The 56,582-nt window shown below is 64.2% G+C and carries 58 protein-coding genes and 1 pseudogene (1 of these 59 running past the window's edge); 48 read left to right on the top strand and 11 right to left on the bottom strand.

Annotated features, from left to right (window positions below):
• The coding region (locus ABIB56_RS09620) for a zinc-binding dehydrogenase (protein WP_354568988.1) at positions 1-822 on the top strand (822 nt) is incomplete at its 5' end.
• A 227-nt stretch (positions 823-1,049) separates the two neighbouring features.
• Here ABIB56_RS09620 and ABIB56_RS09625 read toward each other — a convergent pair.
• Positions 1,050-1,967 carry an SCO6745 family protein gene (locus ABIB56_RS09625; protein WP_354568989.1) on the bottom strand — a complete coding sequence of 306 codons (918 nt, stop codon included), beginning with the start codon at positions 1,965-1,967 and terminating at the stop codon, positions 1,050-1,052.
• A 276-nt stretch (positions 1,968-2,243) separates the two neighbouring features.
• Here ABIB56_RS09625 and ABIB56_RS09630 point away from each other — a divergent pair, with 276 nt between their 5' ends.
• The 7 genes from ABIB56_RS09630 to ABIB56_RS09660 all read left to right on the top strand — a co-directional run bounded on the left by ABIB56_RS09630 (position 2,244) and on the right by ABIB56_RS09660 (position 9,249).
• Positions 2,244-3,557 (top strand): alpha/beta hydrolase, encoded by a 1,314-nt coding sequence (locus ABIB56_RS09630; RefSeq protein ID WP_354568990.1) that lies wholly within the window; start codon positions 2,244-2,246, stop codon positions 3,555-3,557.
• A gap of 428 nt (positions 3,558-3,985) precedes the next feature.
• Entirely contained in the window at positions 3,986-4,579 is a 594-nt protein-coding gene (locus tag ABIB56_RS09635) for a hypothetical protein (protein WP_354568991.1), read from the top strand.
• 189 nt (positions 4,580-4,768) lie between these two features.
• On the top strand, positions 4,769-4,999 hold the full coding sequence (locus ABIB56_RS09640; RefSeq protein WP_354568992.1) for a ribbon-helix-helix domain-containing protein: 231 nt from the start codon (positions 4,769-4,771) through the stop codon (positions 4,997-4,999).
• Positions 4,986-5,333 carry a type II toxin-antitoxin system PemK/MazF family toxin gene (locus tag ABIB56_RS09645; RefSeq protein ID WP_354568993.1) on the top strand — a complete coding sequence of 116 codons (348 nt, stop codon included), beginning with the start codon at positions 4,986-4,988 and terminating at the stop codon, positions 5,331-5,333. Before ABIB56_RS09640 ends, ABIB56_RS09645 begins: the two co-directional genes overlap by 14 nt.
• A gap of 157 nt (positions 5,334-5,490) precedes the next feature.
• A complete protein-coding gene (locus tag ABIB56_RS09650) occupies positions 5,491-6,150 on the top strand; it encodes a hypothetical protein (RefSeq protein ID WP_354568994.1) in 660 nt (219 codons plus the stop codon).
• 77 nt (positions 6,151-6,227) lie between these two features.
• Positions 6,228-7,067: a nuclease-related domain-containing protein gene (locus ABIB56_RS09655; protein ID WP_354568995.1), complete on the top strand. Its 840-nt coding sequence runs from the start codon at positions 6,228-6,230 to the stop codon at positions 7,065-7,067.
• 166 nt (positions 7,068-7,233) lie between these two features.
• The gene (locus ABIB56_RS09660) at positions 7,234-9,249 is read left to right on the top strand and encodes a DUF6807 family protein (protein WP_354568996.1); all 2,016 of its coding nucleotides are present in this window, start codon (positions 7,234-7,236) and stop codon (positions 9,247-9,249) included.
• On the opposite strand, the gene lspA is transcribed toward ABIB56_RS09660, so the two are convergent.
• On the bottom strand, positions 9,246-9,779 hold the full coding sequence (lspA, locus tag ABIB56_RS09665; protein WP_354568997.1) for a signal peptidase II: 534 nt from the start codon (positions 9,777-9,779) through the stop codon (positions 9,246-9,248). The two genes, ABIB56_RS09660 and lspA, sit on opposite strands and share 4 nt — an antisense overlap.
• Positions 9,780-9,912: 133 nt before the next feature.
• Here lspA and ABIB56_RS09670 point away from each other — a divergent pair, with 133 nt between their 5' ends.
• The 10 genes and pseudogenes from ABIB56_RS09670 to ABIB56_RS09715 all read left to right on the top strand — a co-directional run bounded on the left by ABIB56_RS09670 (position 9,913) and on the right by ABIB56_RS09715 (position 16,154).
• Entirely contained in the window at positions 9,913-10,593 is a 681-nt protein-coding gene (locus ABIB56_RS09670) for a lysoplasmalogenase (protein ID WP_354568998.1), read from the top strand.
• Between the two features lie 232 nt (positions 10,594-10,825).
• The gene (gene rpsO / locus ABIB56_RS09675; RefSeq protein WP_354568999.1) at positions 10,826-11,095 is read left to right on the top strand and encodes a 30S ribosomal protein S15; all 270 of its coding nucleotides are present in this window, start codon (positions 10,826-10,828) and stop codon (positions 11,093-11,095) included.
• Between the two features lie 154 nt (positions 11,096-11,249).
• Positions 11,250-11,693, top strand: coding sequence for a hypothetical protein (locus ABIB56_RS09680; RefSeq protein ID WP_354569000.1), 444 nt, complete (start codon positions 11,250-11,252; stop codon positions 11,691-11,693).
• 20 nt (positions 11,694-11,713) lie between these two features.
• Positions 11,714-11,938, top strand: a complete 225-nt coding sequence (locus ABIB56_RS09685; RefSeq protein WP_354569001.1) for a hypothetical protein — start codon at positions 11,714-11,716, stop codon at positions 11,936-11,938.
• Positions 11,939-12,042: 104 nt separating this feature from the next.
• A complete protein-coding gene (locus ABIB56_RS09690) occupies positions 12,043-12,468 on the top strand; it encodes a hypothetical protein (protein WP_354569002.1) in 426 nt (141 codons plus the stop codon).
• 241 nt (positions 12,469-12,709) lie between these two features.
• Positions 12,710-12,934: a hypothetical protein gene (locus ABIB56_RS09695; RefSeq protein ID WP_354569003.1), complete on the top strand. Its 225-nt coding sequence runs from the start codon at positions 12,710-12,712 to the stop codon at positions 12,932-12,934.
• Positions 12,935-13,083: 149 nt separating this feature from the next.
• Positions 13,084-13,716, top strand: coding sequence for a hypothetical protein (locus ABIB56_RS09700; protein WP_354569004.1), 633 nt, complete (start codon positions 13,084-13,086; stop codon positions 13,714-13,716).
• Positions 13,717-13,808: 92 nt separating this feature from the next.
• Positions 13,809-14,941: pseudogene (locus tag ABIB56_RS09705) on the top strand (LLM class flavin-dependent oxidoreductase).
• On the top strand, positions 14,938-15,585 hold the full coding sequence (locus ABIB56_RS09710) for an FMN reductase (protein WP_354569005.1): 648 nt from the start codon (positions 14,938-14,940) through the stop codon (positions 15,583-15,585). The pseudogene ABIB56_RS09705 and the gene ABIB56_RS09710 overlap by 4 nt, the downstream one beginning before the upstream one ends.
• 98 nt (positions 15,586-15,683) lie before the next feature.
• Positions 15,684-16,154 carry a VanZ family protein gene (locus tag ABIB56_RS09715; RefSeq protein WP_354569006.1) on the top strand — a complete coding sequence of 157 codons (471 nt, stop codon included), beginning with the start codon at positions 15,684-15,686 and terminating at the stop codon, positions 16,152-16,154.
• Between the two features lie 2 nt (positions 16,155-16,156).
• On the opposite strand, the gene ABIB56_RS09720 is transcribed toward ABIB56_RS09715, so the two are convergent.
• On the bottom strand, positions 16,157-17,131 hold the full coding sequence (locus ABIB56_RS09720; RefSeq protein ID WP_354569007.1) for a glycoside hydrolase family 6 protein: 975 nt from the start codon (positions 17,129-17,131) through the stop codon (positions 16,157-16,159).
• A gap of 513 nt (positions 17,132-17,644) precedes the next feature.
• On the opposite strand from ABIB56_RS09720, the gene ABIB56_RS09725 reads away from it, so the two are divergent.
• Positions 17,645-19,936 (top strand): polyribonucleotide nucleotidyltransferase, encoded by a 2,292-nt coding sequence (locus ABIB56_RS09725; RefSeq protein ID WP_354569008.1) that lies wholly within the window; start codon positions 17,645-17,647, stop codon positions 19,934-19,936.
• 64 nt (positions 19,937-20,000) lie between these two features.
• On the opposite strand, the gene ABIB56_RS09730 is transcribed toward ABIB56_RS09725, so the two are convergent.
• A complete protein-coding gene (locus ABIB56_RS09730) occupies positions 20,001-20,510 on the bottom strand; it encodes a YbhB/YbcL family Raf kinase inhibitor-like protein (protein ID WP_354569009.1) in 510 nt (169 codons plus the stop codon).
• A gap of 373 nt (positions 20,511-20,883) precedes the next feature.
• Here ABIB56_RS09730 and ABIB56_RS09735 point away from each other — a divergent pair, with 373 nt between their 5' ends.
• Entirely contained in the window at positions 20,884-21,873 is a 990-nt protein-coding gene (locus ABIB56_RS09735) for an aldo/keto reductase (RefSeq protein WP_354569010.1), read from the top strand.
• A 56-nt stretch (positions 21,874-21,929) separates the two neighbouring features.
• Here the strand turns inward: ABIB56_RS09735 and ABIB56_RS09740 are convergent, their stop codons facing one another.
• Both ABIB56_RS09740 and ABIB56_RS09745 read right to left on the bottom strand, forming a co-directional pair.
• Positions 21,930-22,274: a hypothetical protein gene (locus tag ABIB56_RS09740; RefSeq protein ID WP_354569011.1), complete on the bottom strand. Its 345-nt coding sequence runs from the start codon at positions 22,272-22,274 to the stop codon at positions 21,930-21,932.
• Positions 22,275-22,347: 73 nt separating this feature from the next.
• On the bottom strand, positions 22,348-22,974 hold the full coding sequence (locus ABIB56_RS09745) for a TetR family transcriptional regulator (RefSeq protein WP_354569012.1): 627 nt from the start codon (positions 22,972-22,974) through the stop codon (positions 22,348-22,350).
• A 310-nt stretch (positions 22,975-23,284) separates the two neighbouring features.
• Between ABIB56_RS09745 and ABIB56_RS09750 the strand changes: the two genes are divergently transcribed.
• Entirely contained in the window at positions 23,285-24,640 is a 1,356-nt protein-coding gene (locus ABIB56_RS09750) for a M16 family metallopeptidase (RefSeq protein WP_354569013.1), read from the top strand.
• Positions 24,641-24,676: 36 nt separating this feature from the next.
• On the top strand, positions 24,677-25,279 hold the full coding sequence (locus tag ABIB56_RS09755) for a histidine phosphatase family protein (RefSeq protein ID WP_354569014.1): 603 nt from the start codon (positions 24,677-24,679) through the stop codon (positions 25,277-25,279).
• Positions 25,280-25,311: 32 nt separating this feature from the next.
• On the opposite strand, the gene ABIB56_RS09760 is transcribed toward ABIB56_RS09755, so the two are convergent.
• Entirely contained in the window at positions 25,312-25,824 is a 513-nt protein-coding gene (locus tag ABIB56_RS09760; RefSeq protein ID WP_354569015.1) for a GNAT family N-acetyltransferase, read from the bottom strand.
• A 52-nt stretch (positions 25,825-25,876) separates the two neighbouring features.
• Here ABIB56_RS09760 and dapB point away from each other — a divergent pair, with 52 nt between their 5' ends.
• Together dapB and ABIB56_RS09770 are read left to right on the top strand one after the other, a co-directional pair.
• Entirely contained in the window at positions 25,877-26,668 is a 792-nt protein-coding gene (dapB, locus tag ABIB56_RS09765; RefSeq protein ID WP_354569016.1) for a 4-hydroxy-tetrahydrodipicolinate reductase, read from the top strand.
• On the top strand, positions 26,665-27,105 hold the full coding sequence (locus tag ABIB56_RS09770) for a hypothetical protein (protein ID WP_354569017.1): 441 nt from the start codon (positions 26,665-26,667) through the stop codon (positions 27,103-27,105). Before dapB ends, ABIB56_RS09770 begins: the two co-directional genes overlap by 4 nt.
• Here ABIB56_RS09770 and ABIB56_RS09775 read toward each other — a convergent pair.
• Positions 27,102-28,109, bottom strand: coding sequence for a TIGR01777 family oxidoreductase (locus ABIB56_RS09775; protein WP_354569018.1), 1,008 nt, complete (start codon positions 28,107-28,109; stop codon positions 27,102-27,104). The genes ABIB56_RS09770 and ABIB56_RS09775 overlap by 4 nt on opposite strands.
• On the bottom strand, positions 28,109-28,534 hold the full coding sequence (locus ABIB56_RS09780) for an OsmC family peroxiredoxin (protein ID WP_354569019.1): 426 nt from the start codon (positions 28,532-28,534) through the stop codon (positions 28,109-28,111). The genes ABIB56_RS09775 and ABIB56_RS09780 overlap by 1 nt, the downstream gene beginning before the upstream one ends.
• Positions 28,535-29,332: 798 nt before the next feature.
• On the opposite strand from ABIB56_RS09780, the gene dapA reads away from it, so the two are divergent.
• The 15 genes from dapA to dapF all read left to right on the top strand — a co-directional run bounded on the left by dapA (position 29,333) and on the right by dapF (position 45,664).
• A complete protein-coding gene (dapA, locus tag ABIB56_RS09785) occupies positions 29,333-30,310 on the top strand; it encodes a 4-hydroxy-tetrahydrodipicolinate synthase (protein WP_354569020.1) in 978 nt (325 codons plus the stop codon).
• 67 nt (positions 30,311-30,377) lie between these two features.
• The gene (locus ABIB56_RS09790; RefSeq protein ID WP_354569021.1) at positions 30,378-32,054 is read left to right on the top strand and encodes a ribonuclease J; all 1,677 of its coding nucleotides are present in this window, start codon (positions 30,378-30,380) and stop codon (positions 32,052-32,054) included.
• Positions 32,055-32,175: 121 nt separating this feature from the next.
• On the top strand, positions 32,176-33,192 hold the full coding sequence (locus ABIB56_RS09795) for an efflux RND transporter periplasmic adaptor subunit (protein WP_354569022.1): 1,017 nt from the start codon (positions 32,176-32,178) through the stop codon (positions 33,190-33,192).
• Complete coding sequence (locus tag ABIB56_RS09800) at positions 33,189-33,914, top strand: ABC transporter ATP-binding protein (RefSeq protein ID WP_354569023.1); 726 nt, start codon at positions 33,189-33,191, stop codon at positions 33,912-33,914. The genes ABIB56_RS09795 and ABIB56_RS09800 overlap by 4 nt, the downstream gene beginning before the upstream one ends.
• A complete protein-coding gene (locus ABIB56_RS09805) occupies positions 33,911-35,146 on the top strand; it encodes an ABC transporter permease (RefSeq protein WP_354569024.1) in 1,236 nt (411 codons plus the stop codon). The genes ABIB56_RS09800 and ABIB56_RS09805 overlap by 4 nt, the downstream gene beginning before the upstream one ends.
• Positions 35,147-35,198: 52 nt before the next feature.
• Entirely contained in the window at positions 35,199-37,934 is a 2,736-nt protein-coding gene (locus ABIB56_RS09810; protein WP_354569025.1) for an FtsK/SpoIIIE family DNA translocase, read from the top strand.
• A 3-nt stretch (positions 37,935-37,937) separates the two neighbouring features.
• Positions 37,938-38,582 (top strand): CDP-diacylglycerol--glycerol-3-phosphate 3-phosphatidyltransferase, encoded by a 645-nt coding sequence (gene pgsA / locus ABIB56_RS09815; protein WP_502917587.1) that lies wholly within the window; start codon positions 37,938-37,940, stop codon positions 38,580-38,582.
• A gap of 3 nt (positions 38,583-38,585) precedes the next feature.
• Complete coding sequence (locus ABIB56_RS09820) at positions 38,586-39,107, top strand: CinA family protein (RefSeq protein WP_502917588.1); 522 nt, start codon at positions 38,586-38,588, stop codon at positions 39,105-39,107.
• Between the two features lie 172 nt (positions 39,108-39,279).
• Positions 39,280-39,588 carry a helix-turn-helix domain-containing protein gene (locus ABIB56_RS09825; protein WP_354569026.1) on the top strand — a complete coding sequence of 103 codons (309 nt, stop codon included), beginning with the start codon at positions 39,280-39,282 and terminating at the stop codon, positions 39,586-39,588.
• A gap of 141 nt (positions 39,589-39,729) precedes the next feature.
• Positions 39,730-39,954: a DUF3046 domain-containing protein gene (locus ABIB56_RS09830; RefSeq protein ID WP_354569027.1), complete on the top strand. Its 225-nt coding sequence runs from the start codon at positions 39,730-39,732 to the stop codon at positions 39,952-39,954.
• 281 nt (positions 39,955-40,235) lie between these two features.
• The gene (recA, locus tag ABIB56_RS09835; RefSeq protein ID WP_354569028.1) at positions 40,236-41,393 is read left to right on the top strand and encodes a recombinase RecA; all 1,158 of its coding nucleotides are present in this window, start codon (positions 40,236-40,238) and stop codon (positions 41,391-41,393) included.
• Between the two features lie 2 nt (positions 41,394-41,395).
• The gene (locus ABIB56_RS09840; protein WP_354569029.1) at positions 41,396-42,199 is read left to right on the top strand and encodes a regulatory protein RecX; all 804 of its coding nucleotides are present in this window, start codon (positions 41,396-41,398) and stop codon (positions 42,197-42,199) included.
• Between the two features lie 136 nt (positions 42,200-42,335).
• Positions 42,336-43,880, top strand: a complete 1,545-nt coding sequence (gene miaB, locus ABIB56_RS09845; RefSeq protein WP_354569030.1) for a tRNA (N6-isopentenyl adenosine(37)-C2)-methylthiotransferase MiaB — start codon at positions 42,336-42,338, stop codon at positions 43,878-43,880.
• A complete protein-coding gene (gene miaA, locus ABIB56_RS09850; RefSeq protein WP_354569031.1) occupies positions 43,867-44,796 on the top strand; it encodes a tRNA (adenosine(37)-N6)-dimethylallyltransferase MiaA in 930 nt (309 codons plus the stop codon). The genes miaB and miaA overlap by 14 nt, the downstream gene beginning before the upstream one ends.
• Complete coding sequence (gene dapF, locus ABIB56_RS09855) at positions 44,789-45,664, top strand: diaminopimelate epimerase (protein WP_354569032.1); 876 nt, start codon at positions 44,789-44,791, stop codon at positions 45,662-45,664. The genes miaA and dapF overlap by 8 nt, the downstream gene beginning before the upstream one ends.
• A gap of 19 nt (positions 45,665-45,683) precedes the next feature.
• On the opposite strand, the gene ABIB56_RS09860 is transcribed toward dapF, so the two are convergent.
• A complete protein-coding gene (locus ABIB56_RS09860) occupies positions 45,684-46,292 on the bottom strand; it encodes a class I SAM-dependent methyltransferase (protein ID WP_354569033.1) in 609 nt (202 codons plus the stop codon).
• 42 nt (positions 46,293-46,334) lie between these two features.
• Here ABIB56_RS09860 and hflX point away from each other — a divergent pair, with 42 nt between their 5' ends.
• The 3 genes from hflX (at position 46,335) to metE (ending at position 51,399) form a co-directional block, all read left to right on the top strand.
• On the top strand, positions 46,335-47,885 hold the full coding sequence (gene hflX / locus ABIB56_RS09865; protein WP_354569034.1) for a GTPase HflX: 1,551 nt from the start codon (positions 46,335-46,337) through the stop codon (positions 47,883-47,885).
• A gap of 224 nt (positions 47,886-48,109) precedes the next feature.
• Positions 48,110-49,087, top strand: coding sequence for a methylenetetrahydrofolate reductase (locus ABIB56_RS09870; protein WP_354569035.1), 978 nt, complete (start codon positions 48,110-48,112; stop codon positions 49,085-49,087).
• On the top strand, positions 49,084-51,399 hold the full coding sequence (gene metE / locus ABIB56_RS09875; RefSeq protein WP_354569036.1) for a 5-methyltetrahydropteroyltriglutamate--homocysteine S-methyltransferase: 2,316 nt from the start codon (positions 49,084-49,086) through the stop codon (positions 51,397-51,399). The genes ABIB56_RS09870 and metE overlap by 4 nt, the downstream gene beginning before the upstream one ends.
• A gap of 102 nt (positions 51,400-51,501) precedes the next feature.
• On the opposite strand, the gene lexA is transcribed toward metE, so the two are convergent.
• Positions 51,502-52,206 (bottom strand): transcriptional repressor LexA, encoded by a 705-nt coding sequence (gene lexA, locus ABIB56_RS09880; RefSeq protein WP_354569037.1) that lies wholly within the window; start codon positions 52,204-52,206, stop codon positions 51,502-51,504.
• A gap of 276 nt (positions 52,207-52,482) precedes the next feature.
• Here lexA and ABIB56_RS09885 point away from each other — a divergent pair, with 276 nt between their 5' ends.
• From ABIB56_RS09885 to ABIB56_RS09910, 6 genes are all read left to right on the top strand, one after another.
• A complete protein-coding gene (locus ABIB56_RS09885) occupies positions 52,483-52,872 on the top strand; it encodes a LysM peptidoglycan-binding domain-containing protein (protein ID WP_354569038.1) in 390 nt (129 codons plus the stop codon).
• A gap of 78 nt (positions 52,873-52,950) precedes the next feature.
• A complete protein-coding gene (locus tag ABIB56_RS09890) occupies positions 52,951-54,045 on the top strand; it encodes a histidinol-phosphate transaminase (protein WP_354569039.1) in 1,095 nt (364 codons plus the stop codon).
• Positions 54,042-54,647, top strand: coding sequence for an imidazoleglycerol-phosphate dehydratase HisB (hisB, locus tag ABIB56_RS09895; RefSeq protein ID WP_354569040.1), 606 nt, complete (start codon positions 54,042-54,044; stop codon positions 54,645-54,647). The genes ABIB56_RS09890 and hisB overlap by 4 nt, the downstream gene beginning before the upstream one ends.
• A 2-nt stretch (positions 54,648-54,649) precedes the next feature.
• Complete coding sequence (hisH, locus tag ABIB56_RS09900) at positions 54,650-55,285, top strand: imidazole glycerol phosphate synthase subunit HisH (RefSeq protein WP_354569041.1); 636 nt, start codon at positions 54,650-54,652, stop codon at positions 55,283-55,285.
• A gap of 75 nt (positions 55,286-55,360) precedes the next feature.
• On the top strand, positions 55,361-56,110 hold the full coding sequence (gene priA, locus ABIB56_RS09905) for a bifunctional 1-(5-phosphoribosyl)-5-((5-phosphoribosylamino)methylideneamino)imidazole-4-carboxamide isomerase/phosphoribosylanthranilate isomerase PriA (RefSeq protein WP_354569042.1): 750 nt from the start codon (positions 55,361-55,363) through the stop codon (positions 56,108-56,110).
• Positions 56,110-56,582: the 5' portion of an SseB family protein gene (locus ABIB56_RS09910; RefSeq protein ID WP_354569043.1), read on the top strand. The gene runs 289 nt beyond the window's last position; only the first 473 of its 762 coding nucleotides appear in the window; its start codon is at positions 56,110-56,112; the stop codon falls past the right edge of the window. Before priA ends, ABIB56_RS09910 begins: the two co-directional genes overlap by 1 nt.

The raw sequence follows: 56,582 nt of genomic DNA on the forward strand, positions 1-56,582 counted from the left end.
GAACGACAAACGAACACTCAATGGCGACCACGGTCTGCCCATCGACAACACCCCACAGAACTCAGGGTGTTGCACTCACCACCTGAATTCGCCGGTGACGGAGTCGACGACGTGGCGGTCGGTGATCTCGTATTCGGGTCGTCGGACTTCGCGACGCAGCCCAGCGCCGGGGCGGCCGACTTCGCGATCATGAACCTGTGGTTTCCCATCCCGGCCGGGCTCGATGCCGTCCACGCTTCCGTCCTGCCGATGGTGCTGCAGACCGCGGGCTGGACCCTCGACCTGATGGATGTGAAGTCGGGCGAGACCGTACTGATCCATGGAGCGGGCGGTATGGTCGGCTACACGGCCGTGCAAATCGCCCTGCGCAAGGGCGCCCGAGTGATCGCCACGGCTGGCTTGACATTCGCCGACGAGCTTGAGGGGTTCGGCGCGGTCGTCACCCCATACGGTGCCGGCATGGTCGAGCGCGTCCGCGTCCGCGCACTCGCAAACGGACCGATCGATCATGTGGTCGACGCTTCCCTGCCCAACACCGGCGCAATCGCGGCGCTCATCGAGATCGCGGGCGACCCGAAGCGCGTGATGACCATCAGCAATCACGACGAGGCGCGCAGTCAGGGTGCCCGGGTCAACATCGACGAACTCATGGCTGCGGGCGGTTTCTCCAGTTCACACTTCCTGGCCGACTACGCTGCCCTCGCCGCCGCAGGCGACTTCACGGTCCCCGTGGCGAAGACTTTCCCGCTCGACGAGTGGCGCGACGCCGCGGAGCTCAGCCTGTCGGGAGCACCACACGGAAAAGTCGTGCTGGTTCCATAGTCCGATCGGTCCAGCCGCCCGGGCGCACCAGCAGCGAAAGCGGCGCAGCTTGGCGAAAACCGCGGCCAAGTTCCCGCACCCCACCGAAACCCCTGCCGCCGCCGCTAGGGCATTCGGCGGAGCCGACCTCTCGTGACCCCATCACGAGACTCGCACCGGTGGAATCAACCTCGACCGCACGTGCAGGGCATCCGCGCACGTGCGAGTGGCCTGGAACGACGGGCCTGCTAGAGCGCCACTTTGGTCGGTGGTTCGACCGGCACCTCTGGAATTGCCTCCGCAACTGGGTCCGATTCTGGATTCCAGGGCTGCGGCATTCCGATCGGATTCGGGTAGGGAAAGATCTTGCCGCACGCGTGCGCGATCGGTGCGATCAGGCGGCCGATACGGGTGAGATCGTCGCCGAGTGCACGCCAGGGGGGCTCCGCGAGCCGGTTGGTGACGTGTTCGGCGTTGTCCAGAGCAGCCGAACCGGCTGCGGTAACGTCGAGGCTCGCGGTCAGCAACCCGCGGGCCACGAGATCCTCGACCTGCGCATCCCACTCGGCGTCGCTCCAACCGCGAACGCGCCTCATCGTCGTGGCTTCGAGGTCGACGGCGCTGCGCAGGACGATCGATGCTAGGCCGGCGATGCCTTCACCGAGCAGCGCGGCGACGTGCCCATCGCCGCGATGCTCGCGCAGGATCGTCGCCGCACGCCAGAGCTGGCGGTAGGGATCCGACTCCTCAGGGAGGGCCCGGTTCGCGGCGGCGAGCGGTCGACCCGCGACATCGATCGTGTGAGCGACTTGCGTGAGAGCGGCTGCGGCTTCAGCGACGAGCGTTTCGTCGGCCACGACTGCGCGGAGGGCTGCTGCGGCGCCGCGGGAGCGGGCATCCAACACCTGATCGACGGCTGCGACGGACCAGACCGCAGGCAGCGCACGACCGACGAGAGAGGGGGAGAAGCCATTGAAGATGGCCACGACCGGCGCGGCTGACACGGGCCCGAGCGGTGCGGCGCGGCCAGCGAAGTAGCCGTCCCAGTAGCGGGTGAGCCCGATGGCGGCGAACTGCTCGCGAGCCTCCTGCGCGAAGTAACTCACCGCGTGGATCGGCTCGAACAGCGTCCATAGTGCGCGAACGGCGTGCTCTCGTGCAGTCATCGTGCCTTCCCCCTCTGGCCAAACACGACATTACGCTGTCGCGGTGCGGCGAGACTGCGCACGGGCGGGCTGCGAATCGTCTGCGCCGATGGCGTCCCTACGCGAGGCCTCGGGCGCGCGGAAAATTGGTCCCCGCAAGCGGTTCGGCACAGACGGAATCGGACCCTGGCCGAGTGTGTGCCGACGAGTGTGAGGTGGCTCACCAAGGCTTCGCGGTCGGCACACACTCGGCTTCCTCTAGAATCGCGTGCGACCAGACCCCGATTGAGGACGCCCATGGATGCATTCCTGAGGATGAATATCATCGACGGTCCGTTTGTCGGTGTGGTCTACACCCTGGCGGTCGGTGCCGTTCTTTTCCTTGCCCTGCGTCGCCCGTCGCGGCGATGGATCGTCACCGCCACCGGTGCGTTGTTTGGGGGATCGATTGTCGCCTTTGTCCTGCTGTGGTGGGTTAGAGCGACTAATGCTTTTGGCGTGGATCTCAGTGCCACCACGACAATCTGGGTATATGTGGCGTTCTCGGCTATGTGCCTTGCGATCGTCAATCTCTGGAAATCACGGTGGCCGCGAAAGATGGTCGCCTCAGTCGCCCTCGTTCTGTTTGCCGTCGCTGGAACCGTTGGAATCAACGCGGACTTCGGACTGGATCGCACAGTTGCGGATCTGGCGGGGATCTCCACCCAAAAACCGATCGCGCTCCCGCGGACCACTCCGACTCCAGTACCGAGTCGAACTCCCCTCGCCGGAGGAGCGCTGTGGGCAAATTGGTTAGCCCCGAAAAGTCAGCCTGTCGAAGGAACCATCGGTTCGGTGGTTATCCCCAACACTCTTTCCGGATTCCGGTCCCGGCCGGCCGGTCTGTACCTGCCCCCGGCTGCGCTGGTGAAGGACCCACCACTATTGCCGCTTGTTGTCATGATGATGGGGCAGCCCGGAAACCCGGACCCGTCCTTTCAAAAACCAATACTTGACGCATTTGCCGCGAGACACAACGGCCTAGCGCCAATAGTTCTCGTGGTGGATCAACTCGGTGATCCCGCCATCGATCCTCTCTGTCTCGACACGGCAAAACACGGCAAATCAGAAACGTTCCTCGTCGGAGATGCGGTCGCGTGGGCTCGTGCCAACCTCCACGTGCTCCCCGATGCCGCTCACTGGACGATCGCCGGATACTCCAACGGTGGCGAATGCGCGCTGTCGCTCGGGGCCAAACATCCCGAAATTTGGGGCAACGTGCTCGACATTTCCGGTGAGGAATACCCGGGATCGGACCGACCCAACGAGACTCTTGCGCAGGACTTCGCCGGCAACAGAGCCGCGTATCAGGCAGCTCGTCCGCTAACAGTCCTCGCTGCTCACCACTATTCCGACACTTTCGGTATTTTCACCGTTGGTTCCAACGACGGCAGCTATGTGACCCAGGCAAGGAGGGTCGAAGCTGCGGCCAAAGCATCGGGATGGAAGACCACCTACTTCGAGGTGCCCAACGGAGGACACGTTCTGGGCGCCCTCAACGGCGGGCTCCAGGAAGGGTATCGACTGCTCTATCCCCGACTCGGACTGTCTGATCCGTCCACCAGTCCGTGACACCCAGGCCCGGGTCCAAGTGATCAAGACCGCGTTACGCCACCCGTCCGCCTTGCAGGTGCGGGGCGATATCACTGCCGCACGCTCCTTGCTGTCCGGCGTCTTCGGTAGATTCCGGTTCAATGTCGTGGGGTCGCCACTTCGCGACTGAACCGTTCTTGCCGCGAACGTCTCTGAAGTTTCACGATCGCGCATCCGTTCAGGTCAAACGGCGATCCTTATCACACGCTATCTCGGCCGCTGCCTGTTCGGCTTGCGGGAAATTCTGGTGTCGGTGGATTGGGCGCGCGTTGCGATGGTTGGAAGGTAAGCGGCGGTGTGAGTTGCCTGTAGGGCTCAGTTCAGGTGAGAATCATCGAGGGCCGATGCTGGAGGAGGATTCGATGTTTTCGTCCGTTCCGATTCCTGGGAATCCGTGGCCACACGACATGGCCATAACCATCGAAGATGACCTTCAACCGCTTATCGATCTGCTGTGGGTTCGCGAAACATGGAATGTGAAGCCAGCCGGAGTCGACCTTCCCCCACTCCTGTCGGTCAAACCATCGAGCGCTGATGCCGAAACGGCCTCGGCGGACACGGCTGCGGAGTGGCAGGAAGCGTGGCCTGCGATGTGGCAGGCGTGCCTTCACCATGCGGGGCAGATTCGCGACGCGACCCTGTTCGAGCAACTTCGTGGAACTGCGATCGGATCAGCCAAACGCGTCACTCTACTGCATGAGCTCCTCGGCCCGAGCTGGCGCGGTACCTTCGGCGACGAAGCTTTCACGGACCAATACCAAGCCTGGAATCAAGCTCTGTCCGACAGTTCCCGCCGTCACTTCCAGCCCCTGGAAGAGGAGCCAGAGCGGGTTTCGCTCGCCGCGCTCATCTCGGCGTGGCACGCGGGACTGAGCAAGATCGTCGTCATCCCGTGCAAGGGCAGCTACACCAGAGTGATTGGGCAGCACGCACTGCTCGTAACCGCGGAAACCCGAGACGACCCAGAACGGTACGGCGAAGCCCTCCAACAGTTTCGGTGAGCGCCATCGTCGGCGAGTCACCCCGTCGGCCTGTGCGGGTGGTGCTCCGAATTCAACGTAAGTTTGCCCAGCGTCCGGAATGGATGACGAGGTGTTTCGGTGAGGTTCCGCTCAGAGGACGGCGCTCGCGCAGCGGCAGCAGTCGATAACGCCTACCGCCTTGCGGTAGTACTGCGGTAGCATTTCAGTATGAAGCTGAGCGTTAGCCTGCCGGACGAGGATGTGGTCCTCCTCGATGAATTTGCTCGCACTGCCGGTCTCTCCTCGAGGTCGGCAGCTGTGCACCATGCCGTTCGCCTGCTTCGCCTTCCCGAACTGGAGCAGGATTACGAGGCCGCCTGGAGCGAGTGGGAGGCATCCGGTGACCACGCGGCGTGGAGTGTGACCGCGGCTGACGGGATAGCCGATGCTGCGCGGTGAGATCCGGCTCGTGGATCTGGGTCCTGTGCGCAGAGGCGAGGCCAACAAACGACGTCCGGCGGTGATCGTGAGCAACGATCGCGCGAACTCGATCGCGACGCGGTTGGGCCGCGGAGTGGTCACTGTCGTGCCGGTCACCAGCAACACCGACCGGATCTTCCCTTTTCAGGCTCTGCTGCCCGCCGGTGCGACCGGGCTACCTCAGGACTCCAAGGCCCAGGCCGAGCAGGTCCGCTCGGTCGCCGTCGAGCGGCTCGGCGCGATCCTCGGGCGCGCCCCTGCAAACGTCATGGCCCAGCTCGATGACGCACTGCGCCTTCACCTGCAGCTGTAGTAACACACGCGTCGAGAACTCAACGTCCGCACCATCTTTCGGCTGTCAATCGGACAGATTGAATGGCGAGTGATGCCCCCTAAGGGGGGTTTCGACAGTGTGGTCGGCTGCCATAAAGTCGGGAAGAACAGAGCTTGGGGGAGCATTGACGAATCTGGTGTCGCGACGGGAAGCGAAGCAGTTGCTGCGCGACCACGGCCTGTCGAATGACTCTGCGTTGAACAACACTGTGCCGCTCACTGCAACTCCGCCCACCTTCTTTCGCCCCAGCACCGAGCGTTCGACCCGTCGAGGCTGGCGCAAACAGCCACCCGTCGAGTTCGCGCTCACCGACGTGTTCACCGAGCTCGCTCCCGGTTGGAATGTGCTGCGCACCTTCGACGTCTTCGGTGAGCTCGACGCCGATTTTCTCGTGATCGGCCCCCCAGGAATCTTCGCCATCAGCGCCAGGATCGGCGCGAACAAGAAGATCTGGGTGGATGAAGACGTGATCTGGGTGAACGGTCGACCGACAGATCACGTCGGCGTCACCCGTCAGGCGGCAGAGCGTGCGTCTGTGCGCCTGAGCTCGGCGACGGACCAGAACCTGCGCGTGATCCCGGTCATCGCGCTCATCGACCCTGCCTCGTTGTCCTTCGGCGGCGACCCGGCTCAACGCGTGGTCGTGCTGTCTGCAGAAATCGTGTCGCAATGGCTGTCCGAGTGCTCCCGAGCGTACTCGGACGAGGCCGTCGCGTACTTCACGATGATCGCGGAAGAACGCACGACCTGGGGCTCGCAGCCGAGCGAACTCGGTCCAGTCGCTCGGCTTCGATAGCTCCCTCCGCCCGTTCTGGGGCTGCCGCCGCGCGGGTCACCGCCGCTAGCGTCGAGTGATCGGAGCTTGGGGGAGTGATGACGGAGACGGTTTCAGCCACAGTGGCGGAGCCGAACCTGCGCGCTCGCGGTCCGGCCTACGCCGTGATGCAGGAGTGCCTTCGCGTGCAACAGGACGCGAAGCCGGGCGGCAGGGTTGCACGCTTCTTCGGCGGGAGCCCGCTGCATCCGGATGCCCGCAGCTGGTACCGAGGTGCGCTGGGCGAGATCGAGGTGGCCGGCGTGCTGTCCAGGCTCGGGTCAGAGTGGACGGTGCTGCATGCAGTGCCTGTGGGCGCTGGCAGCTCGGACATCGACCACGTGATCGTCGGCCCGGCCGGACTCTTCACGATCAACACCAAGAACCACGCGGGCAAGAAGATCTTCGTAGCCGGGAGCACCTTCATTGTCAACGGTTTCAAGCAGGAGTACATGCGTAACTCCCGGCACGAGGCGGAGCGTGCCTCGAAACTGCTCAGCACCGTAACCGGGCGTCCGGTGACGGTGACTCCGTTAATCGTTGTCGTGCATCCGCTGTCCATCCTCACGGGACGCAAACGGCCGACGGTGAAGGTGTTGGCCTCGCAGCACCTGCGCCGTTGGCTGCTTCGCAGGCCTCGGGTGCTCTCCGAACGTGCCGTGAAACACTTCTCGATGTTCGCCGAGGAGCGCAGCACCTGGCGCGCGACACCGTTGGCGAATGACGACACTGAGCCGTACGTGCAGCGTTTTGAAGGGCTGCGCAACCAGGTCGAGGCCGCTCGCAAACGAGCGCGTCTGTGGTCGCTGTTCATGCTCGTCGGATGCTCCTGCGCACTCGTGGCCCTCATGCTCGCGCTGTTCGAAGTCCTGGTGAACGCTGCTCATCTCGCAGGCTGACTCAGTTCGCGCCGGGCATCGTCGCGGCGGCGGCGTGTGACGGCCGATTGTCTCGTCGAACGCATGCACAGTATTCTTCACTGATGCGGATGCGGCCAATCGGCAGCCGACGAACCGCGAGTGGGAGTGATTCATCTTCAGCGACGACGACACGCACGGCTCGGAGTTGAGTGATCCCGGCGTGCCGCCGCGCGCCAGAATCGCTCTCATCGGGGTTCACGGCTACGGCCAGCGGCATCTCGCTTTCCTCTCCGAGCTGCACGCTCGTGGGACCATCGAGTTCGTCGCCACCGCGGATCCGACGGGCGCGACTCCGGGAACCCTCCCGGAGGGGGTGCGGGAGTTCTCGGATTCGACCTCGCTGTTCGCGTCGGAACTCGCGGTAGACATCGCGGTCATCGCGACCCCGATACATACGCACGAGCCGCTCGCCATCGAGGCGATGCGCGCCGGGGCGGACGTGCTCGTCGAGAAGCCGCCAACGTCATCCATGGCCGCTTTTCACAGCATGGTGGATGTCGCGGCGACCCTCGGTCGCCGGGTGCAGGTCGGCTTCCAGAGCCTCGGGTCGCACGCATTGGACAGGATCGCGGAACTGCTGCAGAACGGAGAGCTCGGCGATCTGGTAGCTGTCGAGGCTGTCGGTCACTGGCGACGCGACGCCCACTACTGGACGCGATCCGCCTGGGCGGGCAAGAAGACGCTCAACGGTCACGACGTGGTCGACGGCGCTGTCACCAATCCTTTTGCCCACGCCGTCTCGACGGCACTGCGGATCGCCGACGTCGGCAATGCGGAGGAGCTCGCGTCGCTCGAACTGGAGCTCTTCCACGCCAACGACATCGAGGTGGACGACACGTCGCTTGTAGCGCTCACGACGACGAGCGGTCTCACCGTGACCGCGGGGTTCACGCTGTGTTCGGCCGAGAACGATCAGACCGAACCCCGGGTCATCGTGCGCGGGTCGACGGGCACCGCGACCTTCTTCTACACCCTGGACGACCTCGAGATCGCGGTCGGCGACCTGCCGACCAGAAGCGAGCACTACGGGCGTGACGACCTGCTGCTCAATCTCCTGGACAAGCGCGGAGACGACAGCGTGGAGTTGGTTTCGGAACTCAAAGACCTCGGCGCTTTCATGGCCGTCGTCGAGGCCATCCGCGTAGCGCCCCAGCCGCGACAGATCGCTCCAGAGTTCGTACATTGGCACGGCGAGGGAGACAGTCGGTACCCGGTCGTCGTCGATGTCGACGAGTGGACAGAGCGGGCCGTCGCTGCACACTCCACGTTCTCGCAGGTAGGGGCGCCATGGGCGGCTCCCGTCTCGGCCCCGGCTTCCGCGCCCGAGACGCTGCAACTCGGCACGACAACTGTGGCGATCGCGCGCGACGGTGTTGACGTGCGACCGGAGTCGAGCCCGCGCCCCTACCTGCATCCGGTCAGTACGCTCGCCGGCATCGTGGTCAGCGATCATCATCCGGCCGATCATGATTGGCATCTCGGCGTCGGTGTGGCAGTACAGGTGGTCGACGGCACCAACTTCTGGGGAGGCGGAACCTACGTCGATGGCGTCGGCTATGTGACCGGGGACGACCACGGCCGCATCGTCATCACCGACTCGGCGCTCGAACCGGGCGTACTCACCCAGAGTCTCGGCTGGACGGACCGGAGTGGCCACACGGTGCTCGACGAGACCAGACGGATGCGCTGGTCCGCCGTCAACGAGAAGACCTGGTCGCTCGATTTCGGGTTCCAGCTCAATCCCGCGGCCGGTCGCACGTCGGTGACCCTCGAGAGTCCCGGTTCCCGCGGCTTCGCCGGTTCCGGCTACGGCGGATTCTTCTGGAGGCTGCCGGCGTGCAGCGATCGAACCCTTCTTTCACCACTCGGATCAGGCGAGGCCGCGGTGCACGGCGAGGTGGCTCCGTGGCTGGCCTGGTCGGCGGCTTTCGACGGCGGGGATGCGACGCTGCTGTTCGTGCCGCTCGACGACGCCACTCGGTCGGACCCGTGGTTCGTGCGATCCAGAGACTATCCCGGCATCGGTATGTCACTCGCTGCGACGGCGCCGCTGACCCTGGGCGCGGGTGAGACGCTCGCGCGCAGCATCCGCATCTTCGTCGCCGACGGGCGCCTCGATGCCGGAGCCATCGAACGCCTGGTCGCTGCTCCGGGCTTCTAGCGCACGGTACCGCGGCCACCACGCAGCCGGATACCCAGGAGCATCAGGATTAAGAGCATGACCACACCGCCGAAGATGGCGATATCCGCGACGTTGCCGATGAAGAATCCCGCGTAGTCGATGAAGTCCACGACGTGTCCGCGACCGAAGCCCGGCGCGCGGAAGAGTCGATCCCCGAGGTGGGTGGTAGCTCCGCCGAGCAGTAGGCCGAAGGCGACCATCCATCCCTTCGACCCCACCCGCCAGGCCAGCAGGCCGATCACGACCACGGCGATTGCGGCGAGAATCGCGAAGATCCAGGTCGCCCCTGTACCGATCGAGAATGCGGCGCCGGGGTTATAAACGAGAAGGAACTGGATGAGCTCGCCGATCACCGGCACGCGTTTGCCGTCAGCGAGCGAGGTTTCGGCCCACCACTTGGTCAGCTGGTCGAGAGCGATCACCACAATGGCGATGACGATGGTGTACCAGAACAGGCGGCGGTGAGGGGTGGGTCGTGCCTCAGGTGAGGGGCTGTCGGCTGAGGTCATTCGAACATTATCCCGTCATGGCGCGCGTGAGGAATAATCCTCCGAGCGCGCTGACCTGCGATCGCGGGCGCTGACACCGTCTTGCAGCACGCCGATAGAGTGCCAGCAAGCATCCCGCACCTTCGGAGTTCCCATGGCCCGCCCGCCAATACTGCCGTTCCTGCCCTACCTGGTCATCGCCGTCGTGCATCTGGCCTCGCTCCTGGTGGCGTCGACTGCGGTGTCCACCTCGACGAAACCGCTGCTCATGCCCGCTCTGCTGCTCGGCTTCCTCTGGGCGCTGCGCCGTGCGCGCAGCGAGCTCGCGCTGATCGTCAGCCTTGCGATCCTCTTCTCCTGGCTCGGCGACATCCTGCTCGGCACTCCCGGCGATGTCGGATTCCTGCTCGGCCTCGGATCTTTCTTCCTGGCGCACGTTGCGTACCTGGTCGTATTCCTCCGCCCGCTTCGGCGCAGGCGGGTCACCCGGCTCGCGGCGCTCCTTACCCTATGGTGGGCGGCTCTCATCGCAGTGCTGGCGCCACACCTCGGAACATTGCTGGTGCCGGTGGCCCTCTACGGGCTCGTACTCGGGGCTATGGCATCCGCAGCTCTGGCCTGCAATGGCTGGATCGCCGGCGGTGCACTGCTCTTCCTGGTCTCCGATACGCTGCTCGCGCTTAAACTCTTTCTGCCGGGTTTCGTGTTCTGGCAGATCGATTTTGTGATCATGCTGCTCTACGTGGCGGCCCAGGGGCTCATCGCTTTCGGCGCTGTGCAGTCGATGCGTGCGGCGCGAAGCTACGCATCGGTGGTTGCCTCGAGCGGCACGTAGTCGAGCTCAGCCCCACCAGTCCCGGCGGAGCCCGTCTGGCGACAGCGCGGGGTTTTGTCATCCGCGCTGGGGTCGTAACGTGCGCGCGGATGACAAAGCTTCGCGCGGATGCGGTCGACGCTTCCGGTCAGACACTCTGCTAAACTCGCAAGGTTGCCGTCCAAGGGCCGCGGATAAAGAGAGCTGGCACATTCTGTGACCGGCACCGCGCAACGAGTGAGAGGGGTCATCTATGCCATTAGCACCAGATGCCAAGAAGACGATTATCGACGAGTACGCCACCCATCCTGGTGACACCGGTAGCCCCGAGGTGCAGGTCGCAATGCTGACCGCGCGCATCAAGGATCTCACCGAGCACCTGAAAGAGCACAAGCACGACCACCACTCACGTCGTGGCCTGCTTCTGCTGGTTGGACAGCGTCGTCGCCTGCTGGGTTACCTGCAGGACATCGACATCTCTCGTTACCGTTCGCTCATCGAGCGTCTCGGCCTGCGCCGCTAGGTCCTGCTGTCCTAGCCGCGCCGGATCGACTCTCCGGCTCAGACGGCCCGCCCCGTATACGGGGCGGGCCGTTTTTCATTTCTGTGAGATCCATGCAAAGGAATCAAAACAGTCATATCTGCGTTGACAATGCAGACGACTCAAGGAGGTCGCTATGGGCAGAATCAATGAAGAAGTAGAAGACGACACCGGAGCCGTTCTGAAGTACCAGCGTCACGCGAACGGGCGCGGTTTCGTCTCGCCGCGCGCGCGGGTTCAGCCGAGTGCATTCGTGGCGGCCATGGCCTACGTCGAATCGGAGGCGCGCATCGGGGCAGGAACCACGATCGGCGCGGGATCCTGGATCGACAGGGGCGCCGTCATCGGCGAGCGAGTTTTCATCGGCCAGAACGTGCACGTCGGCCGCGACGCCCAGATCGGCGGGGGTGCGCGTCTCGGTAGCCACTCGCGTATCGGTGCGGATGTTCGTATCGCCAGTGGAGCGGTGATCGAAGCCGACGCCCAGATTCCCGATAACGCCACCGTCGACGCTCGTCGCAAGCCGAGCGAAGCACGCGGTTTCGGGGGCAGCAATTACGCGACGGGCCAGGCCGCTTAAGCCGGCGCTAGGGTTGGCGCATGGCGAAGTCGCGTGGAACCGATAGAGCACCGGCGCTGAAGAGAATCGCGCTCGCGCGAGCGGGGATCTTCGCGGCGATAGTCTTCGCCGTGATACTCGCTTTCGTTCTGCACCTTGGCGCGTTCAGCTTTCTCATGCGCGGCCTCATCTTTCTCGGGCTCTTCGCCCTCGCCGCAAGTTATGTATGGGAACTATTGGTGAAGTGGCGCGGACGTAGCGAGTAGACGGCCGTGCTGGCGACTCACCTCCAGAAATCGATCCATCAGCGGCGGGGCCATCAGGCTTTTCCTGACCGGAGGATCGCGGCATCATCTATAACATCGAGTGCATGGCCTTCTTCACTCGAGACGACGATAACCCGCTGCCCAAAGACGACCGCGGCACCGGTTCGTTCAACCAGTACAAGTACAACCTGCTCCCGTCTAGTGGGCGCGTGACCCTGCGACTCGCAGCCAGCAATCCCTGCCAGGACGAACTGCAGAAGGTCGCTGACAACGGGGAAGACAACCTGGAGACTGCTATCTCCCGGCGCAGCATCGAAGACGAACGCACGGATGCCCCGATGGTCATCCGTCTGTTCGCCGGCAGCCGGGTGACCGGCATCGTCGGCACCGTGCCCCGCGGGCTGGAGTCCATCGTCGACGAGGCGCTCAGCCGCCTCGACAAGCGTGGACAGAAGGTGCGGATCCCGGCCAGGCTCGCGAAGACGCGTTCCGGATGGCGTGTCGACCTCCTGATGGGCCAAACCCGCTGACGTTCAGACCCGTTGACAGTTCAGTTCTGCTGACATTTCAGCTCTGCTGACGGCGGAGAGACCGAAGGGCCGGCACGTTTCCCGACGCCCGGCCCTTCGTATTCGAGTCGTTGCTCCCCCCGGAGTGACTCGATTTCCCCTGTGTCGAACGGATCCTATGTGCCGGTCGACGAGGTTCCTCTTGCTCTCTTGGTTCGTAGTGGACGAATAATCGGTTTGTGCCCAGTTCGAGGGCGGATGCATGGCGATCTCCAGTTATGTGTGCCGGTCGATGTATCCGACGCTCAACCAGGTGATCCAATATCTCAATCGTCCGCAGCTGGAAGAGCTGTACCGCTACTACGTCGGCTCGGTTCGTCCCTGTTTGCTGCTTGCGGGAGTTCCCGCGCTGACTCCGCCGACGCGCCTCGCTTTCGTCCTCAGTGCCTCCGGCGACCTCGAATGGAATCCGTTCCAGCAGGTATAGGACAGCGGGATGCCGAGCGCTCGCGTGAGCTACCTCGAGCAGCATTGCCCGCCGATCCCGACCTGGCTCGACCTGCGCGAATAGTGGGCTGCTCCACCGAGGCGTGGAACGCCGATACTCGTTCCGCGGCCCGATGCGAGACTGTACCCATGGCTATCCAGGGCAGGTTCGTCGCGGCGATCGCCCTCGTGATGTCGGCGATACTGCTTGCCGGGTGCACCACAGCACCTGCTAAGCCGCTGATCAGCCAGGAGAAGCGCGCCCTCATCCGTTCGCAGCTTCTCGACAAGCAGTGGCGCATTGTCGCGCGGCAGTACCCGGAGGCCATCCGACCCGTGGTGTCGTCGCCGCACATTGTCTCCAACCACGAGTGGCCGCAGGCCGTCGTCGACTGCCTGGGCGAGCACGGAATCAAGGCGAGGGTGCTTCAGGGCGGATTGACCTATCTGAGCGGCTCAGGCCAGACGCAGCTCGAATACACAGTCGAAAGCTATAACTGCGCAGCCCAATACGTTACCGATTCCGATGTGCTGCGCCTCCTGAGCCCCCGGCTGGCGGAAGCCGACTATCAGTACCTGGTCACCGTGGTGCGGCCATGCCTGCTCGTCGCGGGAGCGCCGTCGCCGGCGTCACCGAATCGTGAAATCGCCAAGGACATCAATGGACTTGCCGGTTGGAATCCGTTCCAGGTGATCTGGGCGGGTAACTATCCGCGCTCGCTGGTGCGCTACTGGGAAGACCGCTGCCCTCCGGTGCCCGGCTGGCTCGACATCGGGGAATAGGAACGCCCCGAACCCCGTTGTGGACGGTATCCATGCAAACGCATGGAAAACACGGCGTCACAACGTGATTCGTAGAGGGACTGGGCAGGCACATGCAATTCGGAATCTTCACGGTCGGAGACGTGACCACGGACCCCATCAATGACTCGACGCCCACCGAACATAAGCGCATCAAGAACATCCTGACCATCGCGCAGAAGGTCGAAGAGGTCGGCCTGGAGGTTTTCGCGCTCGGCGAGCACCACAACCCGCCCTTCGTTCCCTCGAGTCCCACCACCATGCTCGGCTACATCGCGGCGAAGACCGAGAAGTTGCTACTATCCACCGCCACGACCCTCATAACCACTAATGACCCGGTGAAGATCGCCGAGGATTACGCGATGCTTCAGCACGTGGCCGACGGCCGTGTCGACCTGATGATGGGGCGCGGCAACACCGGCCCCGTCTACCCATGGTTCGGCAAAGACATCCGCGAGGGCATCCCGCTCGCCATCGAGAACTACGCCCTCCTCCAGCGCCTCTGGAAAGAGCATGTCGTCGACTGGTCCGGTAATTTCCGCACGCCGCTGCAGGCTTCACCTCCACCCCTCGCCCCCTCGACGGCGTCGCCCCCTTCGTCTGGCACGGCAGCATCCGCACGCCGGAGATCGCCGAGCAGGCCGCCTATTACGGTGACGGGTTCTTCGCCAACAACATCTTCTGGCCGAAGGAGCACTACATGCGCCTCATCGGCTACTACCGCCAGCGCTTCGAGCACTATGGTCACGGCTCCGCCGCCCAGGCGATTGTCGGTCTCGGCGGGCAGGCATTCATGCGCAAGAACTCGCAGGATGCGGTGAACGAGTTCCGTCCATACTTCGACAATGCCCCGGTCTGCGGCCACGGTCCGACGCTCGAGGAATTTACCGAGCAGACGCCGCTCACTGTCGGCAGCCCTCAGGAAGTCATCGACCGCTACGCGAGTATGCGCGACTATTTCGGTGACTACCAGCGTCAGCTTTTCCTCATGGACCACGCCGGCCTTCCTCTCAAGATCGTGCTCGAGCAGCTCGACATTCTGGGCGAAGAGGTGGTGCCGGTGCTCCGCAAGGAGTTCGCCAAGAACCGTCCGGCCGAGGCTCCGGATGGCCCGACCCACGAATCCCTCGTGGCGGCCCGTGATGCTGCAGCCGCCCAGCCCGAGCCGCTCGCTGAGCTCGTCGAAGCAGGAGAGAGCAACTCATGACGATTCGCAGGATCGCCGTCGTCTCGGCCGGCCTGAGCCAGCCGTCCTCCACGCGATTGCTGGCCGATCGCCTTGCCAAGGCGACGGTCGATCGCCTCGAGCACGACGGCGCCGAGATCGCCGTCGACACCATCGACCTGCGAGACCTCGCCCACGACGTGACGAACAACCTGCTTACCGGCTTCGCCAGCCCGAAGCTGGAGGCGATCCTCGAGCAGGTCACCAGCGCCGACGGGCTGATCGCTGTGACGCCGATCTACACCACCAGCTACAGCGGACTCTTCAAATCCTTCATCGACATCCTCGATCCGCAGTCGATCACTGGTCTCCCGGTGCTCATCGGCGCGACCGGTGGAAGCGAGCGTCACTCGCTCGCCCTCGACTATGCGATGCGTCCGCTGTTCAGCTACCTGCACGCGGTCGTCGTGCCGACGGGCGTCTACGCGGCCTCCGGCGATTGGGGGAGCGACGGGACCTCGTCAGCGACCTCCGGGACCGGAGCGACCTCTCTTCCTGAACGCATCGAGCGGGCAGCCGGCGAACTCGCCGCCCTCGTTCGCGAGAGCGACAGATCGAGCATCGTGCGAGACCCCTTCGACCTACCCGCCGGGTTCAGCCCGGTCGGGGCCTTCGGCGCGCAATAGGTCCCGCTGCCCGGCCGGGTGTTGGTGCCCCGACCGGGCGACGGCTCCGTTGGAGGCCACTGAGCCAAACCTTCAGGTTTTACCGTGATGATGGTGGGATGTTCCGACGTCATCCCTTCCTCAGCCTGGTCACCGTGGTGTATTTGGCAGTGGTTGGCTGGATCACGCTCGGGCCGCAGCCGGTTAATTCCGGCAACGGAGCGTGGCTCTGGCGGCTGCTGCGTTTTTTCTCCGGGCACGAGCTCACGAGTTGGCTCACCTATGCGCGGGTCGAATTCCTGGCGAACGTCGCCATGTTCATTCCGATCGGTCTTTTCTTCCTTCTTCTGTTCGGACGAAGGCTCTGGTTCGTCGGTATTCTTGCCGGCGTCGCGCTCACCGTGGCCATTGAGGGAGCGCAACTGTTCATCCCTGGCAGGGTTTCGGATGTCCGTGACCTCATCGCTAACTCCCTCGGCGCGACCATCGGTGTGCTGGCGGCCCTGATCGTCACTGCTCCGAAGGCGCGAAGGTTGAGGCGTGAGCGTGAACGTGACCAGCGGGCGGTGCCTGCCCAGCAGGCCCCATGAGTTCAGGAACCGTTGCGCACCAGGTCCAACGCGTAGCTCTCCCACCAGCTGCCGGCGATGGGACCACCACGGCACGCACCATCGCTGTCACCAGGATGCTTCACCCAGAGCAGCGCATCGAGCTTCGTCGTTCCCGCACTCACACGGGGTTTCTGCCCGATCGCAGCCCCGAGAGGATTGCACCAATAACCCTGCCAGCCGTTGCCGTTGCGCGAGACGTCGATGACGAAATTCTTGCCGTCGAGCAGTTTCGAGACGCTGTCGGCGTAGCTGCGCTCCTGGTCTACCCGGTAGAAGTTCGAGACGTTGGTGAAGAAACCGCGCGCTTCGTTCACGCCGGCCGATCGGAGCAGGTTCGCTATGACATCCGGGTGAACCCAGTGCGAGTTGCCGGCATCGAGGTACACGGTGAGACCAGCCGACACGAGGATGTCTACAGCCTTCCTGATCAGTGGCGGTCGAGACTCCCTCTCGCTCGCGCACTGATCCTTCGTGAGCATGGCAAGCGAATCAGGCTCGACGAGGATCACCGAACGAGTGCCCTCCAGCGTCTCGGCGATGGTGCGGTTCCAGCGAAGATAGTCGGCGCTGCTCATCCCACCGGCTGACAGTCCGCCGCAGTCCCGGTTGGGGATCGTGTAGGTGACGAAGACGAGGGTCTTCGACTCCGCCGCCGCGGCGCTGACATAGTTGCGCAGCAGCGGGCCAACCTTCGATGCGCCTCTCGAATTGGCGAGCCAGATCGCTGTGGGTTGCGAGCTGATCTTCGAGATGTCCGCCGCCTCAGTCGTCTGGCCGTCGGCGGCGAGCCGGGCGGCCGCATCCGCGGCATGAGTCTTCGGATCGGTGTACAGGCCGCCGGGAAAGATCTCGGCACTGGTCAGCGAGGAGGGAAGACGACCGGGAACGATCGTCGGTGCGGCGCCGGGCCGGTGATCGGTGGGGGCAGCGGTGCATCCACAGAGCAGGAGGACCATGACTGCAGCGGAGAGGATTCCGGCCCGCAGGCGGCGTCGAAGAACAGAATGACTTGCCACGAATCGGCCCCCGACTGTTGTTGGTTCCAGCCTCTCAAGAGCGAGGACGGGAATCAAGGCCGGTGCGCCGCGCCCGGATCCCGATTACTAGGTTGCGATAACCCGGGCTGGTAGGCTATGTGAGGTTGTCTGGATTCGGTGCGTCGCATGCGTCGCTCGAATTACGACAGCTACGGAGCAGGCTGGCCCGGTGTCATTTCATACCGGGTCGATTTACCGCAGGCTGGTCAGTAGTGGTGAAGTTCTGAATCGGGTGTTTCTCACCTCAGGTTCGGCGCCTTTCTACTGTTGACCAGAGCCCGTACCCATTGGGTACATGTGCCGATGCGCCGCATGATTGTGCGCGCCTTTCTGCGGTATCACTGTTCCTTGACGAGTCGCGACCCACACGGGGTCACGATTGTCGCCCGCAGGGCGAATGTAAAAATACTGCAACAAAGGAGATAGCCCCCTATGGAGGGTCCAGAAATCAAATTCGCCGAAGCCGTTCTCGATAACGGCAAGTTCGGCACTCGCACCATCCGCTTCGAAACCGGGCGTCTCGCCCAGCAGGCCCAGGGAGCAGTCGCTGCCTACCTCGACGAAGAGACCATGCTGCTCAGCGCCACCAGCGCCAGCAAGCACCCGAAAGATAACTTCGACTTCTTCCCGCTGACGGTCGATGTCGAGGAGCGTTCCTACGCCGCAGGCAAGATCCCCGGCTCGTTCTTCCGTCGCGAAGGCCGTCCGTCGACCGAGGCCATCCTGGTCTGCCGTCTGATCGACCGTCCGCTGCGTCCGTCCTTCGTCGAGGGACTCCGCAACGAGGTGCAGATCGTCATCACCGTATTGGCCATCGCGCCCGACGAGTTCTACGACGCTCTCGCGATCAATGCGGCCAGCGCATCCACCCAGATCTCGGGACTGCCATTCAGTGGTCCGATCGCCGGTGTGCGCCTCGCGCTCATCGACGGCCAGTGGGTCGCATTCCCCAAGTACTCGCAGCTCGAGCGCGCCGTCTTCGACCTCACCGTCGCTGGACGCATCGTCACCGACAACAACGGCAACGAGGATGTCGCGATCATGATGGTCGAGGCGGAAGCCACCGAGCACGCATGGGGCCTCATCCAGGGCGGCGCCATCAAGCCGAACGAGGAGATCGTGGCCCAGGGCCTCGAGGCCGCCAAGCCGTTCCTCGCCCAGCTGGTCAAAGCACAGGCCGAGCTCGCCAGCCAGTCTGCCAAGCCCATCGCCGACTACCCGGTCTTCCTTCCTTACGACCAGGCCACCTACGACACCGTCGCCGGAATCTCCTACGACGAGCTCAAGGGGATCTACCAGATCGCCGACAAGGTCGAGCGCCAGAACGCCGATGACGCCCTCAAGGATCGCGTCAAGGCCGAGGTCGCTGCAAAGGTCGAGCGCGGAGAACTGGACGCTGCCGCCAACGGCCAGGTCAGCGCCGCGTACAAGTCCGTCACCAAGAAGATCGTTCGCGGCCGCATCCTCACCGATGGGATTCGCATCGACGGTCGTGGACTGAGCGACATCCGTCCGCTCGACGCCGAGGTGCAGGTCATCCCGCGCGTTCACGGTTCGGCGATCTTCCAGCGCGGCGAGACTCAGATCCTGGGCGTCACCACGCTGAACATGCTCAAGATGGAGCAGCAGATCGACTCGCTGGCTCCGGTCACGAAGAAGCGCTACCTGCACCACTACAACTTCCCGCCTTACTCGACCGGTGAGACCGGCCGTGTCGGTTCGCCGAAGCGTCGCGAGATCGGGCACGGCTTCCTCGCCGAGCGCGCCCTTGTGCCGGTACTGCCGAGCCGCGAGGAGTTTCCGTACGCGATCCGCCAGGTGTCCGAGGCTCTCTCGTCCAACGGTTCGACCTCGATGGGTTCCGTCTGCGCCTCGACCCTGTCCCTGCTGAACGCCGGTGTGCCGCTGCGCGCCCCGGTCGCCGGCATCGCGATGGGTCTCGTCTCCGACCAGGTCGACGGTGAGACCCGTTACGCGGCTCTCACCGACATCCTCGGTGCGGAAGACGCTCTCGGCGACATGGACTTCAAGGTCGCGGGCACCTCAGAGTTCGTTACCGCGATCCAGCTCGACACCAAACTCGACGGTATCCCGTCGTCGGTGCTCGATGGCGCGCTCAAGCAGGCTAAGGAAGCGCGTACCGCGATCCTGGCCGTGCTGAACGCCGCAATCGATGCTCCGGATGAGATGGCGCCGACCGCGCCTCGCGTGATCTCGGTGCAGATCCCGATCGACAAGATCGGCGAGCTGATCGGCCCGAAGGGCAAGAACATCAACCAGATCCAGGATGACACCGGAGCCGACATCTCGATCGAGGATGACGGAACCGTGTACATCGGTGCAGTCGACGGTCCGTCGGCCGAGGCGGCTCGCGCGGCGGTCAACGCCATCGCGAACCCGCTGAACCCTGAGGTCGGCGAGCGGTTCCTCGGAACCGTCGTCAAGATCGCGACCTTCGGTGCGTTCGTCTCGCTCACCCCCGGCAAGGACGGCCTGCTACACATCAGCGAGGTTCGCAAGCTCGCCGGTGGCAAGCGCGTCGAGAACGTCGAAGACGTGCTCTCCGTCGGCCAGAAGATCCAGGTCGAGATCACCAAGGTCGACGACCGCGGAAAGCTGTCCCTCGCTCCCGTCGAGGCCGAGGACGCTGACACGCAGGGTCGCGACGCGGCCGAGCGGAGCGTCGACACCTCGTCTGAAGGCGAACCGGTCAACGCCGAGTAGTTCTCCACGACAACGCCCCACTCCGCTTCGGCGGGGTGGGGCTTTGTCGTTGTCACAGGCTCGGTCAGGCCGGTGTCTCTGCCAGCCCGATCAGCTGGGCGCGACCGATGATATTGGCGCGGAGCATAAATCCCAGAACTGCGGGCGTAGCTCCTGCCGGAATGTCGAGTTCGCCGATGTCGAGTGCGCTCACAGTGAAGAAATAGCGGTGCTGACCGTCACCGGGCGGGGGAGCCGCACCGGTGAACTCCTCGCCTCCCATCTCATTCGAGAGCGTCACGGCGCCGGCTGGCAGGTCATCAGTGCTCACCCCGGCCGGCAGTTCGGTGACATCGCCAGGGATGTTGTAGACGGCCCAGTGCCAGAACCCGCTGCCGGTCGGCGCATCGGGGTCGTACGCCGTCAGAGCGAAGCTCTTCGTGCCTTCTGGCGCGCCGCTCCAGTGGAGCGCGGGGGAGCGGTTTCCGCCGTCCGCACGGGCGGTTGTCGGAAGCGGGCCCCCTGGAGTGAAGTCGAGACTCTCGAGATCGAAGGCCGGGACTTCTGGGAGCCGCCAGTTGGGATCGTTGACCATCGTGCATCCTTTCGATAATTGGCGAAGGGCCGCACGCAGGCGGCCCTTCTAGCGCCCGTTTAGAGTCCTGGCGCGACTGTGGCGGATCCTCCGCACGCTGTGGGCGGAGGGTCTTCGGGAGCCAATCGCTCCCGCACTCTTCAGAACTTAGGCATCTGGCGGGCGGCACGCCAGAGGCGCGGGCGGCTATTTGTCGACCATCGAGCCGATTCACAGCTAACGGTGGCGTATCTCGGGACGATAACGATTTGTATCATGCAGGTTAACTCGCGCCTCATGTTGTCGTGAATAGTCAGCGCCCTCATCTAATGTCAACACCATGGCACGTGTCCGTAATCGTGTCCAGAGCACTCGACACCCCTAGGCGGTGTGTATGACCCAGGTTTTGCCTCAGCAGGCGCCGGTCATTGTGGAGCCTCCCCGCTTGGTGAATGCCGGTCCGATCCGTCGTCGTCTCGGCCAGTCCGACCTGCGCGTCTTCCCGCTCGCGATTGGCGGCAACGTCTTCGGATGGACCGCAGACTCCGAAGCAACCATCAGCATCCTCGACACCTATTTTGAGCACGGCGGCAACTTCATCGACACTGCGGACTCCTATGCCGGTGGCCGCAGCGAGATCATGATCGGCAACTGGATGCGGGTCAGGCGCAACCGCTCCGAGATGGTCGTCGGCACCAAGATCGGCAAGAGCGCCGACAGCCCTGGCGTCACGGCGTCCGCTGTCTATCGTGCCGTGAACTCTTCCCTCGAGCGCCTCGGTACCGACTACATTGACCTGCTCTACCTGCACATCGATGACGAATCCGTGCCGTTCGAGGAGACCTTACTCGTGGTCGACGACCTCATCCGCAGCGGCAAAGTCAGGTACTTCGGGGTCTCGGACCACTCAGGCAACCGTCTGATCGAGGCACGCGTGATCGCCGCCCAGCTCGGGGTGACGCCGATGGTGGCCTTGCAAAACCACTACAACCTGATGCACCGTTCGGAGTTCGAGGGCGACCTCGCCAGGGTCGCGGCCCAGCAGCGGCTCGGTGTGATGCCCCGATTCGCCCTGGCGAGCGGGTTCCTCAGCGGAAAGTACCGCACCAAGGCTGATTTGGGTCGCAACAGCCGCGGCATCGAGGCGGCCAGGTACCTGAACAAGCGTGGCCAGCGCATCCTCGCGGCTCTCGACCAGGTCGCCTGGGAGCAGCGCGTCAGTGTTGCAACCGCCGCTCTGGCGTGGTTACTCGCCAAGCCCGACATCGTCGCTCCGGTAGCGAGTGCGAGCCTCACCGAGCAGGTACACGAACTGGTGGCGGCCGCCAGCGTGCAGTTGAACCGCCACCAGGTCGCAGAACTGGATCGTGCCTCCGCGTCATAGCACGGCGGCTCCAGACAAGCATGGGCTAGACACGCCAGGGCTAGAAAACCCCAGGGCTAGAACACCCCAGGCACGTGCAACCAGCCCGCAGAGATCAGCACGACGATGGTAGTGAGCACGAGAGCGATGACCGTAACGGGTGCGACGGCCTTGCGGCCTGTGCCGCGAAAGATCAGCGACGCCACCAGTATCACCTCGAGCACGATCGCGAAGGGGAAAGTCGTGAACGGCGCGGGCAGCACGACGAAGACCGAGAGCAGTAGAAGAGCGGCGAAGATCAGTTCGGCGATCGCGAGGATCGACCTGTTCCGTGTGCCGCGGAGCCGAGTGGCCGCGTCATAGATCGCAAACGCGGCTGCGACGATGGTGATGATCGTGAGGATGCTGAAGGTGAAGGTCACGAGTGTTCCTCTCGGCGTTCGGAGCCTGTCGTCACCGTCGGTGACGAGCGCTTCCCAAGAGTAGTGGGTGCTGTCAGCGGTGGGTGTCGGCGATAATACGTTCGACCGCGCGCTGCAGGGCGGTGGTGGCGGCGATGGAGTCGCCTGCGTAGCCGCCGGTCATGGCGCCATCCCTGGCGAGGATGAACTCGTCGCCCGCATCGCCGGGCAACGGGTGTCCGGCAGCCCGGAAGACGTCACCGACCCTCTCCGCATACCATTCGCGGTGGTCGGCGACCACCTGGCGCACGGGGTGCCGCGGGTCGGTGAATTCGGACGCCGCGTTAATGAAGGGACAGCCACGGAATCCTGGTCCTTCGATCGCGGTGACGATCATGTCCACGAGCGCAAGGATCGAGTGCTCCGGCGTCGGGGCGTTCGCGATGATCGTCTCGATGAATTCGCGGATCATCAGGTCGCGCCCGGTGATGTACTCCACGATGAGGCGGTCTTTCGAGCCGTAGTGCTTGTAGAAGGTGGCCTTGGTCACGCCAGATTCGCTGATGAGGCGATCGACTCCGACACTTCGGATTCCGTCGCCGTAGAAGAGGGTGTTGGCCGTCTCGAGGATGCGACGCTTGGCCGGCGCGGAAGACGCCTTGTGCGTCAGCGTCGGCCAGGGGGCACGCTGGCCGACTGGATCAGAATCAACAATCGGCACAGCGTGGCTCCCTCGGGCTAATCGGCTAGGTGTCCTCAAAGCCGTTCGGCAGCTAACCGGGCATGGGGGTTGCCCGGTGTTCTTGCCCCGTGAATTCGGGTTCACGGTTCTCACAGATGGTCACCCAACTCGACGAGTGGGTATCAGTCGAACATTCGGGTTGTTTTCCTGACGTTGGAAACTGTAACACATGAATGGGGACAGACAATCCTGTTTGTCCGCATTCATGCCGGCGAGTCGGTCCCCAGTTTGGGGGGTCGCGCGGGGAAGCTCGCAAAGCGGCGCGCGTGGGTGACGTAGGCTCGGTTCAATGAACGGTGCTGTCCCGCTGCCACTCGACCTGGCCGAACTGACCTTCACCGCATCCGGAGATTCGCGCGTTCGACGTAGCGTTCTTCCGAGCGGTGTCCGTATCCTCAGCGAGCAGGTGCCCGGTGCCAGGAGCGCCACCATCGGCTACTGGGTTGCTGTCGGCTCGCGTGACGAACTCCCCGCGACCTATGGCAGCACCCACTTTCTCGAACACCTTCTCTTCAAGGGCACCACACACCGGAGCGCGCTCGATATCGCCGTCAGCTTTGACGAGGTCGGTGGCGAGCACAATGCCATGACCGCCAAAGAATACACCTGCTACTACGCCAAGGTGCAGGATCGCGACCTTCCGATGGCGGTCGATGTGCTCTCTGACATGCTGACCTCCTCGATCATCGACGCCACAGAGTTCGAGAATGAGCGCGGCGTCATCCTCGAAGAACTCGCGATGGCCGACGACGACCCGGGTGACGTCACGAGCGAGCGCTTCTTCGAGGCGGTGCTGGGGGATCATCCGCTCGGACGTCCGATCGGGGGAAGCCCCGAGACGATCCAGGCGGCCACACACGATTCTGTCTGGAATCACTACCGAGCCAACTACCGTGCCCGGGACCTCGTCATCACCGTTGCGGGAGCCGTCGACCACGACGAGCTGGTGGCCGGTGTCGAGCAGGCCCTGGCCGCGGCAGGCTGGGACCTCGCTGTGGAGGCCGCGCCGGTGGAGCGCCGCGACGCGACCCACGACGTGATCGAGCGTGGCAGCCCTCTCGTCGTGGTGCAGCGTCCTATCGAGCAGGCAAACATCTTGCTCGGCGTCTCCGGAATTCCCGCGGCCGACGACCGCCGCTCGACTATGGCCGTACTCAATTCGGTGCTCGGCGGCGGCATGTCCTCGCGGCTCTTCCAGGAGATTCGAGAGAAACGCGGACTGGCGTACTCGGTCTACTCTTTCTCGCCGAGCTACTCCGACGCCGGGCTCTTCGGCCTCTACGCCGGATGCTCGCCCGCCAAGGCTGCGCAGGTCACCGAGCTGCTTCTCGCCGAGTTTCTTCGCATGGGCGAGGGTGGGGTGACCGATGACGAGATGCGTCGCGCCGTCGGACAGCTGAGCGGAGCATCCGCGCTGGCCCTCGAAGATTCAGATACCCGGATGTCGCGGCTCGGCCGTTCGGAGATCACCCTCGGTGAATTCTCCGACCTCGACGAGTCGCTGCGCCGCCTCGCTCTCGTGACCCCAGAGGACGTGCGGGAACTCGCCGTCGAACTCGCGTCACGTCCGCTTTCCATCGCCGCCGTCGGAACCGTCGACGCGGCCACGTTCGACGGACTCATCGACGAGCCCGTCAGCGCGTAACCAGCACCATCGAACGAGAGAAATACAGGAACAACGATGTCCCACTTCATTTATCTCGTGCGCCACGGCGAACAGCGGGATGCCGAGCATGGCATGCCGGATGGCCCCCTTTCTGCACGCGGCCAGCGTCAGGCGAAACTTGTCGCCGACCGGTTGAGCGGTGTTCCATTCACTGGAGCGTGGCACTCCCCGCTGCAGCGAGCCGAGGAGACCGCTCGTATCATGACGGCGAGCATGCCGAGCCTTGATGCCAAGCCGTCCGCGCTGCTTTTCGACTGCATCCCCTCCGGTCCGACACCGGACATGCCGCGCGCCTTCGATCACTTCTTCGGCTCTGTGACCAGGGACGAGGTCGAGGCAGGCGAGGCACAGATGGCGGATGCCGTGGCCGAGTGGCTGACGCCAGCTCGCGAAGATCGCCATGACCTGCTTATCACTCACAACTTCGTGATCGCGTGGTTCGTGCGTGAGGTCTTCGGGGCACCCGCGTGGCGATGGATGGGCCTCAACCAGGCCAATTGCGGGCTCACCATAATCCGCGTGCGATCGGCCAAGCCGCCGGTGCTGATCACCCACAACGACCTCGGTCACCTGCCGGCCGAGCTGCGCACCGGACTGCCAGACGGGCAGCCTTTCTAGGTACCGGTCGTGAGAGATCTCGACTGGTTCGATCAGCTGGGGCTTGATCGCCCCGGGCGTAGCGGCTTGGCGTACCAGTTGGTCGCGTTGGGATTGTCGTTGTATGGCGGCACCGAGACGAAACCCGACGATCGGTACAGCGCACCGGCCGCCTCGAGGCTGACGTTCGTGTCGAGTACGAGCTCGTCGGCGCCGCATGCCAACGCCCTGCGTTCAAGTTCGGCAAGCAGCGCGCGGCCATAGCCGCGTCCGCGAGTGCGCGGCTGCAGCCACAGATGCTTGACCTCGAAGCGGATGCCGCCGCTCTCGTCGGGCTCGATCATCCGGATTCCGCCGCATCCGACATCCGCCGGCTCGCCTGGTTCGTCGTCGGCTTCGACCACCAGGAAGACACCGTGTGGCGGGACGAAGTCCGAGGGCCGGGGAAATGTCGTGCGGTAGGCGCCCTGGCTGGCGGGGAAACCCTGCGCGCGGCTCGCGAAGTACTCGGCCAGGAGTTGATGCGCGGCGGGATCGTCGACGGATGTTTCACGCCAGGAGACCATGCTTCCAGCCTAGGCGGGCAGCTGATCCCCAGACGCTTGGTAGATTTGGGGGATGACAACCACGGTCGCCGTCGTCGGCGCGACAGGAAAAATGGGCACGCTCATCGGCCAGTTGATCGACGAGTCGGCCGACTTCGAGGTGGTCGCCAGTATTGGCTCGAAAGGGTCGCTGAACGAGATGCTCGTCGCAGACTGCGTGGTGGATGTCACAGTGCCAGCGGTGAGCCAGGATGTCGTCGACTTCGCCGTCGATCACGGCCTGAGCGTGCTCGTCGGGACCAGCGGATGGACCAGCACCCGGATCAGCTCCCTCGAGAGGCGAGTCGCGACGAAGAACACGGCCGACGGCACGTCGATCGGCGTCATCATCATCCCCAACTTCTCGCTGGGCTCGGTTCTTGCGACCGCTTTCGCCGCCATGGCGGCGAAGTTCTTCGACTCGATCGAGATCGTCGAAGCGCACAGCGCGTCCAAGGTCGATTCGCCTTCGGGCACGGCGACCCGCACGGCTGAGCTCATAGGTAACGCTCGTGCGACGCTCGGCCCTGTCGAGGCTCCGCACACCGATCAGCGGGCGCGGGGCCAGCAGGTCTCGAGCGTGCCGATCCACAGCCTGCGGATGCAGGGGATCGTCGCGAAGCAGGACGTCATCTTCGGCGGTACGGGGGAGGTGCTCACTCTCAGTCACGAGACGATCGAGTTGACCGCTTACATCGCCGGCATCCGTCTGGCACTCGCTGCGCTGAGGGACACGGAGGGCGTCGTCGTCGGGCTCGACAAGCTCATCGACCTCGGTTCCGCGGACCCGAGTCCGCAGTCGCCCGCATCGATCGAAACCACGTGAGGGGCCGTATCGCCGTCATCCTGATGGCGGCGCTCCTCATGCTCTACCTGGTGTTGGTCACACAGCTGGCGGTGCGGTTGCTCGCTGTCGACAACGGGGTCTCCAAGGCCCTCGGTATCGCGCTGATCGTGCTACCGCTGCTCGGACTCTGGGCGCTCATTGCAGAGCTGCTGTTCGGCATCCGCAGCGAGCGTCTGGTACGCATGCTCGACGCCTCGGGCGAGCTTCCGGTTGACAACCTGCCGAAGCGCACCAGCGGGCGTCCGGAGCGTGGGCCGGCGGATGAGGAATTTCCCCGATACCAAGCCGAGGTCGAGGCTGATCCCGGCAGCTGGAAGGCCTGGTTCCGGCTCGGACTCGCCTACGACGCGAGCGGGGACCGCCGTCGGGCGCGACAGTCGATCAGGCGCGCGATCACTCTTGAGCGCGCCGCTTAACGTTTCTTCCGTTTCGGCAGACCGGCCTTTTTCGGCAGACCAGCCTTTTTCGGCAGACCAGCCTTTTCCGGCAGGAAGGCGTCGATAGCTTCCTCCGCGGTGTTATGGCGGTAGACGAATCCGTCGTTCAAGAGTTTCTCCGGGACGATCTGCTGGCTGCTCAGCAATAGCTCAGGGCCAGCCTCTCGCAGCCCGAGGTTGATCGCGAACGTCGGCACGACGAAGTCATACCAGCGGTGCATCTGTTTTGCGACGTGGCGGGTGATGCGGTCGGAGGTCGCCGGCGTTGGACCGACGAGGTTGACCGGCCCGGTGAGTTTCGAGGTCAGCAGGTGACGGATGGCCGCGGCTTCGTCGTACAGGCTGATCCATGGCCAGATGTCACCGCCGGTTCCGAATCGCGATCCGAGGCCGACGCGCGTGAGGGCTATCACCGGGCCGAGGGATCCGCCGTTGCCGATGACGAAGCCGGTGCGGAACGTGACGAGCCGGGTCTTGGCTGGGCGAATCTGTGCGACCTGTTCCCACTGCTCGACGATGTCGCCGAGGAAGCCGGGTCCTCGCGAGGACGCTTCGGTGAGTCGTTCGCCTGGCCTGTCGCCGTAGAAACCCACCGCTGAAGCGCTCAGGAACACTTCGGGCGGTTTCGATGCCATCGACATCGCCTCGGCGAGGGCCTGCGTGGTCTGCAACCGAGAGCGCAGGATCTCTTTCTTGTACGAGGCGGTCCACGGCAGTCGCGCCAGCGAGGCGCCCGACAGGTTGATGACGGCGTCCACCGAGTCGATCAGGCTGGAGTCGAGGATGCGTGCGGTCGGTGCCCAGTTGATCTCGTTCTCGGCGCGCGGCTGTCGACGCACAAGTGTGAGCACGTCGTGGCCGTCTTCGCGCAGCTGATGGCTGAGCTCGGTTCCGATGAACCCGGATGCCCCCGAGATCAATACCCGCATTTTCCGCTTGTCACGCAGGCGGCGGGGCACGGCGGGTCGTTCGGATGCGGGCACTATGCGAGGTTAGCTTCCAGGGTGATCGGGATGCCGGTCAACGCGCGAGAGACGGGGCAGTTCGCCTTGGCATCCGCTGCGACGCGCTGGAAATCTTCGTCACTGATGCCGGGCACTTTGGCACTTACCAGGAGGTGACTGCCGGTGATTCCTTCTGCGGGGTCGAAGGTCACGGCGGCTGTCACCTGGAGGTTCTGCGGAGGAGTCCCGAACTCGGTGAGGGCGTTGGCAAGCGCCATCGAGAGGCAAGCGGAGTGCGCGGCCCCGAGAAGTTCTTCCGGGTTGGTCTTGCCCGTTTCGCCTTCTGCGCGCGCTGCCCAACTGACAGGGAATTCCGCCGCATCGGACGAGTCGAGCGAGACGGTGCCCGCCCCGCTCTTCAGATCGCCGATCCAGAGCGTTGTCGCTTCGCTGGTAACCGCCATGGTTCCTCCTCCGTTGGATGACGACAGCATATGTCACCCTCGTGAAGGCTCTGCCAGCGGAGGAGTGGTTCGACAACCGTTTATAGGCTGCTTCTGTCGCCACGACAGCGCCGGACTATGACCCTTGCTGCAACAGACTCCACTGGTTCAGGACGGTCCTGAACCAGAGGAGTTTGCACACCTGGCGATCGACTGCCAGTGCGATCCTCCCGTTATCAACTTCTCGACACTGTGTCAGCCGCTGGGTTCTCCCCAGACGATGGGTTCAGCGTCGTGATCGTCCTAGCCAACCTTGATACTCGGGAGATGCCCACACTCGTTTCCACTCTTCGCGATCTCGGCGGTCTGGCGCACATCGGCGATCTTGTGGGCCGGGGCTATCCTCCCGAGTTCATTCGCATGCAGGCTGACTATGGGCGGATAATCCGGGTGAGAAAAGGTTGGTACGCCGTTGGTGATGTCCCCGAGGAGGTGCTCCGTGCCTGTCGAGTGGGCGGGAGACTTGCTTGTGTCAGTGCACTCGCCTTTCACTGGCTATGTCCGCCGGAGCTCGGGAGTTTGCACGTCAGCGTTAAGGGAAACGCGTCCAGGTTCAGAGATTCGCTTACGGCACGAGGCCGTTTAGGCGGAAAAGCTCTAGCGCCAGTCGTGCTGCATTGGAGTCGCCGAGAACTCGCGGGCGACCGTCGGGCTGTTTCGGTCAGCGAAGCTTTGGCTCAGGCGTCTGCTTGCCGGTCGCGCATACCTGCGATCGCCCAGGCAGCACCGGACGCGGCCGCAGGCGATAACCTGTAGTTCGTGTCTACGTCTCACAATCCCTTCGGTCAGGTACTCGTTGCGCTGGTGACCCCGTTCACCGCTGACGGCGAAGTCGACTGGGCCGGCGTGGAGAAGCACATCGACGACGTCATCACCGCGGGTGCCGACGGCATCGTGGTCACCGGCACGACCGGCGAGACCAGCACGCTCACCGACCCGGAGAAGCTCAAGCTCGTCGAGGTCGGCAAGTCCGTTGCGGCCGGGCGAGCCAAAATCATCACCGGAGGCGGGTCGAACGAGACCGCGCACGCGATCGAGCTCTACAAGCACAGCGAGAAGGCCGGTGCCGACGCCGTCATGATCGTGACGCCGTACTACAACAAGCCGACCCAGGCGGGTGTGCTTACGCACTTCCGCATGATCGCTGACGCGACCGACCTGCCGGTGATCCTTTACGACATCCCGGGGCGCACCGGCATCCCGATCAAATATGAGACGATCCTTCGTGCGGCTCAGCATCCGAACATCCTCGCGGTCAAAGACGCCAAGGGCGACTTCAGCGAGGTCAGCCGGGTGCTCAACCAGACCGACCTCCTGTACTTTTCCGGCGATGACGTCAACGTGCTGCCGCACCTGAGCATCGGAGCCACAGGACTCATCGGCGTGACGGCCAATATCGCCGCCGCACCGTATCGGGTGATCGTGGATGCGGTGAACGCCGGCGACCTGAAGACCGCCACGGCCGCGCACAAACAGCTCGAACCGCTCGTGCGCGCCGTTATGACGCACGTTCCAGGGACGGTGGCGGCCAAGTACATCCTTCACGGACTCGGCCGTATCGAGTCCCCCCGCGTACGCCTGCCACTCGTCGGCCCGGAAGACTTCGAAGCAGCCCAGATCGAAGATGAGCTCGCGCTCGTCGGCGAGATCCCCGGTGTCGACCTGAGCAACTTCCGCCCAGATCGCAACGCAGCGGCCGGCGGAGCGCTGCCCAAGGTCGCCGGCACCACGCGCTGAGAACACGCAGTGCCAAGAACTTAATACAGGGGGCTAGAGGCCTCGCAAAGCACGACCACTGGACGATATGAACTCACCTGTCTACGACCCACGCCCACTTTCCCCCGGAACCCTCCGCGTCATCCCGATCGGCGGTCTCGGCGAAATCGGTCGCAACATGACCAGCTACGAGATCGACGGAAAGATCCTCATCGTCGACTGCGGTGTGCTCTTCCCGGAAGAGAACCAGCCGGGTGTCGACCTGATCCTCCCCGACTTCAGTCCGATCAAAGACCGTCTCGACGACGTGATCGGCGTCGTGCTCACCCACGGCCACGAAGACCACATCGGCGCGGTTCCCTACCTGCTGCGCCTGCGCCAGGACATCCCGCTCATCGGATCCAACCTCACTCTCGCGCTCATCGAGGCGAAACTCAAAGAGCACCGCATCACGCCGTACACCCTCAGCGTCACCGAGGGCCAGCACGAGAAGCTCGGCCCGTTCGACCTCGAGTTCATCGCCGTGAACCACTCGATTCCGGATGCGCTCGCCGTCGCCATCTCGACGACCGCCGGCCTTGTGCTGCACACCGGCGATTTCAAGATGGACCAGCTGCCGCTCGACGACCGCATCACAGACCTGCGCGCCTTCGCGCGCCTCGGCGAGGTGGGCGTCGACCTGTTCCTGCCCGACTCCACCAACGCCGACGTACCGGGGTTCACCGCACCCGAACGCGACATCGGGCCGGTGCTCGAATCGGTGATCTCCAAAGCCCCCCGGCGCGTGATCGTGGCGAGTTTCTCCAGCCACGTGCACCGCGTACAGCAGGTGCTGGATGCCGCCCACGCCAACGGACGCCGTGTCGCCTTCATGGGCCGCTCGATGGTGCGCAACATGACCATCGCCGCCGATCTCGGCTATCTCAAAGTTCCAGACGGCGTGCTGATCGAAGCGAAGAAGGCAGCCGACCTCCCTGATAACAAGATCGTCTACATGTCGACCGGATCCCAGGGTGAGCCGATGGCCGTGCTCGCGCGCATGGCCAACCTCGAGCACCAGATCGAGGTCGGCAAGGGTGACACCGTGATCCTCGCCTCCAGCCTGATCCCCGGCAACGAGAACGCTGTCTATCGCGTGATCAACGGCCTGACGAAGCTCGGCGCGAACGTCGTGCACAAGGGCAATGCCAAGGTGCACGTCTCCGGTCATGCTTCGGCCGGTGAGCTGCTCTACGTCTACAACATTCTCAAGCCGAAGAACGTGCTGCCTGTTCACGGCGAATATCGTCACCTGGTCGCGAACCAGCAGCTCGCAATGCTCACCGGGGTACCGGAGGAGAACACGATCATCGGCGAGGACGGCACCGTCATCGATCTCAAAGACGGTATAGCCGAGATCGTCGGCCAGCTCGACCTCGGCTATGTCTACGTCGATGGTGCGAGCGTCGGAGAGATCACGGATGCCGACCTCAAAGACCGCAGGATACTGGCGGAGGAGGGCTTCGTCTCGATCTTCGTGGCGATCGACGCCCAGACCGGTAGGGTCATCGTCGGCCCGGAGATCCAGGCGCGTGGGTTCGCCGAGGGCGAGGCCGTGTTCGACGAAGTCAAACCGCTCATCGTGCGTGCGATCTCGGACGCTGCGGCGAACGGCACCCGGGACACTCACGCTTTCAGCCAGGTCATCCGGCGCACTGTCGGTCGCTGGGTAAACACCTCGCACCGCCGTCGACCGATGATCGTCCCGGTGGTCATCGAGGCCTGACCGTCTCAGGGTAAACCCTCATCGGCCCCTGAAATCGCTCGTTTCATCCGCAAGTCGGATGTCGCAGCGTCGCTACTCTCATAGAGTGAGCGAAGCTTGACATTCAGACAAAGGGGCAGACGTGGGCGTGGTGCGCAAGTGGGTTTTTCCGATCATTCGAATCCTGATCTTCGCGGCTGTCGCTATTGCGCTGGTCAAGCTGGCGTTCTTCGCCGGTGCGACGCAGGCGAGTGACCCGACGCTGCCAACCGGAGAGATCAGCGAACCTCAGACGGCGGTGACGATCGGCACGATCACGAACGACGTCAAGCTGAAGGGCACAGTTTCAGCCGATACGGCCGTGCCGATCAAGGCGACCCTCGCGGGTGAGGTCAAGAAGGTCCTGGTCACCCAGGGCCAGGCCGTCGCCGCCAATACGCCGGTGCTGACCATCCGCTCCGACACTTTCTCACCCGAGGGCACCCCGATTAACAAGACCGTCACGGTGCTCGCCGGTTCCGCGGGCGCACTGTCGTCCTTTCCGGTGATCGTCGGCCAGGTCGTCGCCGTCGGTGACGCGCTCGGCCAGGTGGCCCCGCCATCCTTCAACGTCTCTGCCACACTCTCACCCGAGCAGCAGTACCGGCTGCTGAACCAGCCGACCGAGGCGCAGGTCACCATCACGGGCGGCCCTGCACCCTTCACCTGCACGGGGCTTTCAATCACCACGGCGCTCGCGGGTTCGGGTTCCGGATCCGGCTCGGGTTCTGGATCAGGGCAGTCAGGCGACCCGGGCAACTCCGGCAACGCCAGCAGTGGCACGACGGTGAGATGCGCCGTGCCTGCGGAGGTCAAGGTTTTCGGCGGTCTCGCGGCCAACCTGACGATCTCCGGCGGCGTCGCCGACAGGGTGCTCGTCGTGCCGATCACCGCCGTCGAAGGCACCGTCCAGGCCGGCAACGTCTACATGATGACGGATGGCGGCAAGCCGGAGAAGCACGCGGTAACCCTCGGGCTCAGCGACGGCAAGAACGTCCAGGTCACCGGCGGGCTCAAGGAGGGAGTGCAGATCCTCGAGTTCGTCCCTGGCGCACCGGCTTCGAACAGCGGAGACTGCCCACCGTCTGGCGGTAACGGCACCTGCGTGAGCGCCCAGTGAGCCTGCTTCGACTCGAGGGGGTCACTCGTTCGGTACAGCTGCCGGATGAGGGCATCCTGGAGATCCTCAAAGGCGTCGACCTCGAGGTGGCCGTCGGCGACCATGTCTCGATCGTCGGACGCAGCGGATCGGGCAAATCCACCCTTCTCAACCTGTTGGGTCTCCTCGACAATCCCACGGCGGGGAGCATCTATCTCGACGATCGCCTCACCAGCGACCTGTCTTCCAACGCCCGAGACCGTGCCCGCGGATCGGAGATCGGATTCATCTTCCAGCAGTTCAACCTGCTGAGCGGTCGCACCGCGCTTGAGAACGTCATGACCCCGCTGCTCTATGCCAGCGGCCGCAGGTTTTGGCGTCGGAAGCAGCTGGCGACCGAGATGCTCGAGAAGGTCGGGTTGGGCTCTCGCATCATGTCGATTCCTGAGAAGCTCTCCGGCGGCGAGCAGCAGCGAGTCGCCATCGCGCGCGCACTCGTGCGTGGCCCACGCCTGATCCTGGCCGACGAACCGACTGGCGCGCTCGACATCGAGACCGGCGCGAGCGTGATGGCCCTGCTCGACGACGTCGCGGAGAGTTCGGGTGCCGCGCTCATCACCATCACCCACGATGCGAACGTGGCCGCTCTCGCACGTCGCCACTATCGACTCGACCGCGGAGTGCTCGCGTCCGTCGACGTGTCGCGCGTGCTCGCCCTCTCGATGCCGGAGGTGACGCTGTGAGCGCACGGAACGACCGGCAGTCCTTTGCCGCGGCCCTGGTGGGATCGTTCAGTGAAGCCTGGGCGGAGGTGCGCATCCATCGCACCCGCGTTCTGCTCAGCCTCATCGGTGTGGCGGTCGCAGTCGCAGCCATTACCAGCGTCGTCGGGCTCGGCAGTGTGGCCGAGCAGTCGCTGCAAGAGAGCAGCGAGCGTTCGGGCGGGCGTCCATCCACTCTCGGCGTCTACGCCAATACGAATGACGGATCGCCGTTCGACTACTCGGCCATCTCGACAGCCTTCGAAACCGTAACGAAACGCTACAAGGTCGACTACCACAGCGTCATCATCAATGGCCCCCAGGACGTGCAGTTCAGCACTGGTGCCGCCTCGGCGAACGTCACAGCTGTGGATGCCGACTGGGGCACGATGCATCGGGCGGACATCACCAAGGGCAGCTGGTTCTCCGAGTCGGACGCTGATCGACTCGCTCCCGCAATCGTGGTCAACGACTTTTTCTGGAAGCAACTGGGGTCACCGGACCTCCGCACGCATCCCACCGCGAGCCTGCTCGGGCCGCATCCGGTCACCGCGGTCGTTGTCGGCGTCATCAACGTGCCCTACTCCGGCGACCAGCCGAGCATGTATATGCTCTCGTCAGCATTCACCGCCATCTCGGATCCTGCGACGCTGGCCACCCTCCAGCCCCAGTACGAGGCATGGGTTCCGCCCGCCATCTCCAAGAAGCTCGTGCCGCTGTTCAGACGTGATATTCGCGCCGCCGCGGGTTCCGGCATCAACGTCGAGGTGAATCGACAGGACTACGCGGCATACGGGGAGGATCCGTTACTGCCGGTGAAGATCGGTGTTGGCGGTGTCGCCGGACTCGTCCTCTTCCTCGGGGCGCTTGGCCTCGTGAACATCTCTCTCGTGACAGTGCGACAGCGCGTGCGGGAGATCGGCATCAGGCGCAGTTTCGGCGCGACAGCGGGCCGGGTCTTCTTCGCGGTGATGATGGAGAGTGTGGTCGCGACCTTCGCCGCCGGCGTGGTCGGGGTGGGCGTCGCCATCGCGGTCGTCGAGAATCCGATGGTCCAGGCGCTTATCTCGCAGGGGGTCACCGAGCTGCCACCGTTCCCGATCAGCGCGGCGATCATCGGCCTGGTGAGCGCCACCGTCGTCGGAGCATTGGCCGGTCTCCTGCCCGCCATCGCGGCGGTGCGGTTCAAGGTGATCGATGCGATCCGGTACTGACACGCGCTCCGCGCATCCGGGCTCTGACGGCCCCCGGCGCTACCGTTGAAATATGGCTACGAGCACCAGGTCGACCCCGCGTGCCCGCACGACGACGTCGCGCGGCACCGGCCGCGCGACCGGCAAAGGAATGACCAGGAAACTGCCGACCGTCAAGCCGGTTCCGGTCGACGAGCCCGGACTGCTGAGCAAGGGCTGGCTGGGGCTTGCCCACGCGGTCGGCGGAGCATTTCGGGTGCTGGGCAAAGAGACCCTCGCCAAGGGGGAGCGTCGTGACGGTGTTCCATTCTTTCTCTTCATCCTGGCCGTCGTCGGTGCCGTCGTCGAATGGTTCAACCCCGGCGATCCAGTAGCGACCGCCCTCGACGCCTACACCTTCGGCGGACTGTTCGGCCGCGTTGCCTTCGCGCTGCCGGTGATCATGCTGCTGTTCGCGATCTGGCTGTTCCGGCATCCGTCCTCTGTACATGACAACGGCCGCATCGGCATCGGCCTCGCGGTGCTGCTCACCTCGGTGAGCGCTCTGTGCCACATCTTCGGCACCCAGCCGCAGCCCTCAGCAGGCATGGAGGTGCTCGCGCGTGCAGGAGGCGTGATCGGGTGGGTGCTCGCCGGCCCGCTCCTCGCCGTCGGCACGGCGTGGCTCGCGACCCCGATCGTCTGTGTGCTGCTGCTGCTCTCGCTCTTCATTATCACCAAAACCCCGCCGAACCGCATCGGCTCACGTCTCACCGAGCTCTACGCCTACCTCTTCGGCGCCCAGATTCCGGATGCCGAAACGCGCGTGCTGCAGAAGGGCACGACGGCAGACACCGGCACCTTCGGCACCATGGGAGACCTCGGGCTCGAACCCGAGGACTCCGCATCGCTCCCGTGGTGGCGCCGAAACAAGACCCAGCGCGAGGGCGACCCGGCCTTTGACTCGCCCGTCGTCTCGAAGGACGACAACGCCACGGAGGTTATCGACCACACGCGTCGAGACGACGAGTTCGGTACAGAGCTGCTCGGGGAACTGGACAACGCGGAGAAGGCCGTCAAGCGGTTCACCGGCGAGGTCGACGTCGCCCCGGTCACCGGAATCCGCGACGACGGTCCGTTGATCGCGGAGCTGCTCCCCGGATTCTCGGACCGAGCGTCGGTCAAGGGAGATCTCGGCGAGTTCGACGCGGCTGCCGCGGCGCCGAGAATCCCGCAACCGACCGCGCCGTACCGGCTGCCAGCGACATCCACCCTTGTTCCCGGAACACCGCCGAAGTCGCGCTCAGAAGCCAACGACGCCATCGTCGCCGCGATCAGCGAAGTGCTCAATCAGTTCTCGGTCGATGCGAAGGTCACCGGTTTCAGCCGTGGCCCGACGGTCACGCGCTACGAGATCGAACTCGGCCCCGGCGTCAAGGTCGAGCGTGTCACGGCACTGACTAAGAACCTCTCCTACGCGGTGGCAAGCAACGAGGTACGAATCCTCGCGCCGATCCCCGGCAAGAGCGCCATCGGCGTGGAGGTACCCAACGCCGATCGTGAGATCGTGTCGCTCGGTGATGTGCTGCGTTCCAAGGCGAGCACCTCGAGCGCGCATCCGCTGACCATCGGCCTCGGTAAGGACGTCGAGGGTGGCTTCGTCGTCGCCAACCTGGCGAAAATGCCTCACCTCCTCGTCGCAGGCGCCACCGGCTCTGGAAAGTCGAGTTTCGTCAACTCGATGATCACCTCGCTGCTCATGCGGGCGAAACCTGCTGAAGTGCGCATGGTGCTCATCGACCCGAAGCGTGTCGAACTCGCTCCCTACGCCGGCATCCCGCATCTGATCACACCCATCATCACGAACCCGAAGAAGGCTGCCGAAGCGCTGGCCTGGGTCGTGAAAGAGATGGACATGCGTTACGACGACCTGGCCAGCTTCGGCTTCCGCCACATCGACGACTTCAACGCCGCCGTCATCGCCAACGAGATCGTGCTCCCGTCAGGGAGCGAACGCTCGCTCAAGCCCTACCCCTACCTTCTCGTGGTCGTCGACGAGCTCGCCGACCTGATGATGGTCGCCCCGCGCGACGTCGAGGACTCGATCGTTCGCATCACCCAGTTGGCTCGGGCATCCGGAATCCATCTCGTACTGGCTACCCAGCGTCCGTCGGTAGACGTGGTGACCGGGCTCATTAAGGCGAACGTGCCGTCGCGTCTGGCGTTCGCAGTATCGAGCATGACCGACTCCCGCGTCATCCTCGACCAGCCGGGCGCTGACAAGCTGATCGGCCAGGGTGACGCGCTCTTCCTGCCGATGGGTGCTTCGAAGGCAATCCGTGTGCAGGGCGCATGGGTCACCGAGAATGAGGTCAACGCTGTCGTGCAACACGTCACGCGCCAGGCTCGCCCCGAGTATCGGCAGGATGTCGCGGCGGCTGCGGAGAAGAAGCAGATCGACGGCGACATCGGCGACGACCTCGAGGTGCTGCTCGCGGCGGCGGAGCTCGTCGTGAGCACCCAGTTCGGATCGACATCCATGCTCCAGCGCAAGCTGAGGGTCGGTTTCGCGAAGGCCGGGCGCCTGATGGACCTGCTCGAGTCACGCGAGATCGTCGGCCCTTCCGAGGGCTCCAAGGCGCGCGACGTGCTGGTCGCGCCGGAGCAGCTGCCCGGTGTGCTCGCCCGCCTGCGTGGCGAGGACGGCCCGGCAACCACGGCGACCGACGACCGGTACTCCGCCGATCCGGTGGGAGACATGACGACCGGTTACGATGAGGTCGACGGATCTTCGGATGAGGATGCCTGGAACTTGACCGACAGGGAGTGATCCGTGGCTCTGCCTGAACCAGTTGAGCCGGCCGCGAAGAGACCCAATCCGATGCGCGGCAGGGTCGCTCGGTCAGGCGACACACCCGCCAGCACCGGCAACGTGGCGAACATCGTCACCGTCGTCCGCATCTTCATGGCTCCGGCCTTCATCTGGCTTCTGCTCGCCGACAACGGCCAACTCGGCGTTCTGCGGTATGTCGCGGCGATCCTCTTCGTGGTCGCCATCGTCACCGACACCGTCGACGGGATTCTCGCCCGTCGCCAGAATCTGGTCACCGACTTCGGCAAGATCCTCGACCCGATCGCCGACAAGGTGCTCATCGGGGGAGCGCTCGTTGCCCTCTCGATCCTCGGTGAGCTGTGGTGGTGGGTAACCATCCTGATCCTCGTACGCGAGTTCGGTATCACCATCTTCCGCTTCGCCGTGATCCGCACCAGGGTGATTCCCGCGGTCGCCAGCGGAAAACTCAAGACCGTGCTTCAGGCGGTGGGCATCTCGCTTCTCCTCTTCCCGTTCTGGATTTTCCTCGGCACCTGGGAACTCTGGGTCGGCTGGGTGGTCATCGGCGCCGCTACCGTTCTCACCGTTGTCTCTGGCATCGACTTCGTGATCAAGTACCTGCAGCAGAACCGCCAGAAGGCCTGAGCGGTGCCGTCAGTCCCAGCCGTGCCATCGTCGTCAGCTGCGGATGACGCGGCACAGCTGATCGCGCTCCTCACCGAGCGACGGCTCACTGTCGCAGTTGCCGAGTCCCTGACCGGCGGACTCCTCGTGGCGGAGCTCATCCGCATCCCCGGTGCGTCCGCCGTAGTCCTCGGCGGCGTGGTGGCCTACAACACCGCGCTCAAGCACAGCGTGCTGGGGGTGGATGCCGAGCTGCTCGCCGAGCATGGGCCGGTGCATCCGGATGTCGCCTCCCAGATGGCGACAGGGGTGCGCGAGGTGCTGGCCGTGGATGGACGCCCCGCCGACATCGGGCTCTCGACGACCGGCGTCGCCGGACCAGGCCCGCAGGATGGACAGCCGGTCGGTACCGTGTTCCTCGGCCTCGCCATTCGCGATGATGTGAGTTCGCTGCGACTGTCGCTCGATGGCGATCGCCAGGCCATCCGTAGTCGTGTCGTCTACGAATCACTCCAACAGCTGAAAAGTGCGCTGAATGCAAGCTGACGAGTCTGGTGGGAATCTTTCTCGTTTCGATCTCGTTACATCACAGTGATTCACAAGCGTCACACAGATGCGGCTGGTTAGAGTTTGCTTATCGGTGGTTGTAGTGTTATTCAACCATTGACCAGTTTCGTCCGGTGGTCAGGTTGTGTTTCGTGTCAAGGAGGAGGGTCCAATGGTTCTAGTTCGTCAAGAAATCGGTGACGTGCTCCGGGACTTCCGCCTGCAGAAGGGACGTACCCTTCGTCAGGTCGCGAGCAAAGCAAGTGTTGCTCTCGGCTACCTCAGCGAGGTGGAGCGTGGCCAGAAAGAGGCCAGCTCTGAGATTCTCGCGTCGGTTGCGGATGCACTCGAAACACCGATCTCGGTGATTATGCGTGAGGTGGGTGACCGCCTCGCCGTGATCGAAGGGATCAACGTCATTCCCGACACCGTCCCCGACGACCTCGTCGCGGACTTCGACGCAGGACTCGTCAGTCGTTGACGAGGTCGCGTCGCTGACAAGACTTAGCCCTGCACGGACGGTGTGCCGCAGTGGGGATGGATGCCCGGCTCTGTGAGCCGGGCATCTTTCGTTAAGCGACCGTCGATCATCCGCCCAGCAGTCGGGCAGTAGGTTTGAATTATGCGATTGAGCGAGTTTTGGACGGCTGTGAGCGACGAGTTCGGCGTGTCCTACGGCCGTACGCTCACCCACGACCTGGTACTCGGCGAACTCGGCGACGTGACGGCCGAGCAGGCTCTCGAAAAGGGTCATGGCATCCGTGAGACCTGGCTGGCGCTGTGTCGTGCAGTGGATGTACCGGAAAGCCGCTGGTACGGCGTAGGCCAGCGCGTGCCGAAAGCGTAGCTTCGAACGAGTGCAACACGCCGAGTGAAAACATTCGAACATGTCTTCGGATGCGACTATGCTCCTTCACAGCGGCGAATAGCAGCGAGTTATGCACCGCACGCCCGGCGTTTCGAGGGAATGTCCCCGGCCGAGCGTACTGTCAGACCCGTTGGAGTTAGCCACTAACAGCCTTGTCGCAGGCCGGAAGAACCTTGCAGGATCGGTTCCCCGGCGAAACGGCAGCCTATAGGCGCATCGTCACGACAGTGCGGGTCACCCGCACCATGAAGGAGCATCACATGCCATCAGTTGCTGATCGCGAAAAGTCCCTGGAAACCGCCCTCGCCCAGATCGACCGCCAGTTCGGCAAGGGTTCCGTCATGCGCCTCGGCAGTGACGAGCGCGCTCCTGTCGCGGTGATCCCCACCGGTTCGATCGCGCTCGACGTTGCGCTTGGAATAGGCGGTCTGCCCCGTGGGCGCATCGTGGAGATCTATGGCCCGGAGTCCTCGGGTAAGACCACTCTCACCCTGCACGCCATCGCCAACGCCCAGCGCGCCGGCGGTATCGCGGCCTTCATCGACGCAGAGCACGCTCTCGACCCCGAGTATGCCAAGTCGCTCGGTGTCGACATCGACGCACTGCTCGTCTCGCAGCCCGACACGGGGGAGCAGGCGCTCGAGATCGCCGACATGCTCGTGCGCTCCGGATCGATCGACCTCGTCGTCATCGACTCCGTCGCGGCACTCGTGCCTCGCGCCGAGATCGAGGGCGAGATGGGTGACTCCCACGTGGGCCTCCAGGCTCGCCTGATGTCACAGGCACTGCGCAAGCTCACCGGTGGCCTCAGCCAGACCAACACGACAATGATCTTCATCAACCAGTTGCGCGAGAAGATCGGTGTGTTCTTCGGCAGCCCGGAGACGACAGCCGGCGGTAAGGCTCTCAAGTTCTACGCCTCCGTGCGTCTCGACATCCGTCGCATCGAAACCCTCAAGGAGGGCACGGATGCCGTTGGTAACCGCACCCGCGTAAAGGTTGTCAAAAACAAGATGGCCCCGCCCTTCAAGCAGGCAGAGTTCGACATCCTGTACGGAACGGGAATCTCCCGCGAGGGCAGCCTCATCGATTTCGGTGTCGAGCACGAGATCGTGCGCAAGTCCGGCGCCTGGTACACCTACGACGGCGACCAGCTCGGCCAGGGCAAGGAGAATTCGCGCAAGTACCTCATCGCAAACGCTGCGGTCGCCAACGAGATTGAAGAGAAGATCAAGCTCAAGCTCGGCATCATCGTCGACCAGAAAGCTGTGGCAGCGGCAGCGGCCGCCGACCTCAGGGCCGCCTCTCTTACGCAGACAGCCGTGGCGAAAACGGCATCGGCCAAGAGCCGCGCGGTGAGTGCCGCCGACCTCGAGGCTTCAGCCTCCTTTGAAGACCGCACCGCGGTCGGAGCGTAACCATGGGTACCGGTGACGGACTGGCTCGGGTGACCTATCTGCCCGGTGTGATGCCGCCTCCGTCGCCGGACCAGTCTGCCTCTGTTGGCCCAGACTCTGTTGGCCCAGACCTTGTTGGCCCAGACTCTGTTGGCCCAGACCTTGTTGGCCCAGACTCTGTCGGCCCAGAAGATGTCGAGCGAGAAGCTGTCGAGCAGATCGAACCCTCGGCAGCGCTGCCCGACTTCGAGAGTTTTTTCGGTGAGGACGCCGAGGCGGAGACTTCCGTAGGGGCCGAGCCAGAGGAAGAGACCAAAATCAGGTCGAATCGCCGGGAAGTGCGTGCGGAAAATGTGAGCATGCACGCCCTCACCCGTCGGGGCATGTCACGCTGGGAGTTGGAGAAGACGCTGCTCTCCCGCGAGTTGGACGAAGAGACGGTGGCGGCCGAACTTGAGAGGCTCGAGGGCGTCGGACTCATCGACGACGGTTCCCTCGCCGAAACGCTGGTGCGAACACAGCACGAGCGCAAGGGATTGGGGCGGGGTGCGCTGACGGCGGAGCTGCGCCGACGTCACATCGACCAGGAACACATCGACGCAGCTCTTGAACAGATCGATGTCGATGACGAGCAGTCACGGGCAACAGAGCTCGCGGTCAAGCGAGCCGGGCAGCTCAGCTCTTACGATCTGGAGACGGCCAAGCGCCGGTTGAACGGATTTCTCATGAGAAAGGGCTATTCGTCCACGGTCGTCCGCACAGCGGTCGACGAGGCTTTGGCTTCGCGATCTGGTGCGGGGCGTTCAGGCGGCGTGCGATTCCAGTAGTGCGCGCTGGCGGCTATCTGCGGCAGTGCTCAGCTGTCAGTAGCCGCTCTCGGCAGCCCGTATCTGCGTTCGGTGGTCGGTCGATGCTCCCAGTAGTTGGTATCCGCTCTAGCGTTAGGCTTGGCGCATCATGACCATGACCGCTCCACTTAGCTCCGACACCGAATTACGGCCGCGTACCTACGAGGTGCGCACCTTCGGATGTCAGATGAATGTGCACGATTCAGAACGGCTGAGCGGTTCGCTCGAAGCTGCTGGTTATGTTCCGGCGAACGGGGAGCAGGCGGATGTCGTGGTCATCAACACCTGCGCCGTGCGCGAGAACGCGGACAACAAGCTCTACGGCAACCTCGGCTACCTCGCCTCCGTCAAACAGAAGCACGACGGCATGCAGATTGCCGTCGGAGGCTGCCTCGCCCAGAAAGACAAGAACGTCATCCTGGAGAAGGCGCCGTGGGTGGATGTGGTCTTCGGCACCCACAACATGGGTGCGCTGCCGACGCTTCTCGAGCGGGCGAAACACAACGGCGAAGCGCAGCTGGAGATCCTCGAGTCCCTGGACGTGTTCCCCTCGACGCTGCCGACAAAGCGAGAGTCGACCTACAGCGGCTGGGTGTCCATCTCGGTCGGCTGCAACAACACCTGCACCTTCTGCATCGTGCCCGCGCTGCGCGGCAAAGAGAAAGACCGGCGCCCGGGCGACATCCTGGCTGAGATTCAGGCGCTCGTCGACGACGGCGCCATTGAGGTCACCCTGCTCGGCCAGAACGTCAACTCCTACGGCGTGGAGTTCGGCGATCGCCAGGCGTTCGGCAAGCTGCTTCGCGCTGCCGGACAGATCCGGGGTCTCGAGCGGATTCGCTTCACCAGTCCGCACCCGGCCGCTTTCACCGACGACGTGATCGATGCGATGGCTGAGACGCCGTCGGTCGCGCCGCAGCTACACATGCCACTGCAGTCGGGTTCTGACCGCATCCTCAAGGCCATGCGCCGCAGTTACCGCTCGGAGAAGTTCCTCGGGATCCTCGACCGTGTGCGCGCGAAAATCCCCAACGCCGCGATCAGCACCGACATCATTGTCGGGTTCCCCGGCGAGACAGAGGAAGACTTCCAGGAGACCCTTCGCGTTGTCGAACAGGCGCGTTTCGCCACGGCGTTCACCTTCCAGTACTCGATCCGCGAGGGCACGCCGGCCGCGACGATGGACGATCAGGTGCCGAAGGCTATCGTTCAGGAGCGTTACGAGCGTCTTGTCGCCCTGCAAGACCGTATCTCCTGGGAAGAGAACCAGACACTGGTCGGCACGGAGGTCGCCGTGCTCGTCGGTGCCGAGGGCACGAAGGATGCCGAGACCCACCGGCTTTCCGGCCGCGCAGAGGACAGTCGACTAGTGCACTTCGAGGTGACTCCGCACAGCCAGATCCCTCGTCCCGGCGACATCGTCACCGTGCGGATCTCCGAAGCGAAGCCCTTCTACCTGCTTGCCGACTCCGCCGACGGGGCACCGCTGGCCATCCGGCGCACAACCGCCGGCGATGCATGGGACCGCGCGGAGGCTGAATCCTGCGCTGTTTCAGCCTCGCCAGGCGTCGGAAGCGCTCCTGGTCGCATCTCCCTCGGCCTGCCGACCCTGCGCGTGGGCACCACACCCATCTACGACCTGCACGATGGGCAGCGCTAGCAGCCCGCTCGTCGCCATCGTCGGGGCCACGGGCACCGGCAAATCCGCTCTCTCGCTCGACCTCGCCGAAACTCTCGTCGAGCGCGGTCAATCGGCCGAGATCGTCAACGCCGACGCGATGCAGCTCTACAGGGGCATGGATATCGGCACCGCGAAGTTACCCGTGAACGAGCGCCGCGGCATCCGACATCACCTGTTCGATGTGCTCGATCCGCGCGAGGAGGCCAGCGTCGCGGGCTACCAGGCGGATGCCCGCGCGGCAATCGAAGACATCCAGCGCCGAGGTGCCATCCCGATCCTCGTCGGAGGTTCCGGTCTGTACGTCTCTTCGGTGATCTACGACTTCCAATTCCCTGGCACCGACCCCGTCATCCGCGATCGCCTGGAGCAAGAACTCACCGAATCCGGTCCCGGAATGCTCTATCGACGCCTGCGGGACCTCGATGCCGATGCGGCGACTTCGATCGGTCCACACAACGGCCGACGCATCGTGCGCGCCCTCGAGGTGATCGAGATCACGGGTCAGCCCTTCGGATCCGGCCTCCCCGACGAGTCGAAGTACTGGACGCCGACGATCGCGATCGGTCTGCGGGCTCCACGGGAGCAACTCGTGCCTCGGCTCGACGAGCGCGTGCGGGCGATGTGGCGTGACGGCATTGTCGAGGAGGCGCGCTCGCTGATGGCATCCGGTCTCGGCGTGACGGCTGCACGAGCGATCGGTTATGCGCAGGCGATCGCCCAGATCGGGGGCGAGATGTTCGAGGGCCAAGCGATCGAGGCGACTGCCATTCTCACTCGCAAGTATGCGCGGCGACAGGTGGGTTGGTTCAAGCGCTATCCGCAGACTGTCTGGCTGGACTACGACGAGGTGGACCGGTCCGACGTCGCGCTGCAACTACTGTTGGATCATGCCTGAACTGCACTTCACCAAGGGACACGGAACCGGCAACGATTTCGTCCTCTTCTCCGATCCCGATGGTGAGATCGACCTCTCGCCTGCGCAGCTCGCAGCAATCGCCGACCGCCATTTCGGGGTGGGAGGCGACGGGGTCATCCGTGCCGTGCGCTCGAAGGACCTCCCAGAGGGCGAGGCCGCCCTCGCCGAAGACGAGTCGGCCGAGTGGTTCATGGACTATCACAATTCCGATGGTTCTCCGGCCGAGATGTGCGGCAATGGCATCCGGGTCTACGCGAAGTACCTCATCGAGAATGGTCTCGCCGAACTCGGCGACGGAGAGACGCTGGCGATCGGCACCCGCGGGGGAGTGCGCGATGTGCAGCGCAACGCATCAGGCTTCCAGGTCGATCTCGGTCGCTGGTCCCTCGACGGTGGAGAGCCGCTCGTTCGTGCGAAGAACCTCAAGGTCGCCCGCCCGGGGCTCGGCATCGAGATTGGCAACCCGCATGTCGTCGTCGCGCTGTCGAACGATGACGAGTTGGAGTCAGCCGACCTGACTTTCATCCCCGTGCTCGAGCCCGAGCCCCAGCGTGGAGCGAACATCGAGTTCGTCGTGCCCTCCGACCCGCTGGTCAAAGACGGCATCGGGCGTATCGGCATGCGTGTGCACGAACGCGGAAGCGGCGAGACGCTGTCCTGCGGCACCGGCGCTGCGGCCGCAGCTCTCGCTACGCGGTACTGGGCGGGCGCCGGCGCACCCAACCAGTGGCGCGTCGTGCTCCCAGGCGGATCACTGGGCGTGCGGATGTGGGCGGCCGAAGACGGCGAGCACGTCTCGCTCAGCGGTCCGGCCGAACTCGTCTACGAGGGCGACCTGACGATCTAGCAGCAACAGTTAGCGGCGTTCAGTGGCGCCGCACCCGAAGTACCCGGTATCCCTTGTTGGTTGCAGCCCGAGAGACGACATAGTCCGACGCGAGCACTCCGTCGAGCCAGTGATGCAGCGAATCGGAGCCAAGGTTCCGCTGCACGACGAGCCAGGCATCCGACCCTGATTCCAACCGGGGCAGCCAGTGCTGGAGCATGTTGTGCAACTCGTCTTTGCCGACCCTGATCGGCGGATTGGACCGGATGCTCATGAACGCCACATCTACGGGAACATCCGAGGGCTTGCAGGCGTTGATGTTGGTAAGGCCAAGAGACTGGGCATTGCGGCGCACGAGTTCGAGCGCCCGTTCGTTGACATCGACAGCCCACACGGTGGCGTGAGGCGATTCGAGGGCGAGGGTGAGCGCGATCGGACCCCACCCGCAACCCAGGTCGAGCAAATCCCCTCCGGGAGGAGCCGGCGGAGTATGGGCGAGGAGCACCTGGGTTCCGGCATCGATTCGCTCCGGACTGAAGATGCCGTTGGAGGTAACCAGGTCGTAGACCTGGCCCGCTAGCGGAACTCGGATGTTGCGAAATTTGAGCTCACTCTCGGGGATTTCTGAGAAGTAATGCTCATTGGCCATAAGGACGAACCTATCGAAATACGAGGAGCTAGGGTTAACCCAATGATTGAGACTGAGCCGTTGGATCCGCAGGATGGGGACGCAGGTGAGAGCCTCGCGCCCGACGTTATCGACCGCGTGCTGGCCAGGGCGGCCACCCGGTCATCCGGCTATTCCCTCTTTACGAGTGGAGGCGCCCAGGCGCTGCAGACCGACTCGGTCGACGAGAGGTCGACCAGCGACGGCGACCAGTTCGACAGAGAAGACCGCCAGGCGCTGAGGCGTGTCGCTGGGCTCTCCACCGAACTCGAAGACGTCACAGAGGTCGAGTATCGGCAACTGCGGCTCGAGCGCGTGGTGTTGATTGGCATCTACAGTCAGGGCAATGCCGTCGAGGCGGAGAACTCCATGCGTGAGCTGTCCGCTCTCGCCGAGACCGCCGGTGCCGTCGTGCTCGACGGACTGATGCAGCGGCGCCCGAACCCCGACCCGAGCACCTACTTCGGCAAGGGCAAGGCGGTGGAGCTTCGGGATGTCGTCGCGGCATCCGGGGCGGACACCGTCATCGTCGACAGCGAACTGGCTCCGAGCCAGCGGCGCGCACTCGAGGATGTCGTGAAGGTCAAGGTCATTGACCGCACCGCCGTGATCCTCGACATCTTCAGCCAGCATGCCAAGAGCCGTGAGGGCAAGGCCCAGGTCGAACTGGCCCAGCTCGAGTACCTCCTTCCCCGTCTTCGTGGCTGGGGTGAGTCGATGTCCCGCCAGGCCGGTGGCCAGGTGGGCGCCGGAAACGGTATGGGCAGCCGAGGACCGGGTGAGACGAAGATCGAACTCGACAGGCGCCGCATCCACACTCGGATGTCGCGACTGCGCAAGCAGATCCTCGGATTCAAGCCTGCCCGCGAGGCCAAGCGTGCCAATAGGGATCGCAACTCCGTGCCATCCGTGGCGATCGCCGGGTACACGAACGCCGGCAAGTCGTCGCTGCTCAACCGGGTGACCCGTGCCGGTGCTCTTGTCGAGAATGCGCTATTCGCAACTCTCGATACCGCGGTGCGCAAGAACCTCACAGAGGACGGCCAGGCCTACACGCTCACCGACACCGTGGGATTCGTGCGCAACCTGCCCCACCAGCTCGTCGAGGCGTTCCGCTCGACCTTCGAGGAGATCGCCGATTCCGACGTGATCCTGCACGTGGTCGACGGCTCGCATCCGGACCCTGGAAGCCAGCTCGCGACGGTGCGGGATGTCATCGGCGAGGTCGAGGCGCGTCACATTCCCGAGATCGTGGTCTTCAACAAGAGCGACCTGGTGGATGCTGACCAGCGGCTGGTGCTGCGCGGACTCGAGCCGAACGCGATCTTCGTCTCCGCTCGCACGGGAGAAGGCGTGGAAGAACTCCTCGCCGCGATCGCCGCGGCGCTTCCGGTGCCATCGATCGAACTCGATCTGCTCATTCCCTACGAGCGCGGTGATCTCATCTCCTCGATCCACGAGCACGGCAGGATCCTCGCCACCTCCTACGAGGAGGCCGGCACCCGGATCTCTGCACTCGTGAACGAAGAGCAGGCGGCCGCGCTGCGACCGTTCGCCTCTGTACTGGCAAAATAGGCACTGGTGAAATAACTGCCTGTAAACGTCCGTAATACTTGACCCCTCTCAGCGGTCGCTTGCTAGTGTGATCTACCAAGTCGGCCGGTGGTTTAGGGCGACGGTGCGACCGCCGAGCCCGGCACCCGCCCACAGGAGCCCTCGAGGCCAGCATCCGTATTCCGATGTCCTGTGAGGCCTTCACGGCTCACAGGATGTCGCCCGTCGAAGGATTGGACCTGACAGTGTCGCAGGCAGAGACTCGAGCGCCGAGAACCCCGTTCTCCTTCGAGCTCTTTCCGCCGCGATCCCAGGCGGCACAGGATTCGCTTCCCGAGACGATTCAGAAGCTCGCACAGGTGGGGCCGGAATTCATCTCGGTAACCTACGGGGCCGGCGGTTCGTCACGGGAGAGTTCCCTCGAGGTGCTGCGGTACATCCTGGAGCAGACCAGCGTGCAGCCCATGGCGCATCTCACCTGCGTCGGGTCGTCGCATCACGAGGCCAATCGTCTCGTGCGGGAGTTTCTCGACGCCGGAATCACCAGCTTCCTGGCGGTGCGTGGAGACCCTCCGCGCGGCGCCATCGAGGGCGATCAGTTTCTCGGCGATCTCCGCACAGCTTCCGAGCTTGTGCAGCTGATTCATCGCGTGCAGACGGAGCGTGCCCAGTACGCGACGGTTCCTTCGCGCACGGCGGCCGGCATTGGCCAAATCCGCTCAAACCGACCCAAGGTACGCGTCGCCGTCGCGACCTTCCCGAACGGTCATCCACGATCCAGTCGGGTCAACCAGGATATCGACGTGCTGCTGGCTAAGCAGACGTCTGGGGCTACGCTCGCGATCACGCAGCTGTTCTTTCATGCCGACGACTACCTCGGCTTCGTCTCGGCCGCCACGACTGCGGGCGTGGTCATTCCGATCGTTCCCGGCCTCATGCCGGTGACATCCTCGGTCCGTCTGAAACGTGTCCTCGAGCTGAGCGAGGAACGCGAGCCCGCAGAACTGGCTCGTCGGCTCGCTGCCGCAGAGTCGGCAGAGGAGCAGTTCGAGATCGGTATCGAGCACTCCATCGCACTCGCCAATGAGCTCCTTGAGGGCGACGCTCCGGCGCTGCACCTTTACACCCACAACACCCACCGAGCCGCGCTCTCCGTACTGGAGGGCGTCGGACTGGTCGATTCATCCGCCACAGCACTAACGAACAGCAAGGAATCCGTATGACGTCGCCCACATTTCCCACCGGCAGCATCCTGGGCTATCCACGGATCGGTCGCCGCCGCGAGCTGAAGAAGGCCGTCGAATCCTTCTGGGCCGGTTCGATCACCGCAGAGCAGCTCGAGGCCACTGCCGCCGAACTGCGCGCCGTCACCCGCCAGCGCCTCGTCTCGCTCGGGCTCGGGGCGACCGATTCCTCGATTCCGGAGGCCTTCTCCTACTACGATCAGGTACTGGATGCCGCGGTCACCGTCGGTGCCGTTCCGACCCGTTTCTCCTCTCTCGTGCGGGCCGACGGCACCATCGATCTCGCCGGTTACTTCACGATCGCCCGCGGTGAGGGGCAGAACACCCCCGCGGAGATGACCAAGTGGTTCGACTCGAACTACCACTACCTCGTGCCTGAGATCGGTCCGGAGACGGACTTCCATCTCGCCTCCGACCGCCTAATCCGCGAGGTGGCCGAGGCGACGACATCCGGGTATCGTACCCGTCCGGTGATCGTCGGCCCTGTCACCTTCCTGCTGCTCAGCAAGGCGAGTGAGGGCGCGCCTGAGGGGTACCAGCCGCTCGACCGCCTCGACGACCTGCTCCCGGTCTACGCCGAACTGCTGGCGGCTCTCACAGCCGTCGGGGCAGAGTGGGTGCAACTCGACGAGCCCGGCCTCGTGAGCGAGAGCATCGACGTGCCGCGCGACCAGGTACTCGCGGCGACCAAGCGGGCTTACGACGCGCTGAGCGCCGTACCCGCGCGCCCACAGATCTTCGTTGCAGCTCCCTACGGCAGCCTCGACGACGCTCTGGCCGTGCTGGACTCGACGCCGATCGAAGCCATCGGCCTCGATCTGGTCCGCGGCACGATCCCAGAAGGATTCCACACCGAGAAAACCATTGTCGGCGGCGTCATCGACGGCCACAATATCTGGCGGAGCGACCTGGCCGGTGCTTTCGACAAGCTCGAGAACTTGCGCGAGCTGAGCCCGAGCGTCGCGGTCACGACATCGACCTCGCTTTTCCACACGCCGCACGATGTAAACGACGAGCCGCTGCTCAGCGACCAGTTGAAGAGTTGGCTGGCCTTCGCCGACCAGAAGGTCGGTCAGGTTGCCGTCCTCGCCAAGGGTCTTGCCGAAGGTAAGGCGACGATCCAACCGCAGCTGGATGCCGCATCCGCAGCTCTCAACGATCGTCACCATGCCGTGGGCGTGCGTGACGGTGCCGTTCGAGCTCGCGAGGCTGCGTTGACGCCCGCGGACTTCTCCCGTGGCGACTACGCCACACGGCTCGCAGCCCAGGACGCAGCCCTCGGACTGCCGTTCCTGCCGACGACGACGATCGGTTCGTTCCCGCAGACCGGCGACATCCGAAAGTCGCGCGCGGCCTTCGCCAATGGCTCGATCACCGAGGAGCAGTACAAGGAGGCGATGCGCGCGGAGATTCGCAACGTCGTCGAGTTGCAAGAATCCATCGGTCTCGACGTCATCGTGCACGGGGAGCCAGAGCGCAACGACATGGTGCAGTACTTCGCCGAGAACCTCGATGGCTTCGCGGTGACCCAGAACGGCTGGGTGCAGTCCTACGGCAGCCGCTGTACGCGCCCGTCCATTCTCTGGGGGGATGTCTCCCGTCCGTCGCCGATCACCGTCGAGTGGTCGACCTATACGCAAAGCCTCACACCGAAGCCGGTCAAGGGGATGCTCACGGGCCCCGTGACAATCCTCGCCTGGTCGTTCGTGCGTGACGATCAGCCACTTGGCGAGACGGCCAACCAGGTCGCGCTCGCCCTCCGCGACGAGATCGCCGATCTCGAAGCTGCCGGAATCGGCATCATCCAGGTGGACGAGCCTGCATTGCGTGAGCTGCTGCCGCTCAAGAAGAAAGACCACGCCGGCTACCTCGACTGGTCGGTTGGCTCCTTCCGCCTGGCTACGGCCGGTGTCGCCGACAGGACGCAGATCCACACTCACCTCTGCTATTCGGAGTTCGGTGTGGTCATCGATGCCATCAACAATCTGGATGCGGATGTCACCTCCATCGAGGCGGCTCGCTCCAAGATGGAGGTTGTGCCCGACATCCAGCGCAGCGGCTTCGGTCGTGGCATCGGACCGGGCGTCTACGACATCCATTCGCCGCGCGTGCCGTCCATCGACGAGGTCACCGACCTGATCGAGATCGCCCTCGGCTCGATTCCGGAGCGCCAGGTCTGGGTCAACCCCGACTGCGGCCTCAAGACCCGCGGGTATGACGAAACCGTCGAGTCGCTGACCAACGTGCTCGCCGCTACGCGTGCCGTACGGGAGGCGCACATCCACGCCTGATGCCTGCGATCGGGGTCACTGCGACCTGGCGGGGCCGACCCGTTGGCCCGTCCTGGCCGCGGTGACCCCGATTTCGAGAATCTGTCCTTGAGCGCGGACTAGCTAAACAGACCGCAGCACCGCCACGACTTTGCCGAGCAGCTCGGCGAAGTCGCCCAAGATCGGCGCGAAGGCACTGTTGCGAGGGAGAAGCCAGGTGTGGCCGTCCCGCTGTTGAAAGACCTTGACCGTCGCCTCGTCGTCGAGCATCGCCGCGACGATGTCGCCGTTCTCGGCATCCTTCTGCTGGCGCACGACGATCCAGTCGCCGTCGCAGATGGCGGCATCGATCATGGAATCACCCACGACCTTGAGCATAAAAAGATCGCCCTTGCCGACCAGCTGGCGGGGGAGTGGGAACACCTCGTCGACCTGCTGCTCAGCGGTAATCGGGATGCCGGCGGCGATCCGGCCGACGAGAGGCACCATCGCCGCGTCGCCGATCGGGGTCGGGTTGTCGGAGACGACACCCCCGGTGTCTTCCTGCTGCAGATCGATGAGCACTTCGAGGGCACGTGGACGATTGGGATCGCGGCGCAGGTAGCCGCTCAGCTCCAGCTGGTTCAGCTGGTGGGTGACGCTCGAAAGGGATGAGAGTCCGACCGCGTCACCGATCTCACGCATGCTCGGCGGATAGCCACGGTTCGCCACCGCACGCTGGATGACATCGAGGATCGCGAGCTGCTTATCGCTGAGGCTCTTGCGCCGACGGGTACCCGGCTTCTCCTGTGTAGGGCCGGCTTCTCGAGGTTCGCTCGCGTCGTCCATATCTCTCCCGCTCGTTCTGGCGACTTTCGCCGGGCAATGTCGGTGGTGTCTGGTTACGTAATCCCCAGACAATCGAAACTGTATCCACATTCGAGCAATAAGCAAACCTTTGTTCGAGTGTGTCGCGCATCTCACTCGAGAAAAGTCGAATATCGAGCTTGATTTTGCGAACAATCGAAGATATGTTCGGAACAAAGCTTCGTATCCGGCGCTCCCGGCCGAGTGTCGGATACGAAAACCCTCCCGACGACAAACCGGAGAAGAAAGGTCGCAACTATGAGCACCGCAATCATCAACACAGCTGGAATTAACACAGCGGGAATCAACACAGCGGGAATCAACACCGTGTCGGCATCGCCTCGTTTGCACCTCACCAAGCGCGGTCGCGTGGTCCTTACCGGCCTGGCGGCTCTCCCGCTGGTGATCGGCGCTTTCTTCGTCGCGACGAACGGCGGCGGTGCTACGGCGACTGACGAACCCACTTCGGTCTCCTTCGAGCACGTCACGGTGCAGTCGGGGCAGACTCTCTGGCAGATCGCCGGCGAGCTCGCTCCCTCGGCCGACCCACGCGACGTCGTGGCAGATATCGTGCATCTCAACCAGCTGTCGGGTGCCGACCTGCAGGCCGGTCAGCAGCTCGCGATTCCCACGCAGTATTCGCACTGATCCTGTTCTGGGCGTGGTGCAGGTCGCCGGTGAATGCTGATGGCGGCCTGCGGTCATGCGGCGCTTTAGCATTGATGGGTGGCCAGTCTCAGTGATCTCCCTATCCGCGACGACCTTCGTGGTCTGAAGCCGTACGGAGCTCCGCAGGAGCACGTGCGCATCCGGCTCAACGTCAACGAGAACACGCATCCGATTCCTGAGGCTGTCGCGACCGACATCGTCATGGCGGTCGCCGAAGCCGTGCTGAGCGTTAACCGGTATCCGGATCGTGAGTTTACCGTGTTGCGAGACAGTTTGGCTGGCTATCTCGGTAGCGGGATCACGCGCGAGAACATCTGGGCAGCGAACGGTTCCAACGAGGTACTGCAACAGATTCTGCAAGCCTTTGGCGGACCGGGCCGCAGCGTCCTCGGCTTCCCGCCCACCTATTCGATGCACTCGATTATCGCCGCCGGCACCGGCACCGCCTGGGTCGCTGGTGAGCGCGACGAGAACTTCGAGATCTCGCCGGAGACGGCGGTGGCCTGGATCGAGAAGACTCGACCTGATCTCGTGTTCTTCTGTTCTCCGAATAACCCGACGGGCACACCGCTGTCGCTCGAGACCATCGTTGCCGCCTACGACGCGACCGACGGGATCGTGGTCGTCGACGAGGCCTATGCCGAGTTCGCGCCGTCCGACTTGCCCACGGCCCTCAGTCTGCTGGAGGGACGCGAGCGGCTTATCGTGTCGCGCACCATGAGCAAGGCCTTCGCCTTCGCCGGCGCCCGTCTCGGCTATCTCGCTGCGGATCCGGCCATCGCCGACGCCCTCCGTCTTGTCCGTCTGCCCTATCACCTGTCTGCGCTGACCCAGGCGGCGGCCACAGCCGCTCTCGCGCACAGCGCGGAGATGCTGGCGATGGTGGACGACATCAAGGCCCAGCGCGACCGCATCCTGGAGGAACTGCCGAAGCTCGGATTCCCCGCCTGGCCGAGCTGGTCGAATTTCGTGCTGTTTGGCGGAGTGGCCGAGCCGCACGCCGTCTTCGAGGCGCTTCTGGAGCAGGACATCATCATCCGCGACCTCGGTATCCCTAATCACCTGCGAGTCACGGCGGGTACGGTCGCCGAGACGACGGCGTTCCTCGAGGCCATGGCCGGTCTCGGTCCGATGGCTAGGATTGGCGCATGAGTACGCACCGAGTGGCCCGACTTCGGCGCGAGACGAGCGAGTCGAGCATCGAACTCGCCATCGATCTCGATGGCACCGGAAAATCTGACATCCACACCTCTGTACCGTTCTTCGACCACATGCTCACCGCCTTCTCCAAGCACTCGTTGATCGACCTTGAGGTGCAGGCGAACGGTGACACGGAGATCGATGTCCACCACACAGTGGAGGACATCGGAATCGTGCTGGGCAAGGCCATTCGTGAGGCCCTCGGCGACAAAGTGGGAATCGCCCGTTTCGGCGACGCGCTCGTGCCGCTCGACGAGGCACTCGTGCAGGCCGTGGTCGACACCTCCGGTCGTCCATTCCTGGTGCACTCCGGCGAGCCGGCTGGCTTCGAGTACCACCTCATCGGCGGCCACTTCACCGGGTCCATGGTGCGGCACGTCTTCGAGGCGATCACCTTCAACGCCGGCCTCACTGTGCACATCACCGTGCTCGGTGGTCGTGATCCGCACCACATCGCCGAGGCGGAGTTCAAGGCTTTCGCGCGCGCGCTTCGTCAGGCTGTGTCCCCGGATGCCAGGGTCAGCGGTATCCCGTCGACCAAGGGTGCGCTGTAATCGTGACCCAGCCATCCGTCGTCGTCCTCAACTACGGCAGCGGCAACGTCCACTCGGCCGCCAAGGCCCTCGAGGCGGCCGGTGCCAGGGTGGAGCTCACCGCCGACCGTAAGAAGGTTCTCGAGGCCGACGGCCTTGTGGTGCCGGGCGTCGGCGCTTTCTCGGCGGTCATGGAGGCGCTGAATTCCGTCAACGGCGCCGACCTGATCGACCGGCGTCTTGCCGGGGGTCGCCCGGTGCTCGGAATCTGCGTGGGCATGCAGGTACTGTTCGATCGCGGCGTCGAACGCGGCGTCGAGACGGCAGGCCTTGGTGAGTGGCCAGGCACCGTCACCGAGTTGGATGCCCCGATCCTGCCTCACATGGGCTGGAACACCGTCGAAGCGCCGGACGACTCGATTCTCTTCAATGGCATCGCCGACGAGCGTTTCTATTTCGTGCACTCCTATGCGGCGAGTGACTGGAGTCTCGAGGTGATGAAGCCTTTTGCCGATCCTCACCTCACCTGGGCCGAGCACGGCACCAGGTTTCTGGCGGCGGTCGAGAACGGTCCGCTCTCCGCCACGCAGTTCCACCCCGAGAAGTCGGGGGCTCCCGGCATCCGCCTCCTGTCCAACTGGATCGCGGCACTTGCGTAAGTGAGTAACATCTGAGACTTGCCGTGCGCCAGTGAGGTGTGCGGCCGAGCGGCTTCGCGGCCGAGAAAAGGCACCATGAGCGAGTTCACCAGCACCCCGGCTCTCACCCTCTTTCCCGCAGTGGATGTCGCCGACGGCAAGGCCGTGCGTCTCACCAAAGGCGAGGCGGGCAGCGAGACCAACTACGGCGATCCGGTGGATGCCGCCGTCGACTGGGCGTCGCAGGGCGCGGAGTGGATACACCTCGTCGATCTTGACGCGGCCTTCGGGCGTGGGAACAACCATGCTGTGATCAAGAAGGTGATCCGCCAGGTTCGCGGAGACGTGCAGATCGAGCTGTCCGGTGGCATCCGCGACGACGCGAGCCTCGAAGCAGCGCTCGCAACGGGTGCCAAACGCATCAACCTGGGAACCGCGGCTCTCGAGAATCCCGAGTGGGCGGCGCACGTCATCGGCGAGCTCGGCGAGACCATTGCCGTCGGTCTCGACGTGCGTGGCACCGTACTCGCGGCACGCGGCTGGACCAAGGATGGCGGAGACCTGTTCCAGGTGCTCGACCGCCTCGAGGCCGCCGGATGCAGTCGTTACGTGGTCACCGATGTCACCAAGGACGGCACACTGCAGGGCCCCAATCTCGAGCTCCTCCGTTCGGTCGCCGATCGCACAGACAAGCCGGTCATCGCCTCCGGCGGAATCTCCAACCTCGACGACATCGCCGACCTCCGTGCCCTCGTGCCGCTCGGAGTCGAGGGGGCGATCGTCGGCAAGGCGCTCTACGCCAAGGCTTTCACGCTGGCTGAGGCGCTGGACGTCGCCGGAGCCTGATGAGCGGCACCGACTCTGCGGGTACGCCGTGGGAGGGTCGACACTTCGACCACAACAGTTTCTCCGGAGACGACGGCTCGGCACCGGAGCGGTTGATCGAGTCCATCCGTCGATTTCGTTCGCGTGAGGTCGGTGAGGTCGAGGTCGTCGACGCATTTCGTGACTCGCGCCTGCTGATTCCACTCGTCGCTCGGCTGGGGGAGACCGACATCGGTGAGCACGGGCATACCCTCGACAAGAGTGCGGAACTCTCCATCGTGACGGTCGCAGGCCCTGACGGGCGCAATGTGATGCCGGTGTTCAGTTCGGTCGAAGCGATGCAGCATTGGAATGCGAAGGCTCGCCCTGTCCCTGCCGATGCCGTGCGTGTGGCACTCGCCGCCGCGAGTGAGGACACCGAACTCGTGGTCCTCGATGCGACTTCGGCGACGGAGTTCGTCATCCGCCGCCCCGCCCTGTGGGCGATCGCCCA

Origin of the sequence: Glaciihabitans sp. UYNi722, from assembly GCF_040549465.1 — a bacterium.
GTDB lineage: Bacteria > Actinomycetota > Actinomycetes > Actinomycetales > Microbacteriaceae > Lacisediminihabitans.

Excerpts from the sequence above, each read along its gene's own strand:
- ABIB56_RS09690 (WP_354569002.1), top strand. The coding sequence starts at position 12,043 with ATGGCCTTCTTCACTCGAGACGACGATAACCCGCTGCCCAAAGACGAC.
- ABIB56_RS09885 (WP_354569038.1), top strand. The coding sequence starts at position 52,483 with ATGAGCACCGCAATCATCAACACAGCTGGAATTAACACAGCGGGAATC.
- ABIB56_RS09685 (WP_354569001.1), top strand. The coding sequence starts at position 11,714 with ATGGCGAAGTCGCGTGGAACCGATAGAGCACCGGCGCTGAAGAGAATC.
- ABIB56_RS09760 (WP_354569015.1), bottom strand. The coding sequence starts at position 25,824 with ATGGTCTCCTGGCGTGAAACATCCGTCGACGATCCCGCCGCGCATCAA.
- ABIB56_RS09640 (WP_354568992.1), top strand. The coding sequence starts at position 4,769 with ATGAAGCTGAGCGTTAGCCTGCCGGACGAGGATGTGGTCCTCCTCGAT.
- ABIB56_RS09630 (WP_354568990.1), top strand. The coding sequence starts at position 2,244 with ATGGATGCATTCCTGAGGATGAATATCATCGACGGTCCGTTTGTCGGT.
- ABIB56_RS09645 (WP_354568993.1), top strand. The coding sequence starts at position 4,986 with ATGCTGCGCGGTGAGATCCGGCTCGTGGATCTGGGTCCTGTGCGCAGA.
- lexA (WP_354569037.1), bottom strand. The coding sequence starts at position 52,206 with ATGGACGACGCGAGCGAACCTCGAGAAGCCGGCCCTACACAGGAGAAG.
- ABIB56_RS09725 (WP_354569008.1), top strand. The coding sequence starts at position 17,645 with ATGGAGGGTCCAGAAATCAAATTCGCCGAAGCCGTTCTCGATAACGGC.
- ABIB56_RS09750 (WP_354569013.1), top strand. The coding sequence starts at position 23,285 with ATGAACGGTGCTGTCCCGCTGCCACTCGACCTGGCCGAACTGACCTTC.
- ABIB56_RS09840 (WP_354569029.1), top strand. The coding sequence starts at position 41,396 with ATGGGTACCGGTGACGGACTGGCTCGGGTGACCTATCTGCCCGGTGTG.
- ABIB56_RS09710 (WP_354569005.1), top strand. The coding sequence starts at position 14,938 with ATGACGATTCGCAGGATCGCCGTCGTCTCGGCCGGCCTGAGCCAGCCG.
- hisB (WP_354569040.1), top strand. The coding sequence starts at position 54,042 with ATGAGTACGCACCGAGTGGCCCGACTTCGGCGCGAGACGAGCGAGTCG.
- ABIB56_RS09735 (WP_354569010.1), top strand. The coding sequence starts at position 20,884 with ATGACCCAGGTTTTGCCTCAGCAGGCGCCGGTCATTGTGGAGCCTCCC.
- ABIB56_RS09755 (WP_354569014.1), top strand. The coding sequence starts at position 24,677 with ATGTCCCACTTCATTTATCTCGTGCGCCACGGCGAACAGCGGGATGCC.
- ABIB56_RS09670 (WP_354568998.1), top strand. The coding sequence starts at position 9,913 with ATGGCCCGCCCGCCAATACTGCCGTTCCTGCCCTACCTGGTCATCGCC.
- recA (WP_354569028.1), top strand. The coding sequence starts at position 40,236 with ATGCCATCAGTTGCTGATCGCGAAAAGTCCCTGGAAACCGCCCTCGCC.
- ABIB56_RS09700 (WP_354569004.1), top strand. The coding sequence starts at position 13,084 with ATGGCTATCCAGGGCAGGTTCGTCGCGGCGATCGCCCTCGTGATGTCG.
- rpsO (WP_354568999.1), top strand. The coding sequence starts at position 10,826 with ATGCCATTAGCACCAGATGCCAAGAAGACGATTATCGACGAGTACGCC.
- ABIB56_RS09810 (WP_354569025.1), top strand. The coding sequence starts at position 35,199 with ATGGCTACGAGCACCAGGTCGACCCCGCGTGCCCGCACGACGACGTCG.
- dapF (WP_354569032.1), top strand. The coding sequence starts at position 44,789 with ATGCCTGAACTGCACTTCACCAAGGGACACGGAACCGGCAACGATTTC.
- ABIB56_RS09695 (WP_354569003.1), top strand. The coding sequence starts at position 12,710 with ATGGCGATCTCCAGTTATGTGTGCCGGTCGATGTATCCGACGCTCAAC.
- hflX (WP_354569034.1), top strand. The coding sequence starts at position 46,335 with ATGATTGAGACTGAGCCGTTGGATCCGCAGGATGGGGACGCAGGTGAG.
- ABIB56_RS09730 (WP_354569009.1), bottom strand. The coding sequence starts at position 20,510 with ATGGTCAACGATCCCAACTGGCGGCTCCCAGAAGTCCCGGCCTTCGAT.
- ABIB56_RS09635 (WP_354568991.1), top strand. The coding sequence starts at position 3,986 with ATGGCCATAACCATCGAAGATGACCTTCAACCGCTTATCGATCTGCTG.
- miaB (WP_354569030.1), top strand. The coding sequence starts at position 42,336 with ATGACCGCTCCACTTAGCTCCGACACCGAATTACGGCCGCGTACCTAC.
- ABIB56_RS09680 (WP_354569000.1), top strand. The coding sequence starts at position 11,250 with ATGGGCAGAATCAATGAAGAAGTAGAAGACGACACCGGAGCCGTTCTG.
- ABIB56_RS09655 (WP_354568995.1), top strand. The coding sequence starts at position 6,228 with ATGACGGAGACGGTTTCAGCCACAGTGGCGGAGCCGAACCTGCGCGCT.
- priA (WP_354569042.1), top strand. The coding sequence starts at position 55,361 with ATGAGCGAGTTCACCAGCACCCCGGCTCTCACCCTCTTTCCCGCAGTG.
- miaA (WP_354569031.1), top strand. The coding sequence starts at position 43,867 with ATGGGCAGCGCTAGCAGCCCGCTCGTCGCCATCGTCGGGGCCACGGGC.
- ABIB56_RS09625 (WP_354568989.1), bottom strand. The coding sequence starts at position 1,967 with ATGACTGCACGAGAGCACGCCGTTCGCGCACTATGGACGCTGTTCGAG.
- ABIB56_RS09715 (WP_354569006.1), top strand. The coding sequence starts at position 15,684 with ATGTTCCGACGTCATCCCTTCCTCAGCCTGGTCACCGTGGTGTATTTG.
- ABIB56_RS09860 (WP_354569033.1), bottom strand. The coding sequence starts at position 46,292 with ATGGCCAATGAGCATTACTTCTCAGAAATCCCCGAGAGTGAGCTCAAA.
- metE (WP_354569036.1), top strand. The coding sequence starts at position 49,084 with ATGACGTCGCCCACATTTCCCACCGGCAGCATCCTGGGCTATCCACGG.
- dapB (WP_354569016.1), top strand. The coding sequence starts at position 25,877 with ATGACAACCACGGTCGCCGTCGTCGGCGCGACAGGAAAAATGGGCACG.
- ABIB56_RS09825 (WP_354569026.1), top strand. The coding sequence starts at position 39,280 with ATGGTTCTAGTTCGTCAAGAAATCGGTGACGTGCTCCGGGACTTCCGC.
- lspA (WP_354568997.1), bottom strand. The coding sequence starts at position 9,779 with ATGACCTCAGCCGACAGCCCCTCACCTGAGGCACGACCCACCCCTCAC.
- ABIB56_RS09720 (WP_354569007.1), bottom strand. The coding sequence starts at position 17,131 with ATGGTCCTCCTGCTCTGTGGATGCACCGCTGCCCCCACCGATCACCGG.
- ABIB56_RS09790 (WP_354569021.1), top strand. The coding sequence starts at position 30,378 with ATGAACTCACCTGTCTACGACCCACGCCCACTTTCCCCCGGAACCCTC.
- ABIB56_RS09780 (WP_354569019.1), bottom strand. The coding sequence starts at position 28,534 with ATGGCGGTTACCAGCGAAGCGACAACGCTCTGGATCGGCGATCTGAAG.
- ABIB56_RS09830 (WP_354569027.1), top strand. The coding sequence starts at position 39,730 with ATGCGATTGAGCGAGTTTTGGACGGCTGTGAGCGACGAGTTCGGCGTG.